We start from the raw sequence: 56,264 nt of genomic DNA on the forward strand, positions 1-56,264 counted from the left end.
CCAACGCCGCGGCCATCCTGATATCCATCGCTGCCACTCTCCCCGTCATGAACACACAGTCCACAACAATTCAGGTGTCAGCGATGTCCCGAGACATCAACTGTCAGCGATGTCCCGAAACAGGACAACGTTCGCGGTAGCAAGGCGTACATCTGATCGTCAGGGCGTCGACCTCGCCGTGTCTGTTCACCATCGATGGACAAGCATCACCGTCAGCTGTCAGCACCCGGGGCGCCGGTTATCACGGTGGTGGGCAGCCCGGCCCCGACTTGGTGGCTGCCTTCCGGACCCGACTCGATCGCGCACCCATCGCGTCCGCCGCACCCGTCGCTGACGTCGGTGTCGGCATACATTTGTGGCAACACCCACCCCCGCCTAGGCGCAACAAGCTTCCTCACGGCACAGCGCTGTGCGCAGTCAGTCACCTTACGGTCGCTCTGACGACAGTCAGCGTCCTCGTGCCCGGGGCGAATGCCACAGTAAGCCTCCTTAGGGTGGCCCGGACACTCACCACGCGTCCCCCCTGCGAGGACCGTGCCGCCCAGCCCCGCACTGCGCTACCGCCCGATGGCGTTCAAGCCCGAATCCGGCTCTTAACGCCATCTGGCGGTAGCGAAGTGCGCGATGAAACACCGGAGATCTGTCCTTACTCGGCTCAACACCGCCACAGCACGGCCTTCGCCGTCGTCGGCAACATGCCCGCGCAACGGACGAGCACGTGCACGGTGAACGGCCTACAAAGAGCCGGCGGACATCAACGGGCACCAACGATCAGATGCATCAACCAGCCGAGAGGTTGCGTTCATGCATCTGATCGCCGCGCGTCCACATCACGGGACGCGATCAGATGCACCCCGGTCGGCCATCGCCCGCGGTTGGCACACCTGATCGCCGCCTGGAAAAAGATCAGGCGCACAAACGGAGATCAGGTGACAAAGCGGGGGAGGTGGAGGGTGAACGAGCTGCCCAGACCGCTCGCGGATGGCGACGTGAGCGTGAGGTCGCCGCCGTGGGCGCGGGCGATGTGCCGGGCGATTGGCAGCCCCAAGCCGGTGCCTCCGCCATCATGTGACCCGTGCCAGAACCGCTCGAAAATCCGTTCCTGATCGTCAGCGGCGATCCCCGGACCGGCATCGCTGACCATGACGGCGACCTGAGCAGCGGTGACGTCCACCTCGATATCGACGACGGACTCCGCCGGGGCATGTTTGATGGCGTTGTCGATCAGGTTCGCGACGGCGCGTCGAACGGTGGTCTCATCGATCGAGCACTCAGCTGGTTCAGGCGCCCTCAGCGCCAACCGCACGTGGCCCGCGGCGGCCAACACATGCCACTCCTCGACGAGGTCTGCGACCAGCTGGGCCAGGTCGGTTGGTCGGCGATCGATCGTCTGGGCCCGACCCCGGGCGTCGATCAAGAGTTCGTCGATCGTGTCGCGCAGCCGCATCGCAGCCGATTTGGATCGTTGCAGGCCATCCCGGTAGACGTCCAGCGTCGGATCCGGATGGGCCAGTAGAACGTCGGCGTTGGTCGTGAGGACGGACAACGGCGTGCGCAGCTCGTGGCTGGTCTCCTCGATCAGCCGCCGTTGGGTGTCGGCGGCGAGGTCGAGCCGGTCGAGCATCGCGTCGAAGCTGGCCGCGAGCGCCATGATCTCGTCGGGCCCACGATCTAGTGCGATCCGCCGGCTCAGGTCGGATGCCTCGATGTCCTCCGCGACCCGGCGGATGTGGTCGATCGGCCGTACCGCCCGGCCGGCCAGCCACCATGCACTGACGGCCGCTACGGGTGCGAGGCCGATCACGGTGGCCAGCACCCAGGGTGAACTGGACGCCACCGGCTCGGCGACGATCTCGATCTCGACGGCGCCGTTGTCGCCGGACTCGGTGGTTTCGTTCTCAGTGACGATGACGACGCTGAACAGCAAGAGGACGGGAACGTAGCTAGCCAGAAAGCCGAGCACGGCGAGGCGTACTCGCAGCGATCGCCAGCCCAGGCGTAGCGACCGCCAGCTCGGACGCGGCGATCGGCGACTCAGACGCAACGGTCGCCGCCAGCTGCCGGTAGTGTGCTCCGTCACGACGGCTCCCCGAGCCGGTAGCCGGCACCGGTGATCGTCACGATCGGTGGTGGATCTCCGAGTTTCTTGCGCAGCCTGCTGAGGATGACCCGGACCGACGTGGTGAATGGGTCGGCGTTGGCATCCCAGACGTGTTCGAGCAGCTCTTCGGCCGAGAGTACTCGACCGGGATGGTGCATGAAGAAACGCAGGAGCGAGAACTCCCTGGCGGTGAGCCGGAGTTCGACGCCGCCGCGCCATGCACGGCGGGTAGCGAGATCGAGGGTGAGGTCGCCAGTGTTGAGCGTTGCCCCGGCTTCGTCGGCGCGGCGGGCCAGGGCCCGCAGTCTGGCTGTCAGTTCGGCGAACTCGAAGGGCTTGACGAGGTAGTCGTCCGCGCCGGAGTCCAGGCCGGCGACCCGATCCGCGACGGCGTCGCGGGCCGTGACCACCAACACCCGCCGGGGCCGGCGCAGGTCCGGATCGCTCCCCAGCCGGCGGACGAGGTCGAGTCCGTCGCCGTCGGGTAGGCCGAGGTCGAGGCACGCGACGTCGTAGATGGTCAGCCTCAGGGCTTCCTCGGCCGCCGCGTAGGTCGTGGCTACGTCCACCGCGTAGGACTCATTGCGCAGACCCATGGCCACGACCTCCGCGAGGTCGGCGTCGTCTTCTAGGAGCAGAACCCGCATGGCGAGATTGTCGCAGCGTCCGGCGCCGGTCAACCGGCTTTGAGGGCATTCGTCGAGCCGGCCGGCCCGGTCAGGGTCATCCGCTCGCCGTCGAACGTCACGGTCACGTCGGGGCCTCGGCCGGTCGGATCGTCCGGCCGGAAGCTGTCGTCGCCGACGGGAACGAAGGGCGCGGCCGGTGGTTCTTTCGCCTCGTCGACCGCCTCGATGCCGCCGTGCTCGTTCAGCGCGTACCACAGTGCGATCGGCCCAGACTCCGTGGTGACGGTGACATAGGTGCGTAGTTCGCCGGCGTAGATGGTCCCGGCCAATTCGATGCGGTCGACCGGGCCGAAGTCGGCTTCGATCTCCGCCCGTTCCTCGCGGCCCTCCTGGGTGTCGCCGGCGAGGAGGGCGAGGACGGCATCCTCATGTTCCGCGACGGCTTCGGTGGGAATGCCGGGAGGCATCGGGAACACCGCGGCGACGGCGTCGACGCCGGTGGCGGATATCACCAGCTTGCCGTCGCGGGTCGCCACGGCCAGCGAACCTCCGGTCTCCAGCCGGTACGTCCCCACGGCAGCTTCTAGTTCGGCCGGGTCGGTATCGCCCGCCGGGTGGTCTGGCACCGGCACCGACTCGCCGGTGGCGATCGCCGGACCTACCGCCTGAATGAGTTCCTCGGCTGATATGTCCGGTGTGTTCGACGCGATGGCCAGTACGGACTCGCTGTCTGGCAGCCAGGCTACGACGACGTCGTGGCCGATGTCGCCGCCACCGCCCGCCGACAGGAGGGCTGGCACACCGAGGAGCGACGCGTCGACTGCCACCCATCCTGGCGTCTCCGCCATGCCGTCGCCGTGGTCGAACCCGGGCTCATCGATCAGATGCACTGACCCCGGTGCCACGATCCCGCCCGTGAACAGCGCATATGTCCATGACGCGAGGTCGGGTACGGTCATGGCCAGGTCGCCGTTGCCGCTCAGCGCCCAGTGTGGCCCGTGGAAATCACCCATGTGTCCGGTTGAGCCTTCGTCGAGAAGGCCGACGGCGCGTGCTCCGGGTGCCGCCGGTTCGCCATCCCAGAAGCCGCCGGCTATCTGACCGCTGGGCAGACGGAGGATCTGGTTCGCCATGTAGTCGCGGTAGCCCGCGTCGGTCACTTCGTCGACGATCAAAGCCAGCAGCGTGTATCCGGCGTTCGAGTACAGATAGTCCGAACCTGGTTCGAAGGCCTGCTCCAGTTCGCTGATAGCGGCCACGGCCTCGTCGCGCCCGAGCGGCTGGTGGTCGCCGCTACTATGTCCTCCGGTCAGACCGCTGACGTGCAGAAGCAACTGGTGGATCGTGGCCGCGGCGACCGGTCCATCAAGATCGGGTAGTACGTCGCCGGCTCGATCCTCGAGCGACAACTCCCCGGCGTCGACGAGATCGATGATGGCCGCCGCGGTGAACGCCTTGCTGACCGAGCCGATGCCGAACACGGTGTCGGTGGTGTTGGGGACGTCGGGCTCGCGGTCGGCCAGTCCGAACGCGGCGGCACACTCGAGCTCGCCGCCGGTGGAGAACACGAACGACCCGCTGAATCCGGCGGCCGCCCACGCTGCGAGCTTCTGGTGAAGTTCTGGGTCGCAGCCGTGCTCCTCGGTTGTGGCCGATGCGACATCTGACGTGTCGGTGGGCGCGCCCGGACCGGCGTCTTCGGGATTATCGGTGTCGCTGGTGCACGCGGAGAGGATGGTCGCCGCAATAGCGACGGTTCCGAGCTGTCTCTTCATGCCACTGAACGTATGAAGAGACGCGTGAACGTGATGTGAACCGGTGTGACGGTCAAACGTCGAGATGGACGACGCCATGCGTCGAGGTGAGAGCCGCGACCGACGCGTCGTACGAGCGCTGGGCCACCCCGAGATAGATGCAGTCGACAACCGCGAGCTGGGCGATCCGGCTGGCCATCGCCCCGGACCGGAACCGCGACTCTTGCGCGGCGGTGGTGAGCACGAGGTCGGCGTGGGTGGTCAGCGGCGACCGAGCGTAGTTGGTGATGGCGATCGTGGTGGCGCCTCGTTGACGGGCGTGCCGCAGGTAGGCGACGATCTCGGCGGTGTCACCGCTGTGGGACAAGGCGATGGTCGCGTCTTCCCGGGTGAGCAGAGCTGTGGACGCAAGGGTGAGGTGGGGGTCGCTGATGAACAGCGCGACCCGGTCGATGCGGAGCAGCTTCTGTTGGAGATCTTGGGCGGCGAAGGTGCTGGCGCCGAGGCCGAAGAGGTTGATGCGCCGGGCATGGACGAGTGCGTCGATCACCCGGCCGAGTACGTCGAGGTCGAGTTCGTCGATGGTGTCTTCGATGGCCCTGGTGTCGGCATACGCCACTTTGCGCACCAGCGTTTCGAGGGAGTCGTCGCGTCCTATATCGGTGCCGGGGGCGTGGTCGTCCGGGCGCCGGGCGTGGTCGCGGCCGAGTTCGGTGGCGACGGCCAGACGAAGCTCCGGATAACCTCGGAACCCCGCCGTCCGGCAGAATCGGACCACGGTGGTCTCCGAGGTCTGACATGCCTGGGCTACCTCGGTGATGGTTTTCTCGACGACGAACGACGGATCGGCGAGGATGGCTTCCGCGACCCGTCGCTCAGCTGGTGGAAGGGTCGGTGCCAGAGCGCGGACATGTTGGCGTACGCCTCCGGACCACCCTCGTGTGTTCGCTCCGGTAGCCATAGTCGCCTCCCGCTCTGTACCGCGCCGTCGCACGTCAGGGATGTGTCGGTGACGAGCCAGGGTAGAGGAGTATTTCGGTCCCGGCCCATAGGGCGGGGGCCACTGGTTCGCGGGATCCGGCCAGGAGAAGGAGCTCTTCGGGGTTCATGCCATCACCTATGACGTGCCGCAGGGTGTCGCTTCCCCAGAGCAGGTCGACGAAATCGGGATGGGTCCCTTCGGGGTTGACGGCCCGCCAGCCGAACTGTTCAGGGTAGAGCTCGCGCAGCGTCTGAAGCATGGATACGCCGGTGCGCACAGGCGCGAAGGTGCTCCGGTCGGTGACGTGTAGCTGAACACCGCGTAGCGTCTCACCAGCGTACTTGTGGAACGTCGGGGAGAACCGGACGCTGCGGAAACGCACCCCGGGGAGGTTCCGCTCGTTGAGGGCAGCGGCCCAGCGTGCGTCCACATAGGGCGCCCCGACCAGCTCGAATGGGCGGGTGGTGCCGCGGCCTTCGGAAAGGTTGGTGCCCTCGAACAGCCCGGTTCCGGGATAGGCCAGCGCGGAGTCGAGCGTGGGAATGTTGACCGACGGCATCACCCACGGCAGCCCGGTGTTGTCGAAGTAGTGGCTGCGTGACCAGCCGTGCATCGTGATCACGGTGAGGTCGGCGGGCCGGCCCGCGGCGGCGGGGACGGTGGTGGCGTTGAGGTAGCGGGCGAGCTCACCGATGGTCAGGCCGTGCCGCAGCGGGATTGGTGCACGCCCGACGAAGCTGGCGAACGGTGGTTCCAGTAGTGGGCCTTCGGCCACCTGGCCGCTGATCGGGTTCGGTCGGTCAAGGATGGTGAAGGGGAGACCAAGCCGCGCAGCACTGGCCAACATGTCATACATCGTCCATATGTAGGTGTAGAAACGGGTGCCGATGTCCTGCAGATCGACGGCAAGGGCATCCACTTGGGAGGTTCTGAGCACCTCGTCGAGTTCTCGGCCACTACGTCGGTAGGTGTCGTACAAGGGTAGGCCGCTGTCAGGATCCTGGGTGGCTGACTCGCTCTCGCCGGCCTGGACGGTGCCGCCGACGCCGTGTTCCGGTCCGAACAGCGCGGTGATGGGGACGCCCGCGTCGCGCAGCGCGTCTACCGTGGGTGAGAGGTCCGGCATCACCGCGGTGTAGTTGGTGATTAGCCCGATGCGGTGGCCGCGGATCAGGTCTGGCTGGGCGCGGAGCCGTTCTGCGCCGGTGCTGGTGGGCTGATGTACGGCGAGATCCTCGGGGTCCGCATGGTCGACCATGTTGGTAAATTACCTATTGATATTCGTTCTCGTCAATCAATGACGGGGGTGTTTGGAGTCGTGAGTACGGCTCATCTGGGCAATTGGAGGTTGTGAGCTGCTCGGCTGGCCGCCGCCCTCCCCGGGTGATCGTTGCCGGTTTCGCGTCGCTCACCATAGGTGATCGAACCCCGGATTGGGTCGCTATAGCGACGCGAAACCGGCAACGATCACCTGTCCTTGGACACGTTGCGGCACGCGATCCGATCCCTCGGCACCCCAGCCCCCCTTGTCCCCATGATCATTGGCTTTTGACTACCGAATCCGGTAGTCAAAAGCCAATGATCATGGGGACGTGAGCACTGGATGGGCGACGTCCGGGCTGCTCGCGGGCCGCAGTACCCCTAGTAGCCGCAGGTAGCCGGTGCCGAGGTTCTCCACGAGGTGGTGGCAGCCGGCGGGCAGGTAGAACGTCGATCCCGGCCCGATCGTGTACTGAGCGCCGTCGATCTCGACCTGCCCATGGCCGTCGACGACGTACACCATCTCCGAATAGTCGTGATAGTGGAGCGGGGTACGGATCGGGGGGATGTACCCGATGAACTGGGTCATCGCGGCGCAGCCGGTGTCCGGGTCGAACAGCACCCGGAACTTCCGGTCGGAGACGGCGTCGCGTGCCTCCTGCTCGGCGAGGTCGATGGTGGTGTGCCGGGAGCCGGTGGAGATCTCGGCGGCATCCGGTGAGCTGACGGTGACGACGTCGAGTCCGTCCTCACCCGCCTCGATCTCGAAGGCTTCGTCGACCGCGATGTACGCCGCGATTCCCGGACGAAGAGGGTGGGTCTGGCCGCCGCGGCGTAAAGTTCCAGAGCCGGCGACGACGAACAACGTCGCTACCCGGCCAGCTATTGAACCCGACGTCGACGTCTTCGGCGGGATCCGCCAGTGCTCCTGGCGTAGCTCGGTGGCGTCCGCGGCCTCTTGAAGAACGTGGACGGCGCGGGAGCCGGCCGCGTCCCACCGGGGGGCGACGTCGTCGACGGTGCGGACAGCGCTCATGACTCGTTCCCTTCCGTGAGCCGGACAGTCAGGGTGATCTCGGCGTCCAGGAGCTGTGACACCGGGCAGGACCGCTCCGCCTCGGCGGCCAGCCGGGTGAGCTCGTCGTGGTCCACGCCGGCCACCACGACGTCGCAGGAGAGGTCGACCGTCGGTATCGAGAATCCGCCCTCACCCTGAACGAGGTGGACGGTGGACTCGGCGGTCACTTCGGTCGGTGGGGTGCCGTGGTTTTCCAGCACGTTGGTCAGCGACATCGCATAACAACCAGCGTGTGCGGCGGCGATCAGCTCTTCGGGGTTGGTGGCGGGTTGGTCTCCGACGCGGCTCTTGAGCGAGAAGGGGACGATGACGCGGTCGCGCCCGAGTCCCATCGTGCCGTCGCCGTCGCCGACGGTGCCGTGCCACGTCGCGCGCGAAGTTCGGCGCAGGTGCATGTGTCCTCCCAAGGGCCGGTGCAGGTGGGTGCGGGTCAGTTCGAGCAAGAAGAGTGTCGGTCGGGTCTCGGCAGAAATACGGGTCAGTTCTCCAGCAGGGAGACCGGTCCGTTTTCCAGCAGGGACACCGGTTAGTTCTCCAGCAGGAAGAACGGCCGGCCGATCCGGGCCTGGAAGCGTACGTATTCGTCGAGGCGGACGCCGTCGACGCTCTCTCGGACGGCCTGGATCATGGCGACGACGACGTCGAGGTCGTCGACCTCGAACAGCAGGTACCAAGTGAAATCGGGACCGCTCGGTGGCCCCACCATGAACAGGTCGTCGTCCAGCGTCGCCAGTGGCCGCGCGCCGAGCCGGCGCCATTCCTCGACGACCGCGGCGAATCGCGGTAGTGCGCGGTCACGGCGTTCCTCGTCGGACGCGTCGTACCATCCGGTCGCGGCGCCGAGTAGCAGCACGCGGTGTGGTGTGGGCATGGTGGGCGGGACGAACTCGACGGACATCGGGCAACCTCCGGTTAGTGGTCGGTGCGCGGGTTCAGGGCAGCGGCCGCTTGCTGCCCGGCTTCCTCGATGAACTCGCGGCCCAGCCGTTCCAGCTCTGGGGTCAGGCGGATGACCGGGGCGGCGAAGCCGATGCTTGCGACAAGCTCGTCGTCCAGGCCGAGTGCGGGTGTGGCCATCCCCCAGGCTCCGTCGCACAGTTCTTCGCGGTCGAAGGCCCAGCCACGCTCGCGGATGGTTTCCAGGTCGCGGTGGAGCGTTGCTGGATCGGTGATGGTCCCGGCTGCGTGCGGGGTCAGCGGCTCAGCGGTGACCTGGGTGAACGTCTCCTCGCCTAGATGGGCCAGCAAGGCTTTCGCCGAGGCGCCGGCATGCAGCGGGCTGACGGTGCCGACGTCGAGACTGAGCCGGAGCGGATAGTTGCCTTCGATCCGCCGCACACACAGGGCGCCGAGCGGGCGCCGGTGAAAGATCGTGATGGTGGTGGTCTCGTCGGTCTTCCCCCAGAGCCATTCCAGGACCGGCACTAGACGGGCGATCGCATCGAAGGACGCCGTGGCCCGTTGTCCGAGGCTGATGGCGCCTTCGCCGAGGCGGTAGCGACGGTCTCGGGTTCGGGCCAACAAGCCGAAGGACTCCAGGGTGCGCACGATGCGGTGGGCCGTGGCGAATGGCAGGTCGAGTTCTCGGGCGATGCCGGACACGGGCCACTCGGGGTCTCGCCGGGTGAAGAGGTCGAGCACCCGCAGGGCTTTCTCGAGCACCTTAGGGCCGTCCGTCGGCGCCTTGGCCGACCGGCCCTGGGTGGGTTTGCTGGAGCCGCTCACGTGTCCAGCACTCGCCTGGCGGATTCGGAGATCACCATATTGTGGATACCTTTCGGTGGTGCAGCGGTCACGCTGTTCGATCGTTGCTGGCAGTGAACGTTAACTCGCGCTGAGTATGCAGGTCAATAGCTCGCTCTTCAACGAAACTAAAAATCTTCACGCTAACTATTGATATCCGCATCGTGGAGTAATAGCGTGCAGCCTTACCCCGGATCAGTCGGGCCTCACGAACGGAGGATCCATGCGAACCGGAGGAACCACAGGGATCGGAACCGGCTCGGGATGAGCGGTTCCGGGCTACTCGAGATCCGCGGCCTGCAGGTTCAGTTCCGTGCCGAGCCGCCAGCGACGGCCGTACGCAACGTGTCGCTCGATCTACGGCGCGGAGAATGTGTGGCCGTTGTTGGTGAGTCCGGATCGGGCAAGAGCGTCACGGCGATGGCCGTGATGGGTCTGCTCCCGGCCGCTCCCCGCACCCAGGTGTCTGGCGCGATCCGCTTCGAGGGCACCGACCTGCTCGCTCTCGACCCTGCGCGGCGGCGCACGATGTGTGGCACTCGGATCTCCATGGTTTTCCAGGATGCTCTGGCCGCGCTCAACCCGGTGCTGACCGTGGGCTTCCAGATCGCCGAGATGTTCCGGGTACACCAGGGTGCCTCCCGTCGCAGCGCCCGCCGGTCGGCACTGGACCTGCTCGCCCGGGTGGGTATCCCCGGGCCGCGGGAGCGGTACGGCCATTACCCACACCAGTTCTCGGGCGGAATGCGGCAACGGCTCATGATCGCCATCGCGGTGGCGCTGGAACCCGACGTGCTCATCGCCGACGAACCAACCACGGCGCTCGACGTGACCGTCCAGGCGCAGATCCTTCAGTTGCTGGCCGACCTGCGCAGCGAGAGCGGGATGGCGCTGCTGTTGATCACCCACGACCTAGCGGTCGCCGCCGAGGTGGCGGATCGGGTCGCCGTGATGTACGCGGGCCGGGTCGTCGAGACCGGGCCGGTCGGCGACGTGCTCGCCCGCCCCGCCCACCCTTACACCGATGCACTACTACGCTCCCTACCCGGTGAGGCCACGGCGGGCGGCTGGTTGGACACCATCCCCGGGATGCCGCCACCCATCGAGCAGACCCCAGAAGGGTGTGCGTTCCATCCCCGATGCGGGTGGACGCTGGAGCGTTGTCACTCCGAACGCCCGGAGCTCGAACTCGTGAGCATAGGCCGGCATAGCGCGTGCCATGTGCGGGAGCAGGTTCACCATGGTGGATAGCAGCTCGCCTGCCCCGACGCAGCCAGCCGTGCTGGAGGCGGCCGGGGTGATTCGCCACTACAAGATGTCCGAGCGCGGTAACCGCAGCGCTGTGGTCCGGGCCGTCGACGGGGTCACGCTGTCGTTGCACGAGGGGGAGACGCTGGGTGTGGTCGGCGAGTCGGGGTGCGGCAAGTCGACGCTGGCCCGGCTGCTGGTCGCGCTCGACCGCCCAACCGCTGGCACCGTCCGTTTCGTCGGCCGGGACGTGTTCACCGCGTCCAAAGCTGAACGCCGGGTGCTACGCCGAGCTGTGCAACTCGTCTTTCAAGATCCGTACTCGTCGCTCAATCCGCGTATGACGGCGGCGGATCTCATCGCCGAAGGTTGGTACGTCCACGACGGGCTGGTGCCTGGACCGCGGCGGCGCGATGCCGCGGTGGAGCTGATGGAGCGGGTTGGCCTGGACCCTCGCCACGCCGACCGGTACCCGCATCAGTTCTCCGGCGGCCAGCGTCAGCGCATCGGCATCGCCCGGGCCGTGGCGTTGCGGCCGCGGGTGCTGGTCTGCGACGAACCCGTGTCCGCCCTCGACGTCTCCGTTCAGGCGCAGATCTTGAACCTGCTGGCCACGTTGCGGCGGGATCTCGGTCTGTCGTGTGTGTTCATCTCCCATGACCTGGGTGTCGTCCGACACCTGTGTGATCGCGTCGCCGTCATGTACCTGGGCCGCGTGGTCGAGTCCGGTCCGTGCGCGGAGGTCTACAGCCACCCGCGGCACCCCTACACCCGAGCCCTGATGTCCGCGGCGCCAGCGCTGGACCGCGCCGGTACCGCTCAGCGAATCGTTCTGGCGGGCGAAGTGCCCGACCCGGCCGATCCGCCGTCGGGGTGTCATTTCCGCACCCGCTGCTGGAAGGCCGCGGAGCGTTGCGTCACCGAGCATCCGGTGCTGACCGGACCCTCGGATCACCCAGCCGCCTGCCACTTCCCCGAAGACGAGGAAGTGCCACAACAGGAGGAACAGCGATGAAGGCTCAGAGGTCCGGGATCGTCAGATCCCGTGGGAAAGTCTTCGCGGTGGTATTGGCCACCGCACTGATCGCGGCATGTTCAGGGTCCGGCGCCGACGACGGTCCCGACACCGACGGTGTGGAGCCGAGCGCGGACGCGGACAGCGACGCGAGTCCTGGTACCGACGGGGCTACCGACCGCGAGGTCGGCGACCGCATGTTGACGTTCGCGTTGTACGACGAACCCCCGACGCTGGACCCGGCGGTTGCTACCGACGGCGAAGCCGGCAAAGTCATTCAGAACGTCTACGACCAACTGGTGTCGGTTGGGTCGGACGGCTACGAGATCAGCCCTGCGGTGGCGGAGTCCTGGGAAGTGTCGCCCGATGGGCTCACCTACACGTTTTTCCTCCGTGACGGCGTGACGTTTCACGATGGGAGCCCGTTGACCGCCGAGGCGGTGAAGTTCTCGCTGGAGCGGGTCGCGGGGGTGGGTCAGGGGGCGGCGACGCTGATCAAGGATTGGCTCGACCCGGAGAACGACGTCGAGGTTGTCGACGATCACACGGTGCGGATGCAGTTGCGCACGCCGTATGCGGGTTTCCTGCAGATCATGGGGTACTTCAGCGCGGGCTCGATCGTTAATCCGGCCGTCGTCGAAGAACATGGCACCGACGACGACCCCTGGGCCGAGGCATACCTGGACAGCCACGTCGCCGGCAGCGGCCCGTTCGAGATGGTGGCCTGGGAACGCAAGCAGTACGTCCAGTTGGAGCGTTACGACGAGTATTGGCGTGGTCCGGCGCGATTGGCCACGCTAGTGTTCCAGGCCGGGACCGAGGCGTCCTCCCAGCAATTGGCCGTTCAACGTGGTGACGTGGACATCGTCGCCCAACTCCCGGCCGACATGCTGGCGACCGTGGACGACAGCCCGGACGTCGACGTGCTGGTCTTTCCCGCCGCGGACCAGACCTATTGGGTGTTCAACAACGACGCCGAACCGTTCGACGACCCCAGAGTCCGGCAGGCGCTGTCCTACGCGGTGGACTACGACGGCATCCTGACCAGCATCGTCGGTGACAGCGGCACCCGGATGATGGGCCCCATGCCGGCCGGGTTCGTTCAGTTCAACCCGGATGTGACGATCTACGAACGTGACGTCGACCGGGCGCGTCAGCTGCTCACGGAGGCCGGGTACCCGGACGGGTTCACCGTGACCACCGACTACGTCGACGTGGCCAACCTCAAGCAGATCGCGCAGGTCTTGCAGGCCAACCTAGCCGACGTCGGGGTGACGCTCGAGTTGCGCCAGGTCCCGTTCTCCCAGTTCCTCGAGGACGTCGCCAGCGGTGAGTCGGTGATGTATCCGTGGGTCACCAACCCGGCTACCGCCGATCCTCGGGCGGTGTTGTGGACGAAGTTCTCCGACCAGTCCGGCAACGGCCCGGACGGCAACTTCACCCGTTACCACAACGCGGAGGTCGACCAACTGCTGGCGGAGGCGCAGAGCACCGCCGACGAGGACCTCGCCACCGCGAACTACCAGCGGGTCCAGGAACTCGTCGCGGCAGACGCGCCGTGGATCTTCCTCTACGACACCGTGCACCGGCCGGCGGTGCGCACATCGGTCAGCGGCTTCGAGCTGCCGGTGGTCGGGCAGCCGTCGTTCTGGGACGTCGACGTCTCCGAGTGACCACACCGGCACTCACGCTCCGCCCTCATCACCCGCACACCCAGATCACCCGCACCCCCAGACCCGGTGATCGTTGTCGGTTTCCCGTCGCCCTGGCGACGGGAAACCGACAACGATCACCAGCGGGCGGCACCCCGCCGCCCCCATCACCATCACGAACATCGAAGGAAAGGACATGGATGAGCGCCATTGTCGAGGTCGAGACGTGGACCGTGGCCGACGGATCCGAAGCCGATCATCACGAGATGATCCGCAAGTGGTTCGACTTCCTCCGCACCCATCACGCCGAGTTGTTCCCGGAGTGGAAGTCGGTGCGGTACTACCGGGAGCTCGGTACGGATCGCCGTACCCCCACGGGCCGTTACATCATGTTGTTCGAGTTCCGATCGGTGGCCGGCCGGGACGCGTACAAGGAGCGGCGCAAAGACTGGTCCGGGCCCTACGCGGCGTATCGCGAGGTCGATCCGTATCAGTTCTTCAACCATGACGCCGTGACCCTGGAGTTCTGGGAGCCGCGGGAGCCGGATCAGTGGCTCGAGTTCGACTGACCCGGTGGCCGCCGCCGTGGCTGCCGTGCCGGAGCGGGTGGTTGCGATGAGCCGGAGCAGGTGGTGGCGATGAGCCTGAGCCGCTACGCCGGGCGGCGACTCCTGTTGCTGGTGCCCGTCCTGCTCACCATCTCGCTGGTGACGTTCTTCCTGTCGCGAGTGCTGCCCGGCGACCCGGCCCGGCTGATCGCGGGTGTCAACGCCTCAGACGAGCAGGTCGCCCGGTTGCGGGCCGAGTTCGGGCTGGACCGCCCGCTGTTCGAGCAGTACGTCGAGTACCTGTCCAGGGTGGTCCGCGGGGATCTCGGCACGTCTATCGTCTCCCGGCGATCGGTAAGCGCGGATCTGGCCGACTTCTTTCCGGCGACGCTGGAGCTCGCCATCGCCGCCATGGTGCTGACGGCGGTCGTCGGGATCCCGCTGGGTGTGGCCGCAGCCCTGCGCCGCGGTGGTATCGCCGACAACATCAGCGGGGTGGTGTCGCTGGCCGGGGTCGCGTTGCCGGTCTTCTGGGTGGCGACGGTAGGGCTGTTGATCTTCTATTACAAGCTGGGCTGGTTGCCTGGATCCGGCCGGCTCGACCGGGCGATGCTGATGTCGAACGCCGTGCCGTCGAGGACGGGGCTCCTGGTGTTCGACTCGCTGCTGGCCGGCAACCTGCGGGTGTTCGGCAATGCGTTGTGGCACCTCGTGTTGCCGGCGAGTTGTTTGTCGTTGGTCACCCTGCCGCGGGTCGTGCGGATCACCCGATCGAGCATGCGAGAGGTGCTTGAACAGCCATACGTGGCGGCGGCGCGGGCCAAAGGTCTCCCCGAGCGCCGGGTGATTGGTCTGCACGCACTCAAGAACGCCCTGATTCCGGTGCTGTCCATTGGTGGGCTGTCGTTCGGTTTCCTGCTCGGCGGGTCGGTTCTGGTGGAGCAGGTCTTCGGCTGGCCCGGAATCGGAAAGTACGCGTTCGACTCGATCAACTACCTCGACTACAACGCCGTCCTCGGGGTCACGTTGCTGGCCACCGTCGTGTTCATCACCGTGAACCTGCTCGTCGACGTTGTATACGCGAGGCTCGACCCGAGGATCAGGTTGCGATGAGACGTGCCGTTCGCAGAGTTCTCTTCCCGGCGGCGGGGGGCGGTCAACTGCTGGCCCCGGCGCGGCGCCGCCGACCGTGGGCGGTGTACGTGGGCGGTGTCCTGCTCGGCCTGGTGGTGCTGCTCGCGCTGTTCCCGCATTGGATCGCGCCACACGACCCGGCCGCGCAAGATCTGACCGCGCAACTGTTGTCGCCCTCGTTGACCCATCCCTTCGGCACGGACGACTTCGGCCGCGACATCCTGAGCCGGGTGGTGCACGGCACCCGCATCTCGCTGGTTATCGCGGTGGTAACGGTTGCGGTAGCCGTTGTGCTCGGGGCGGCGGTGGGCACCATCGCCGGAATGCGCGGCGGGTGGACCGACGAGATCCTGATGCGGGCCACCGACGTGTTCATGGCCTTTCCCAGCATCTTGCTGCCCATGGTGGTGGTCGTAGCGCTGGGGCCGAGCCTGACCAACACCACTGTGGCGCTGATCGTCGTATGGTGGGCGCCGTACGCCCGGATGATCCGTGGACAGGTCCTCTCGGTCAAAGAGAACGCGTATGTGGACTCGGCCAGAATGATCGACGCGGGATGGTGGCGCATCGTGCGCCGCTACATCTGGCCGAACGCGCTACCGCCGTTCGTCGCCCTGGCCACCGTCGATGTCGGTTTTGTCATCCTGACCGCCGCTGGCCTGGGTTTTCTCGGTCTCGGCGCGCAGCCGCCCACCCCCGAGTGGGGTCTAATGATCGGCGATGGCCTGTCGAGTCTGCTCCGGGCTTGGTGGCCGACCGTCTTCCCGGGGCTGGCGATCTCGGTGGCGGTGCTCGCCTTCAATCTGCTGGGTGATGCCCTTCAGGATCGTTTGGGTGGTCGCCGGTGATGTCCACGCCGCAACCCCGCAGTGGCCCGTGGTGATCGTATTGGTAGTTTCCTCGTGATTGGCGCGCCGCCGGCCAGGCAGCGATCGGGAGGTAACTCAGGTGCGGTTCCGACTCCAGACGAATCCGGTGGTCTTCGGGACGTCGGTGATCGTGATCGTCGCGTTCTTGATCGCGGGGATCACGGCTACGGAGGCGCTCGGCCGAGTCTTCGACGCCATCCAGGACGGCATCGCGTCGTCACTTGGGTGGTATTACATCGTCGTCGTCGCCGGGTTCCTCGTGTTCGTGGTGTGGCTGGGGGCGACGAAGTTCGGCAAGATCCGTCTCGGCCCTCAGGACAGCCGGCCGGAGTACAGCTACCTCACCTGGTTCGCGATGCTGTTCACCGCCGGCATGGGCATCGGTCTGGTTTTCTGGGCGGTCGCCGAGCCGTTGTCACACCTCGCCCAGCCCCCGATGGCCGACCCGAGCACCGCCGCGGCCGAAGCCGAGGCGATGCGGTTCACGTTCTTCCACTGGGGGCTGCACGCCTGGGCCATCTACATCGTCGTCGGACTCGCGCTGGCCTACTTCGCCTACCGGCACGGCCTGCCGCTGTCCATCCGCAGCGCTCTCTACCCGATCCTCGGCCAGCGGATCCATGGCCGTTGGGGTGACGCGGTCGACATCTTCGCCGTATTCGGCACCATGTTCGGCGTCGCAACCTCCCTCGGCTTCGGGATTCTGCAAGTCAACGCCGGCTTGGACAGTCTGGGTATCCTCGAGCAGTCCACCACCGTGCAGGTGCTGCTGATCGCCGGAATCACCCTCGCCGCGGTCGCGTCGCTGATGGCCGGCTTGGACAAGGGCATCCTGCGGTTGTCGGTCACCAACCTGTGCATCGGGTTCGCCCTGTTGCTGTTCGTCTTGTTCGCCGGCCCCACCACCGACGTTCTGTCGAGCGTCGTCCAACAGGTGGGGCACTACGTACAGACGTTGCCCGAGACCACCATGTGGACCGACGCGCAGGAGCAGAGCGGCTGGCAGGCCGACTGGACCATCTTCTACTGGGGATGGTGGATCAGTTGGGCACCGTTCGTCGGCCTGTTCATCGCCCGGGTGTCGCGTGGCCGGACCATCCGCGAGTTCATCTTCGGTGTCTTGCTCGTCCCGGTGGGGTTCACGTTCACCTGGATGGGGGTTTTCGGCAACAACGCCTTCGCCGCTGACCGCGACACCGATGGCCTCTTGTCCGAGCAGGTGGCGGACGATCCCGCGGTGGCGCTGTTCGGGCTGCTGGAGGAGTTGCCGCTCACGTCGATCATGACGGTGTTGGCGATCTTGCTGGTGGCGACGTACTTCGTGACGTCGTCCGACTCGGCGTCGCTGGTCATCGACATGCTGACCTCGGGCGGCAACACCAATGCGCCGAAGATCCAGCGGGTCTTCTGGGCAGTCCTCGAAGGCGCGATCGCGGCGGTTCTCCTGGTGGCGGGGACGAGTGGTCTCGACGCACTACGCACCGCGGCGGTGACGACGGCGTTGCCGTTCAGTCTGGTGATGATCGTGATGTGTTACGGGCTCGTCCGGGCGGTCTACGCCGACGACCACCGGTGGCCGCTCGACCGAGTGGTTCTCACCGACCCCGCACACGAGAGGGTGCCCGAGTGTCCAGACGAGCAACGACGCAGCCCGTTCCGTGACGGGGTTCAGGGGTCACCGTGACGGTGCACCGCTGATCGGGCCGGGGATCCGGTTCATGAGATGTCGGCCCCCGGTGGTGTCATGGGCGACGTGCAGAGTTTGACCATGCCCTGGTCGTTGAGCCGGTAGTCGAACACCTCGCCCCCGGCGTCGAGCTCCACCCAATAACCGTCGACGATCGCCTGGGTATACATCTGACCTGGCTCCGGGCAGCCGAGTGAACCGTCCGGCCACTGCACCGCCTGTGCGCGGACTACCGTGACGCCACCGACATCGACACCCGACCGGCCCGCGGCGTCGGCGATCACCTCATCCAGGAACTCGGCCGGTACTTCACCGGTGACCGGCGGCGGCGCGGTGGGAGCCGGGGTCAGCCGATCCGGCGGTGTTGGATCGGGGTGACCGGTGCCCGGGTCGGGTGTGGTGTCGTTCTCCGGGGTGTCCGGCGTGGTTGGGTCAGGGGCCGGCGACCGTTCGTTCTCGTCGGGCGACACGGTGTCCTCGGTGGGTTGGGGGTGGGTGGGCTCGGTCGGGCCGCCGGTGCCGGGAACACCGGCCTCCGGACTGGAATCGTCAGCGCCGCAGCCGGTCAGCCCGATCACCAGCAGGGCAACGGTGACACACACGCCGCTTCTCATATCGGTGAGACGGCGGGGTAGCCCCTGCCGGTTCCCCCCTTCCATGATCATGAACACTTTGCCGGGCGATAGCCCGGCAAAGTGTTCATGATCATGGGGTAGGTGATCAGTCGACTAGCTCCAGCACGGATGCCTCCCCGCGGCCCGGAGCGCCGCCCCGGTACATCAACAGCAGGCCGGTCTCCGTGGTATTCGGCCCCGGTCCGTTGTCGACGTACTCCAGCGTCTCCCGGCCTCGGGCCGGTACCACACCCGAGCCCACGGAGCCGTCGCCGAAGACACCCAGGAACCTCTCACCCATCGGGGCGATCGTGATGCCGTCGATCTCGTCACCGGGCCCCCCGAAGTAGGTGTCGACCGCCAGCGCCCGCAGGTCGATGGGGGTGCCGGCGTCGGCGGCGTTCATCCCGATCTGTTCACCGCAGATCGTCAGCACCGTGTTGGCGCTGTTGGTGTCGTGGTCGGTGAGGAACCAGGCGGCCGCCTGGTTAGTGGACAGGTCGACCACGAAGGTGGCGTTGCGGCCGTCGTTGAACGCGGAGAACGACAGATCCCGGTTCACGACGACGTAGTCGGGGTCGCCATTCTGGTCGATGTCGAGCCACAGCTCGAACGATGCCGGCGCGCTGGCGTGAGTCTGACGTTCCCAGGTGTTGACCGCGAACGCGAGCAGGAAAGACTCGTCCTCCGAACAGAACCCGGCTGGCACCGGGTAGGTGGCCACCCCGAGGTGACGGAGGTCCGGCGTGGGCATGCCCTGGCCCGGGCCACCGGTCTCCTGCTGCGGGCTGCTGCCGATCAGGGAGTACGTCTCCACCGGTGCGTCCCCGAAGCCGAGGTTGTGTAGCCGGAGGGTGTCCCGGATCGACGTCTCGCGGACGTTGCCAGCCTGCCTCGGCAGCACGTGCCACGGAACGCGGAGGGTGTTGTGGTCGGCGCCGGACTCGGTGAACGTCAGGTAGCCGTCGGACTCCATGGACGTGAGCGCGGCGCCGTCGGCGCCCAGGGCGCCCGATCCGAGGTTCCACTCCGGCAGCTTGGTGGTGTCGATGTCCAACCGCACCCGGACGTCGCGGGAACGCCCGGCCGGCACGGTCACCTGACCCGGCGCACGGACCGTCACCGCTCCCGACGCCTCGTCGTCGGCGAACCGGAAACTGGGTGTGATGTCGAACCGCATCCTGCGGTCGGAGAGGTTGGTGACCTGGACCGTTTCGGTCAACGTGACCCGCCGCTCGTGGACTTCGCGGAAGCCGAACGAGAGCACCGCGCCGTGCTGCTCGGGAACCCAGGCGACCGCTTCGGCCCCCAGGGCTCGGTCGACCCGGACCTCACCGCCACCGATCCGGCTGATCGGCGCCAGCCCGCCCCCGAGCAGTTCGTGGGCGTTCTGGATCTCGGTCTCGCCGGTGTTGATGAGGTTGGCCTTGACCTGCATAGCGTCTCGCTCCGGATAGGCCTGCATGAGCAGCGCCGCCGAGCCGGACACCATCGGGGCCGCCCCGGACGTCCCGCCGAAGGGCCGGGTGCCGGTTCCGGTGCCGACGAGGGCCGACACCGATGCGCCGGGTGCGGCGATCTCCGGTTTGACGATGTTCGATCCCATGGTTGGTCCACGAGACGACGAGCCGACGACGTGGCCCACTAGCGGCGCGCCATCGTTGGGGTCGAACCTGACCTGCACCCCGTCGGCGAGGTGGCTCTTGATAGCGGCGTTCTCCTCCATGCCGATCATGAATCCAGGGATGTCGATCGGGCGGTCTCCGCCGTCGCCGCCGGTGAACGGGGCTTCTGGTGTCACCAAGCCGATGATGCCGGCCAGGCCGCCGGCCTGACTGATGTAGCTGATCTTGAGGCTGAAGTTGCAGTCGCCACGGTCGACGAGCACCACGTAGCCCTCCAGGCTGCCGGGCTCGAAGGGTTCGCAGCCCAAGAGGTTACCCCCGGCGCCGTCGCCGTACTGCACGGGTCCTTCGATGACGTCGTCGAGCGGCGCTGACCACGGCTGGAAGATGGCGCCGTACTCACCGGCGATCGCCTCGGGCGAGAGGACGTCGAGCACGGGCAGCCGGTCCGCTGGCACGTGTGTTTGTGCTACCGACAACGCCGACGGCGCGGCCGCGGGGGTACCGGTGATAAACGGCCGGTCCGAGCTGTTCCCGGACGATGCCACCACGAGAACACCGAGGCCGGCGACGTTCTCCACCGCTTGCGAGAGCTGGTTGTCGAAGTGCTGGCCGTACGAGGCGCCGAGGGACATGTTGACGATGTCGACGGGGTCGCTCGGGTCGCCGGTACCGTACGGGTCGAGCACCCAGTCCATGGACTGCATCAGGGCGATGCCGGAGCAAGCGCTGTCGAGGGTGGCGCAGACCTTGCCGGCGTAGAGGTCGACGGCGGGAGCAACACCATCGAGCCCACCCACGATGTCGGCGACGTTGGTGCCGTGGCCTTCCCCGTCGATCGGGTCGGGGTTCGGGTTGAGCTGCTCCGGCGGGTCGCCGCCAACCCAGAACTCGCCGACGAAATCGTAGCCTTCGACCACCTTGTCGGTGGGGAAGAGCCCGTTGCGTTCGGTGTTGGTGGGGTCGTCCGGGTCGGTGCCGTAGGCGGCCTCGTATGCCTCGACGGTGCCTTCGCCGCCGAGGTTGGCATGGGTGTAGTCGACGCCGGAGTCCAGCACCGCTACCCGGATCCCCTCGCCGTCGAAGCCGGCATCGTGTACGGCGTGTCCACCGATGTAGGGGACGGTGTCGGTCAGCGTCTTCTCGTAGTCGATGACCCGGGCGATCGACAGCACTCGGTCGTCTTCGGCCAACTCCGCGAGGATGTCGGCGTCGACTTCGACCATCACCGCGTTCAGCGCATCCGAAACGGACGCGACCTCGGTGGCGGCGCCGTCTCGGCTGGTGACCGTGCGCAGGATGGCGTCCTGCTGGCGTTCTACGGCAGCCTTCTGGGCCTGCCGCTCGGCGCGGGTGGCATCCGCGGCCGTGACCACCGCGACGGGCTCCTCGCTGAGCTGGATGCTGACTAGTTCGGTGCCGGTGGCGTCGAGCAGGGCGGGATCGAGTTTGCTCTCTACTTCGGACCGGGTCGCGGTGACCGGCTCGTCGAGCTTGAGGTCGCCGAAATGGTCGGAGAACGGGCGTTCAGGCTGCTCCAGATGTTCCTGGGCCACCACTGCCGAGGTGCCAGCGGCGATCAAGCCGAGGGAAATGACGGCGATCGCGAGTTTTCTTACCATCTCGGGGATCCTCCCGGGCCGGTTTATTCGGTTTTCCCCCGTGTGCACAGAACGTCTTACGTCCGGCGCGTGTCGATGTGACGTGACGTTAGCACCGTGTCACACCCCTGCATAGAGTGCGAACGGGTCATAACATCGACTATCAGGTCCGGTTCGGTACTCGGGTGAACGGACGGCTTTCTGGGCCGTCAGCCGTATTCCACCGCGTGTGCGTCCCGGGCGAGCAGCGCCACGTGCAGCGAGGTCAGCGACTCCGGGGCGGTGACGTCCATACCCAGGATCTGCTCGATTCGGGCCAGCCTTTCGTAGAACGCCGGCCGGGACAGGTGAACGGCGGCCGCGGCGTGCGACTTGTGACCGCCATGCTCCACGTGTGCGCGCAGGATGTCCATGAACGACGTGCCGTGTTCCTCGTCGTGGGCCACCAGCGGCGCCAGTTCTCGTTCGGCGAAGGCCGCGAGACGATCGTCGTCGCGAAGGAGTTGAATGAGCCCACGCAGCCGGACGTTCTCCAGGCGGTGGCAGCTGACTTGGCCGGCACCCGGGGTCCGGAGGGCCGCGGAAGCGACATGGCGAGCCTCGCTGAGGGTGCGCCGCACGGACGGGACGTGGCCGACGGCAGCGCCAGCGGCGACCAGAATGGGCAGGGGGCGCGGGGCGGCCTGCGCGGCGCGGTGGATCAGTCCGGCCAGGTGATCGACGGTGGAGATCGGATCGACGCTGGTTGGCAGGGAGAGTAGGGCCAAGACGGCGTCGTCGTCGATGACGGCGACGAGCGCGGCGGTCCCGGCGGCCCGGAGCGTGCTGGCCGTGATCTCGGTCAGGTCACGCAGCCGCTCCTCGGTGGCCAGGACGTGATGGGTCGAGGTGGCGACACCGGCGGGTACCGCCACGAGGCCGACGAGGAGCCGGCCGGTCAGCGGGAGTCCGGCCGCTGGGCACCTGGTCAGCAGTTCGCGGGTGGGGGTGCCCCCAGCGGCCAGCGCGGTGAGCAGGGTCCGGTGGGTCTGTCGCTCGAGGCTCTCGCGGTCGCGGGCGGCCAGCCGTTGCAACGCCAGCGTCGATGCGCCACGTTCGGCCAGGACTACAAGGTGATGTGGCGGGGGTTCGGGGCAGGGCAGGATCAGTCGGCCCCAGTCGTCCCCCCGGGCTCCAACAACCGTCACCAGCCAGCCGGCTGCCTCGTCATACGCGGTGCGTTCGGCCGGAGTCACCGCCCGGGAACGCTGCTCCCACCCGGCGAGCAATTCACCAGCGTCGTCGTCGCCGGCATCGAAGGCCAGGATGTGATGGCGAGTCGACTCCAGGACCACGGGTAAACCACAGATGCGGCGGACTTCGGCGAGGATTTCGGCCGGCTCCGCGCCGGCCACGCTGAGCGCGGTGAAAGTGCGATGGATCCGCTCGGCTGCCCGCAGCTCGCTGAGCTGGGCGTCGACGACGAGTTCCCCGACGGCTTCGGTGACCCGGGCGAACCGCACCTCACGTGCCCACGCGATCAGCGGTAGTCCGGCCTTCTCGCAGGCGTCCACCATGGCCGTGGGTAGTTGATCGCTCCAACGCCGGCCGAGTTCGACGATGAGGCCGGACGCTCCGGCGGCGACGAGGTCGGCCACGTACGCGGCCAGCCGGGTGTCGTCGGACGGCAGGGCGATGCCCGTGGTGAGGACGAGATCGCCACCTCGTAGCAGCCGGGCGATATCGGACACCTCGGCGGAGTGCACCCAACGCACTCGTCGGCTGAGACCGCCGGCGCCCGCCACCACCCGGGGCCCACCCCGGCGAACAGCTGGCATGGCGACCACGTCGGCCACCGTCGGCAACATCGCACTCCCGACATAGTGTCGTGAACTCAGGGCTTCCATTAACAGAATGTCGGTTCCGCTGGGGTGTGCGCAAGGCCTTTGATGGTCACCAGGGCGTTCGAGTCCTGATCCGCTGACCCTGCCGAGCCGACCGCAAGGACCCGCCGTGAAGATCGGTATCCCGCGTGAGCTGAAGAACCACGAGTATCGAGTCGCCGCCACCCCCGCCGGAGTGCGTGAACTGACCACCCACAACCACGACGTCTACGTCGAGCGAGGCGCTGGCGTCGGATCGTCGGTCAGTGATGACGACTACCTGGCGGCCGGTGCCAAGGTGGTCGACTCGGCTGACGAGGTATGGGCCGAAGGTGAGCTGATCCTCAAGGTCAAAGAGCCGGTGCCGGCCGAGTACCACCGCATGCGCGCCGGCCAGGTGCTGTTCACATACCTGCACCTGGCCGCGTCCCGGTCGTGCACCGACGCGTTGCTGGAACGTGAGGTGACGGGAATCGCCTACGAAACCGTGCAGCGGTCGGACGGTTCATTGCCGTTGCTGGCACCGATGAGCGAGGTCGCCGGCCGGCTGGCACCGCAGGTGGGGGCGTATCACCTGATGCAATCGGCGGGCGGTCGTGGTGTGCTGCCCGGCGGGGTTCCGGGCACTCGGGCCGCTGAGGTGGTGGTCATCGGCGCCGGCGTGGCCGGTATGAACGCAACCTCCGTGGCGGTAGGGATGGGAGCCGAGGTCACCCTCCTCGACCTCGACATCGACCGACTCCGCCGCGCCGACGCCCTCTACAACGGTCGGGTTCGCACCGTCGTGTCCAACACGTTCGAGATCGAGCGGGCGGTGCTGGATGCCGACCTGGTGATCGGTGCCGTGCTGATCCCCGGTGCACAGGCCCCGCGGCTGGTCACCAAGGACATGGTGGCTCGGATGAAGCCTGGGACGGTACTCGTGGACATCGCCGTCGACCAGGGCGGCTGCTTCGAGGGCACCCGGCCGACCACCCACGACGACCCGACGTTCGCCGTTCACGACGCTGTCTATTACTGCGTCGCGAACATGCCCGGCGCGGTGCCGGTGACATCGACGTCGGCCCTGACGAACGCGACGTTGCCCTACGCTGTCCGGCTGGCCGACCTCGGCTGGCACGAGGCGTTGCGGCGGGATCAGGCGCTGGCCGGCGGTCTCAACACACACGCCGGCACGTTGACCAATCAGCAGGTGGCGGCCGCGTTCGACCATCCATACACCGACGTCGCGGACGTGCTCACTCCGGCCCGGTGAGGGTGAACCGGGCCAGCCGCCAGCCCGCATACCACGTCGCAGCGGCGAACGCACCAACCAGAAGCACCACCGCGACTCCGAGTGCGACGTCCGCCGACAGCAGGCCCGGGGCGGCGATCGACTCGGCCACCGACAACGCCCATTGTTGAACGCTGAGCACCCGGGCGCCCGGCACGACGCTGCCCACCAGGCTCTCCCAGACCAGCGCGTACACGAGGCCGAGCATCACGGCTTGCCGGAGGATGGTGGCCAGCAGGAGGAACACCGCACTGTAGACGGCGCCGGCGGCGAACGCTCCGGCCCCGAGGGCGACGGCGAGGCTCCCGGAGCCCCCAACCATGATCAGAGCGGCGAGGACGGTCGGCACCACGGCGAAGGTGAACATCGCCGCTACCGCCACCACGAGTTTGCTGTGGATGATCGTCGCCCTGGACATTGGTTTGGCCAGCAAGTAGACGATCGAGCCGTCGTCGATCTCCGGTCCGATCGCACCAGTGCCGACGATCAGCCCGAACAGCGGAAGGAGGGTGCCGAGGGACACCGCCCGGAGAAGGGCGGCGGCCTCGCCTTGGTCGATGTCGGCGAACACCCGCAACAGGACGGCCAGGACGACGATAAGCAGGGCCAGCGCCGCCAGCAGAAGCACCCGCCGCCCGCCCAGCATCGACCGCGCGGTGAGCCGGACAACGGTTGTGTTCACTGCGGTGACCTCCTGGTTCGGCGTGAGATGTGCATGGTCGCCTACCGTCGAATCAAGTAGGAGAAGACACTTTCGAGCGACTCGTCCGCGGGACTGACCTCGTAGAGGCTGATCTCGGCATCGCGGGCCACCCGTGGTAGCAGGCCGGCGAACCGGAGGAACTCGGTCGTCTCGATATTGAGCCCGCCGTCGGTGCCGTCGAGCGCCACACCGGCGACACTGCCATCGGCGATGAGGGCCGCTGCCAGTCCGCGGTCGTCGCTGGAGCGGATCCGGTACTGATGCGGCCGGTCGGTCATCAGCCGGCGGATCTCGCGGTAGTCACCCGACGCCGCGTGCCGACCGGCGACGATCACCTCGATGTGCTGGGCCAGCTGCTCGACCTCTTCGAGGATGTGCGAGCTGAACAGCACGGTGCGGCCGTCGTCGCCCATGGTGCGCAGCAACCGCATCAGCTGCATGCGCTGGCGAGGGTCCATGCCGTTGAACGGTTCGTCCAGTAGGAGGACCGACGGGTCGTGGACCAGGGCTGAAGCCATCTTCACCCGCTGCCGCATGCCCTTCGAGTACTCACCGACCCGTCGCTGTGCCGGTGCCTCCATGTCGACCGCGGCCAGCGCACGTCGGGTGGCCCCACCGGGGTCGGCCAAGCCGTGCAACTGCGCGTTGGCGAGGACGAACTCCCACCCGGTGAGGTACTCGAACGTGGCCTCGCGTTCCGGCACCAGGCCGATGGAGCGGTAGATGTCGGAGTTTCCCCAGATGGGGGTCTCGTCGAGGGTGACGGCGCCGGTGGATGGCGGGAGGAACCCGCTCAGCATGGCGATCAGCGTGGACTTCCCGGCGCCGTTGGGGCCGAGTAAGCCGGTGATACCCGGCCGGATGGTCATCGTGACGTCGTTGACCGCTACGACGTTGCCGAACCATCGCGACACCCTGTCTATCGTCAACGTGGCCATCAGAGCCGAACCCTCCGGTATCGCGCCAGCAGCAGCCGGTAACTCCCGGCGATCACGGCCAGTGTGACGAGGCAGAACACGATGCCACCCGTGGTGCCCGGGGGGCCGGTGATGGTCGACGACTGCGCGTCGAAGGCCCAGACCTGAACGCCGTCCACCAGCGTCATCGGGGAGAGCAGACCGAGCCAGCCGGCCGCTGTCATGTTGTCTTGGCCATGGCCGAACAACCCCTGCATGGCGGAGGTGAGGGTATAGCTGAGGGCCAGGACGGTGATGATAGCCGCGACGCCGAAGCCACGCCGGGCGGTGACCGACGCGATCAGTAGGCCGAGGCCGGCGAGGACCAACGCGTATACCACCGCGCCGGCCAGCGCGGCGAGCGCGTCGCTGCTGTATTCGGCCACGGGCAGCTCGGCCAGGAGGGTCCCCGTGTACATGATGACGATCGGGACGGACAGGAGGATGAACAAGGCCGTACTCAGCGCCGCGTACTTGGCGGCGACGTAATCGGTCCGCTCGAGTGGCCGGGAGAAATACAGGGGAAGGGTGGCGTAGCGGACGTCCAGTGAGACCGCCTGGGGTGCTTGCGCGGCTAAGAAGATCGCGATGACCGCCTGGGTCACCATCGCGTAGCTGGTGTACGCCAGTGGTGGCCGAGTGATCACACCTTGATTCGACCCCACCACCGTAACCACGGCCAGCACGAGCGCCGGCAGGCACATGATGGCGAACATACCCATCGGCAACACCTTCGACCGGCCTGACCGGCCCAGCCCGAAGATCCCCCGCAGACTGTGGGTGAACAGCGCGCGGGTGACCGCCTGGCGACCCAGCCGTGGCCCGCTGTATCCGCGGTAACCGATGTTGTGGATGACACCTACCGGCGCCTGCTCAGGTGGCTGGGTCATGGTCGGCCTCCCCCTCGAAGACATCCGCGATCCGGTGCCGCCTGGGCTGCAGCCGTACCAATCCGGTCCCGGCACGGGCGACGGCGTCGCGGACGAGGTCGTACGTCTCGTCCCCGGCCAACTCGACGACCAGGACGGAGCCGTCGTGCCTCACCTGGAGGCTCGCGTCGGCCAGCGCCCGCGCGACCTCGTCGGTGCCGCTGGTGACTTCGAGTGTCAGCTGCTGGCTGGCCTGAGTGAACTCCGTCGTCGCCGACGAGCGCAGGAGCACGCCCGCGTCGATGATGACGACGTGGTCGCAGATCCGTTCGAGCTCTCCGAGCAGGTGTGACGTGACGAGGACGGAGATGCCGAAATCGGTGTGGATTCTGCGGATCAGCTCCAGCATCTCGTCCCGGCCGCTCGGGTCGAGGCCGTTGGTGGGTTCGTCGAGCAGCACCAGCCGGGGGTCGTGCACGAGTGCCTGGGCGAGCTTCACCCGCTGCTTCATGCCGGTCGAGTAGCCCCCGATCGACCGGTAGCGTTCCTCGTAGAGACCAACGTGGCGCAGGGTGTCGGCGGTGCGTTCCCGAGCGGCGTCGGCTGGCAGCCCGGACATTCTGGCCATGTGGACGACGAACTCCGTCGCGGACACGTCGGCCGGCAGGCAATCGTGTTCGGGCATGTAGCCGACCTGTTCCCGCACCCGCCACCCGTCGGTGGCGGTGTCGATCCCGAGTACGGCGCACCGGCCCGACGTCGCCTCGGTGAGGCCCAGCAGAATCTTGATCAGGGTGGACTTGCCGGCACCATTGGCGCCGACCAACCCGACCACCCCCGGCTGGACCTCGACGGTGAGGCGATCCAGGGCGGTGACGCCGGGATACCGTTTGGTGAGCTCGTTGGTCGCGATCACGGACACGGCGCCCAAGCCTATCCTCAGCGTCCCGGATCAGGCGTCGCGCCGCGCGAACAACCACCAGGCCAGCGCCAGCAACAGCCCGGTCTCGGCGGTGAACACCGCGAAGCCGACCCAAGGATCCAGGAGATTGGGGTCGAACGATTCCACCATCGCGATGCTGCCACCGGCGTTGCCCGGCATGAGCTTGTTCAGCCACTCCCCGAACGCTCCCGGCAGTAGATCCACCAGGGGGCTGGCGACGAAGATGATGGCGATGCCGACCGTCACCGCGCCCGCGGTGTGCCGGATCAGCAACCCCAGAGCTAAGCCGAAGATGGCCAGCACGGACAGATACAACCCAGCGCCGGTGATAGCGCGCAGCACCCCCGGATCGTCGAGGGCGAGCCCGACACCCTGGCGGTCGAGGATGCTGTTGCCGACGAGGTAGCTGATGGCCGCGGTGACGGTGCCGAGCACCAGGAGCATCGCTCCGAGGACCAGCGCTTTCGCCGCGACCACGGACCGGCGCCGCGGCACCGCGGCGAGGGTGGTGCGGATCATGCCGCTCGAGTATTCGGCGCTCGCGGCCAGGATGCCGAGCACCAGTGCGGCCAGTTGGCCGACGATGAGGCCCCAGAGGACGAACGCACCGACCGGCTCATCAAGGGTACTGTCGGCTAGCTCGGCGGCGGCGGCCAAGCACACCAGCGCGGTCAGCCCGACGCTCAGGACCACGAGTGCGGCCAGCGTCCAGGCCGTCGAACGAACCGTGCGGATCTTCGTCCATTCGGCATCGAGGACGTGGCGGAACCGCATCCGCGGCTGCTCCGGTGGCCGGGTTTGGGGTTGCTCAGCGATATCGGGTCGCTGTGCGAGTGCTGTGGTCATGATGGTCACACTCCGGCGGGGGTCAGATGGGTGGTGGCCTCGGCAGCGGCGGGCTCCGGCACGGTCGGGACGCCGGCGTGGAACTCGACGCTCTCGGCGGTCAGACGCATGAAGGCTTCCTCTAGGGAGGCCTGGATCTTGCGCAACTCGTACAGGTGCAGGCCGTGTGAACCGGCCATCGCACCCACCTGTTCGAGGTCGGCACCGTAGACCGCGAGTCCACCGTCGTCGGTGGCTTCCACACGCCATCCGGCGGCACGGAGCTCCTCGGTCAGCCGGGCGCCGTGCGGAGACCGCACGTACACGTGCTCGGTGGAGTTCTCGGCGATGAAGCCGGCCATGCTCGTGTCGGCCAGGATCCGCCCGCGTCCGACCACGAGCAAGTGGTCGGCGGTCAGGGCCATCTCCGACATCAGGTGGCTGGACACGAAGACGGTGCGTCCGTCCGCGGCCAGGTTGCGGATCAAGGTACGGATCCACCGGATACCCTCCGGGTCGAGCCCGTTGACCGGTTCGTCGAACAACAGAACGTCAGGGTCACCGAGCAGCGCCGCGGCGATCCCGAGCCGCTGGCCCATGCCCAGGGAAAACGTCCCGGCACGTTGACCGGCGACCTCGTCGAGACCGACCAGGCCGATGACCTCGTCGACGCGTCGACGAGGGATCCCGTTGCTCTTCGCCAGCCAGAGCAGGTGGTGGTACGCGCTGCGCCCGCCGTGAATGGCCTTCGCCTCTAGGAGGGCTCCCACCTCGCGCAGTGGTGCCGGGTGGTCCCGGTAGCTGCGGCCGTTCACCGTCACCGATCCCGCGCTGGGCCGATCCAGCCCGAGCACCATCCGCATGGTGGTCGATTTCCCCGCACCGTTGGGGCCCAGGAAGCCGGTGACGGTGCCGGGAGCCACCGTGAAGTCGATCGTGTCAACCGCGGTGGTGTCCCCGTAGCGTTTCGTGAGACCGCGTGCAGTGATCATGGTTGTGTCCTTGGAGTTCGGTGTGTGAAGTGACACTCGTGTGCTCCGAGATGTCGTTCTGGCCGTTCCTCACAGTAGGGCGCCGCAACTGCGGCGATAACCCCTTCAAGGGGCAGTCCAGGGCTGGGATCAGGGACATCTCCGGGTCTGCCCGGATGCCGGCGACGGTGATGGCCGGGGGGAGTGCTCTGGGCGCGGGTACTGTTGAGTAGGCAACGCCATATGGCGTTACTTGGGGCCACGTCCACCAGCCGTGCGGACGAGCCAGCACGACGGGACGGAAGCCCATGGACGAACCTGATGCTGACCTGTTCGCGGATATCGCGCTAGAACTCCACCAGCAGGCGAACGTTGAACGCACTCTTGAACGAATCGTGGAATACGCGCAGGACGCCACTGGGTGTGACGAAGCCGGGGTGATGTTGCTGCGTGCTCGGGGCCGCATCGAGACGGCCTTCGCCACGCACTCTCGGGTGGCGGAGGCGGATCGGCTGCAGATGGACATCGGCGAGGGCCCATGCTTGCAGGCCATGTGGGATCACGACATCTTTCGGGTCGACGACACCAGCAGCGATCCCCGATGGCCCACCTGGGGGCCCAAGGCGGCCGATCTCGGGCTCTGCAGCCTCCTGGCGGTCAGGTTGTTCACACCTCAGCAGACCATCGGCGCGCTGAACCTCTATGGCGAACAACTGAAGACGTTCACCGACGACGACGTCGACGTCGCCGATATCTTCGGTCGGCACGCATCGGTGGCCTTGGCGGCGTCGCGAGAAGAAGCCGGGCTGCGTGAGGCGATCGGCGCGCGGCATCTGATCGGTCTGGCCCAAGGGATCTTGATGGAGCGGCACGGCTTGGACGCCGACCGCGCGTTTCAGGTGCTGCGTCGTTACTCACAACAGCACAACGTCAAGCTCCGCGAGGTGGCTGAGCTGGTGGTGGAGACGCGGCAGCTGCCGCCGCCGCGCGAGCCTCGGTGAGCGCGGCGCTGGCCTCGTCGAGTTCATCCTCAGCCACGGCCACGTCGCGTTCGGCCCGTTCGGCAGCCGCCTGCGCGGCGTTCCTCATGTCCTGGGCTTTGGTGGCCCGGCCTTGTGCCGCGGCCAACTCCCGCTGAAGACGTTGAACCTGGCTCTCGGCGTCGTCTAGCTCACGTATCGCCTGGTCCAGGGCGTCTCGCTGGGAGGAGAGCGCGGCCCGGGCGGCCGCAACCTCGCGTACGGCGGCATCGTGGTCGCCGACGCGCTGCTCGATCAGTGCCTGCGCAGCCTCGCGGGCGGCCGCGAGGTCGGGCCCGTCAACCGTGGTGTCGCCTGGCGGACGTGCCGCCGACCTGTGCGCCAACTGGCGGGCCGGGGCCGGGTCGGTCCGGCCGAGCGCGTCGGCCGAGCCGAAGCCCGCATGTCCCAGAGGTTTGGTCAGCCGTCCGGCCAACACCACCTGAGCCGCCTCCGGATGAGCCATGGCCGTGTGCAGTGTGGTCTCGAGGGACTCGATGGCGCTCGTACTGGCCGCTTGCCCGGCCTCGTCGGCCAGCCGCCGGGCATGCCGGGTCAGCTCGCCTACCAGGGTGCGGCCTTCTGCGCTCAGTTCACGCAATCGGCGACCGTCACGGCTGGCCGTGGCCGCCCGCATCTCCGCACCTAGCTCGGGTAATGTGCCCAGCTGGTCCGGGTAGCGGCGGGCAAGCTGGTTGACCAGCCAGGCCGCGACGGTCGGTTTACGCAAGCCGCGGATCCGTGCGGCAGTGTCCCGGTCGGTGGCCTGGTGGGCGAGAGTGTCACGGGAGATGACGAACTCGTCGAGTGGTGCGCCATACACCTGTGCCGCCGCCGCGTCGACATCCATGGGCGCGCCTCGCTCTCCTCGTGCCGGTCCCTTGACGAGTCCAGCATGTCTTGTCCGCCGGATGTCTTGTCCGCCGGCGGGTATCGATCAGGGATGACCGTACCGACAACGAAGCCCACCCGGCAGTGGCAGAGCACCGACGAGCCGCCCCGGTCACCCTGGCTGGTCCGTGCCACCAGGCGGGTCGAGACAGCCCGGACGCTCGACTGGCTGGCGGGGCCAGTGCAGTCGTGTGCACGCCGCCTGGTGGCCGAACCGCGCCGCCGGAACGTGCTGACCGGACGCTGGTTCGGGTATGCCGTCCATGCGCCCGACCCCGCTCGCTATCCTGCGCCCCGATTCGCGCGGGTTCTTAGCGGTAGCCGCCGGGGGCGACCCGGCCCGACACCACGGCCTCAGCGGCGTCGCTCACCTCGATACGGTGCGTCCGGGCGTAGGCGAGAAGCATGGTGAACGCACGTTCGGCGTCGATACCGTGCCGGGCTTGGAGGACCCCTTGAGCCTGTCCGATCACCGTTCGATCGTCGACCGCACGTCGCAGGACCGAGATGCGTTGGGTGGACGCAACAGCGACGGACGCGAGCCGGGCGCAGAGGTTGGCCGAGGCCACGTGGTCCGGCCCGAACCAGCCCGACTCCGAGGAGTACAAGGTCAGGGCACCGAGGGTGGTGCGTTCGGTGCCGAGCCGGACCGAGAGCACGCCGCGCAGCCCCATGCGTGCCGCCTCGCTGGTCCAACGGCTCCACCGCGGGTCGGCCGGGATATCGCGGACGACGACGGGTTCGTGGCGGGACATCACCGCGACGGCGGGCCCTTCGCCGAGCTGTAGCTGGTACCGGTCGGCGCGCTCGGCTCGGGCATCCGTCGCCGAGGCCACCTGGCGGGGGCGCTCGTCGCCCAGCATGATGCTGGCCTGTGAGCAGCCCGTGATGGTGGGCGTATGCTGCAAGATCGTCTCGACGGTTTCCGTGACGTCCAGGTCAGAGTGCAGCTCGCGCGCCAGAGTGGCAAGCTCGACCGACAACGAGTGGTGCACCAGGCACACCTCGGATCGTGTAGACAGACAGTTCTGTCTGTCTAACGTAGACATGATCGTCTGTCAACCTCGTAGACTTGGTGGCCCATGGGTGAGAGGGCAGCCGAGGGCGCGGCGACCGACGCGAGAGAGCGAGTCTTGTCGGCCGCCTATCAGCTGTTCTCGCAGCGTGGTTTGAGAGACGTCGGGGTGGACGAGGTTATCTCCACGGCGAACGTCGCCAAGGCCACCTTCTATCGGCACTTTCCCAGCAAGGAACGGCTCGTGTTGGCATTTCTCGCGCGCAGAGAGCGGAAATGGACCGTCGAGCTGGTGAAGGAAGGCTCCGAACGACGCGGGTCTACCCCGGTGGAGCGGCTGCTGGCCATCTTCGACGTGTTCCAGGAGTGGTTCGAGCGCCCCGACTTCGAGGGTTGTGCGTTCATCAACATCCTCGTCGAGGTTGGCCCCGATCACCCGGCGGGTCGCTCATGTATCGACTATCTCGAGAACATCCGCGCCATCGTGCGAGAGCGGGCCGAGCAGGCCGGCCTGGCGCGGCCGGAGGAGTTCGCGCGGTCCTGGCACATTCTCATGAAGGGATCGATCATGTCCGCCATGGAAGGCGACACGGCAGCCGCTGGTCGAGCCCGGTCCATGGCGGAGGCGCTGATCGAACGGCACCGCTGACGAGGGGGGCCTGAGAGGTTCTCGGGCCGGTTCAGCTGAGCTCACCGAGCAGGTCGTCGAGGATGTCGTCGAGACGGTCGAGATGTGCGCGGATCCATGGCAGTTCGGTTGGCTCCGGTGCGGCGAGTGCGGCCAGCCGTTCGTCGTCGGTGTGGCCGTACAGCATGCTGGTGGCCAGGCGCAGCCGCAGTGCCTTGTCACCGCCCTCGAACTCGCTGGCCGCGACGGTGCCCATCCCGTAGTGCTGTAGGAGGTGGGCGCTCAGTTCTGGGCCGGTGGTCACGTCACGGTTGGCGAGGCGAGGAGCGAGCGGTTCGAAATCCGGGTAGACGTAGAAGGCGGCGCGCGGTGTCGGCACAGTTGCCCCGGCCGCCGTGAGCCGGCCGGCGACCGCCCTTGCGACACTGCCGTGGAGCCGGCGGCTGTGCTGGATCCGTTCGGTCAGCTCCGGTGGCTCGGTGAGGGCATACGTGGCGGCGTGTTGGATCGGTGCGGCCGGACTGGACCAGATCTCGCTCGCTACGCCCACCACGGCTGCTAATAGGGCACGCCCGGCCGGGCCGTCAGGGAAGCGGGCCAGGCCCATTCGCCAGCCGCCGAGGGCCAGGTTCTTGCTGAGGCCGGTGGTGACCACCGTGCGCTCTGGTGCGAACTCGGCCGGGCTGTGGACGACGGTATCGGGGTCGTGGACCAGATCGCGGTAGATCTCGTCGGAGATGATGACGAGATCTAGCTGGCGTGCGACCTCGGCGAGTCGCTGGACGGTGGCCAAGGACGGCACCGTGCCCGTGGGGTTGTCGGGGGTGGTGACAACGACTGCTCGCACAGTGCGGCCGAGCCGCCGGGCCTGCACCACCGTCGTCTCCAGGAGATCCGGCTGGGGAACGCCACCCTCGCCGGGTGCCACGGGCACGTGGAGGGGTGTATGGCCGGTGAGCTGGGCCTGGGTGGCGTAGCTCACCCAACTGGGCGCCGCGACGACGACGTCGCCCCCGACGCTGTGTAGGAGGCTGTAGAGCAGTGGTTTGCTGCCCGGCCCGGCAACGACGGCGTCCGGATCGGTGGGCAGCCCCCGCCGCGCCCAGTAGCCGGCGGCGGCATCGCGGAGCCCGGCCAGCCCGGCTACCGGGCCATAGCCGTTGCGGTGTCCCTCGGTGGCGAGCGCGTCGCGTAGACCTGGGTGTACTGGAAGGCCGGCTTCGCCGAAGCCGAGAGGGAGGACGGGAAGGCCGGCTCGCTGCCGCTCGGTCAGTGCTTCGTTGATGGCCAGTGTCGCCGAGACCGGGACGGACATGAAATGTGCTCCATTTGATGGCATGTGTTCTTGTTGTCTGGGCTGTTCAAGCCCTCTGCCATCCAGCATGAATGTATCTGAGCATCGAAACAAGCGAATGTTTTTTGGGTATAGAATAAGCTCAACTTATGCTCGATATGCACCGTCTCCTGGTCTTGCGCGAGTTCGCCCGGCACGGCACTATCGCGGCCACTGCCCACACGCTCGGCTATACCGCCTCCGCGGTGTCGCAGCAGCTGTCCACTCTCGAACGGGAAGTGGGCACCCCCTTGCTCGACCGAAGCGCCCGCAGCGCGGAGCTCACCGACGCCGGCCGGCTGCTGGTCGAGCATGCCGAGAAGATCCTGTCCGTCGTCGAGGCGGCAGAGGCCGCCTTGGCCGCAAGTGCGGGTGATGTGTCCGGGCAGGTGACCGTCACTGCCTTCCCGACCGCTGCGGTCGCCTTCGCACCGAAGCTGGCTGCCGGCGTGCGGCCGTATCGTCGGCTGCAACTGGTCCTGCGCCAGGCGGCCGGTGCGGAGGGGTTGCGTCGGGTCAGCGCCGGCGATGCCGATGTCGCCATCGTCGAACGCTGGTCAGGAGGGGTTCCGGACACCCAGGGTGGTCGCCTGCAGCATTACCACCTGCTGCGCGACCCGATGGTGTTGGCAGTGCCCAAACGGCATCCCATGGCCGATCCGGCGCAACCGGTTGAACTGGCTGACCTGCTGGCCGACGTGTGGATCGTCGCCCCGAACGGCGAGCCATCCCGCGAGGGTGTCGAACGTCTGCTCGCCCCGGCTGGTGGTGCACCGGCGGCGGCGTGGGAGTTCGAGGGCCAGGGCACCATCCTCAGCCTCGTGGCGCGGGGTATGGGCATCGCGGCGGTGCCGTCGTTGGTCCTCACACTTGGTACCGCCGGAGTGCGATTCCGGCGGGTTCCCGACGACGCGCCGGTCCGCGAGATCTACGCCGTGGCCCGCACCGCCAGCCTGCGCCGCCCGTCGGTCGCGTTCACGCTTCACGTGCTCACCGGTGCCGCCCAGAAGGTCCAGCAGGAACTCGGGTCGCTGCTGGGGGCGGTACGAGACGCGAGCTGACGTGGCCGGGGCACCGTCGGCTCGGACGAGTACATGCGAGCTCCTGGCGACGGGTAGTACAAAGGAAGGAGGGGTGAAGCGATGGCCATGGTGAATGGGCACGGTAACGGCGGCGCGGCACGGCGCAGCGAGCCTCGCGACCGCGACGAAGATTACGATCTCGTCGGTCAGTACCTCAAGCAGATCGCCGGTACGTCTCTACTCTCGGCCGAGCAGGAGGTCGAGCTGGCGAAGCGGATCGAGGCCGGCGTGTACGCCCTTCACCTGTTGGACGACACAGCCGGCGACACACCACCATCGCATCCGCGCGACCACCTATTAGCGATCGTGCGCGATGGTGAGGACGCCAAGGACCACATGATCCGAGCCAACCTCAGGTTGGTGGTGTCCGCCGCACGCAAGTTCTACCGGAACTCCGGGCTGTCCTTCCTCGACGTGGTTCAGGACGGCAACCTTGGCCTGATCCGCGCCGTCGAGAAGTTCGACTACGCCAAGGGATACAAGTTCTCCACCTACGCCATGTGGTGGATCCGGCAGGCCATCGAGCGCGGCCGCACCGAGAAGGCCCGCAGCATCCGACTGCCTGCGTATCAGGTCGAAGCCATTTCCAAGCTCGGCCGTGCCGAGCGCAAACTCACCCTCAGCCTCGGCCGGTCCCCGACCGTCGACGAGATCGCCGTGGAGGCCGACATGTCCCCCGAGCGGGTGGATCAGCTGCGTGAGCTGTCCAAAGACGTGATCAGTCTGGACATGCCCGTGGGCGACGACGGCCACGCCAACGTGGGTGACCTCATCGAAGACACCGAGGTGTTACAGGCCCCGGACGTCGCCGAGTTCCGGGCCCTCGGTGAGGAGTTGAGGGCGCTCGTCGACACCTTGGCCCCACGCGAAGCCATGATCATCACCCTGCGATACGGGCTGCACGACGGCCGGCAGCATTCCCTCCAAGAAGTGGGTGAACGGGTCGGCCTCACCAAGGAGCGGGTCCGGCAGCTGGAGAAGCAGGCTCTCGCGGTGCTGCGTGATCCGGCCCGGAACCAGCCACTACTGGAGTGGGCCGGTTGAGAATTCGCGTATGCCGGGAGACCGCCGACCCGGTGATAACGACGTGAATCCGGCAACGATCACGCCGCCAGGAAGGAGAGCCGGAGCTGCCGGTCCTGGTTGTCGACGTTGGAGTCGACGAACACCACACTCTGCCAGGTGCCGAGCGTAGGCTCACCTCAGAGCACCGGAACCGACAACGACGGGGCGATGAACGCCGGCAACACGTGGTCGCGGCCGTGACCCGGGCTACCGTGCTGGTGTTGGTAGATGTCCTCGCGCGGTAGTAGCCGGTCGATGGTGTCGGCGAGGTCTGGCTCGCTGCCCGCACCGGTCTCCATGATGGCGAGGCCGGCCGTCGCATGTGGCACGAACGCGTGACACAACCCGTCCCCGCGGCCGGCGCAGAACCGGCGCAGCATGCCAGTGACGTCGGTGACGAGTTCGGTCCCGGTGCGCAGTTCGATGAGTGTGCTGTCCATACGTCCATTTTGCGTCCGCCAGGGGCAGGTCCGGGACGAGATCAGGGCTATCCCCGAGGCGCATTGGCCCGTCGGGAACCGACGATGGAAACCAGAGGGCGAGTGGTCCTCCAGCGATGAGAGGGAGAACGATGTCTACAGGTACCAAGCTCCTCATCGGAGCCGGTGGTGTGCTGCTGGCCTGGTGGTTGCTGCCCACGTGGTTCATTCTCTTGGTGTTGGTCGGCGTGCCCGTTGCCGGGTACCTGATGCTCGACAGCTCCCAGCGTCGCCGGCTGACAGGCAGGTCGAACCGTCGACTCAGCAGCTGATGCCGGATGGTCTCGTTGTGCCGAATCCCGGTTCGGAGGGTGCGGCGAACCGCGGGGTAAGGTTCGTCGGTGCCCAATGACGTGAGAGCGCACGGTGCCGGACCGCGGCATCGGCGCGAACCCCGGCCCAACACCTGGCTGTCACGCGGCGTCGACGTAGCCCGCGGTGCGTTGATCGGCACGGTGGAGACCGTCCCCGGCGTGAGCGGGGGCACGGTGGCGCTCGTGGTGGGTGTCTACGAAACGATCATTACCTCCGCCGGTCACGTCCTCTCCGGGCTGCGGCTGGCTCTTGCCGACCTGCCCCGCGGACGGGGCGGTGGTAGAGCCCGCGAAGAGTTCGCCCGGGTCGAGTGGCACGTCATCGTTCCGCTTCTGATCGGGATGTTCGCGGCACTGGTGGTCATGGCCCGGCTGATCGAAGGATGGGTTGAGGACAACCCCGTACAGAGCCGCGGGCTGTTCTTCGGCCTGGTGCTGGCGTCGCTGGCGGTGCCGTTCTCATTGGCCAGCCGGGCGCCGCGGTCGCCAGACGGGACATCCGGGCCGTGGAGCTGGCGCGAGATCGCGGTGGCGGCCGGCGCCGGAATCGTGGCGTTCGTCGTGGTGAGTCTGCCACCGGGACAGGTCGAGCCAGATCCACCGTTCGTGCTGCTGGCAGCGGCGTTGGCGGTGTCCGCCCTGGTGTTGCCCGGCCTCTCCGGTTCGTTCATCCTGCTGACGTTCGGACTGTATGAGGACACCTTGTCCGCGGTGAACGAACGCGACTTCGGTTATTTGGGGGTCTTCATGCTCGGCGCCGCGCTCGGGCTGGCGTCGTTCGTCAAACTCCTACAGTGGCTGTTGGAGAATCACCGGCGGCTCACCCTCGTGGTGCTCACCGGGGTGATGGCCGGGTGTTTGCGGGCGTTGTGGCCATGGCAGGACGAGGACCGAACCCTCCTCGCCCCGGGAGACCACCTCGGCGCAGCCGTTGGCCTCGCCGCGCTGGGATTCGCGGTTGTCGCCGCGTTCGTCGTCGTCGAGCGCCGTTGGGCGCGTCGCGCCGGCTGAAGCTGGACTGCGGCCGGCGCGCTCAGGTCGCGGGGTCAGCGGGGGCCGCGTCCACCCTCGGTATAGGGCAGCAGCGCCATCTCACGAGCGTTCTTGATCGCCCGCGCCACCTCACGTTGTTGCTGCGGGGTGAGACCTGTGACTCGCCGGGAGCGGATCTTGCCGCGGTCGGAGATGAAGGTGCGCAGGAGGTTGACGTCCTTGTAGTCGACATACGTGATGCCGGCCGCGTCGAGCGGATTCTTCCGCTTACGAGCGGACCGCTTGTCGGGTTTGATCTGCTTGCGGTTGGCCATGTTGTGAGTTCCTCGTGGAGGTCGGGTACGGGTGCTTCGGCACAGACAGAGTCGAATTCTAGGCTGAATGAGAACAGCTCTCAACTGGCGGGTGTGGAGCTGCTCAATGGTGACGTATGCGGGTGCCTGCGGCTCGCCTCACGAGTATCCCACCGATGCCGGCCGGTTGCCAGGTGTAGCTGGAGTGCGGTGATGCAAGGTGAAGTGACCCCTCCCGTCCCCATGATCATGAACACTTTTCCGGGTTATCACCCGGAAAAGTGTTCATGATCATGGGGACGGGGGCATGGGGGTCGATGAAGGTGGACCTGGATCGTGTCGCTTCCATCTGGGCCTTCAGGTCGTCCGGTGCGCCGGCGGCGGCGACGGTACCCTCGGAGGGTGATCGTTGCTGGCTGCGCGCGCTCTAGCCAGCCGATATGGGGTGGATTACCGGTTTGTGGCGACGCAAAAGCGGCAACGATCACCGGGCACACGTCAGGTCGAGAGCTACGTCCGGCCGTTGGTCGTCAGCGACGCCAGGAGAGACACGTTCTTGCTCGTGATACCTGTGACGCCGAGCCGGAGAGCGTCGTCCAGATCTCCTTGGGTGTCGACTGGCCACGTGATGACGTGACGGACGCGGCGGCGCAGCTCGGCGACGATGGCCGGCGAAAGCAGAGTGCGGTGAACCGAGCATCCGAAGATGGACTGTTGGTTCGGCCAGGCGTCCGGCCCCTTGCGGATGAGTCCCCGTAACCGCTCCACCATTGGCCAGCTACCGGCGGACAGAATCGGTCGGATATCCGGGAGGTCGGCGAACGATTTGAACATCCACCAGTGCGGAGTGGAGATGGCCACCGGAACCCCTGCGGCGTGTTCCTGCAGCACGCGGGCTACCGCTGGGCCGAGGCCCAGGCGTACGCCCTTGAGATCCAGCATGAGGCGGTGCCGGTCGGGGCCCAGCTGGTCGAGGACCTCGGCCAGGGTGGGCACCGGGGTGTCATGCCGGTTCATCACCTCACCGGGCTCCCAGAGGAGCTGCCGCCCCAACGTCTTGGCGTGCCGCACCTCCGGTACCCCTTTGAAGTAGCGGACGTCGGCTTCGACGAGGTCCACGCCGGCTTCGAGCGCCGTACGCAGGGCGTCCGTAACGTTGCCGGCACGGTGGGCTACGGTGAGCAACGGACGATCACCGCGGCCACCGTGCGAATCACCGTTTGTGGTCATGGGGGCCTCAGGGTCGGTTCGATTGCTGTTCTCCACCCATTATGAACCTCGTCACCCGTTGCTCAACTTCTCTGTGCGAGGAATCGTCAAGAATCCGTGTCGAGGGTGGCCGTGGACCAGACCGTGCCATCGTCGGCTACCAACTCGACGGAGACGGCAGGGGCGGCAGGGGCCGGCATGACCCACATCGCGCCATCGTCGGGCACCGGCCATTCGCCCAGCGTCACCGCACTTCCGTCGGCAAGCCGCAGCCGGCACTCGTAAGACGTCCCTTCGATCCCGCCCCCCGCCGCCACCACCACGACACGTTGGTCGCCGACGTAGCTCACGGCGGCCATCCCGACAACCTCGTCGTCCGCGGTTGTCAGTGCCGCCCCGGGCATCGACGCCGTGGGCTGATCCGGACCATGGCCGTTCCAGGGTTGATTCCAGGCCGCGACGCTGCCGGCACCGATCAGGACGCCGAGGATTACCGCCGCAACCAGGATCCCGGTCCGTCGGACCCGCCCGTCCGCGCCGTCGTGAGCACCGCGGCGCCGCGCGGGCGCTGCCGACGCCTCGGGGTCCGGAGTGATTCCCAGCGCGGTGAGGACGGTCTGATCGAATCCTGGTCGCGGCTGAAGCACCGGCGCGGCGGGCAGGCTCTGATCTATGGTCCTGGCCGCGACGTCGTAGGTGTCCCGGCAGGAGGCGCAGCCGGTCAGGTGCTCGACGAGCGCATCATGATCCGGTTCCGCGGAGTCTCCGAGGGCGAGATCGATGAGCATGTCCTCGGTGGGATGCTGCTCAGTCATGGTGTTCCTCCGAGCTCATCAGGCCCCTCAGACGCTGTAAGCCGGCCCGAATGCGGGTTTTCGCGGTGCCCAGTGGGATGTTCTCGTACTCGCTGACCTGGGCAGCTGTGCAGCCCCCGAGGACCGCCAGAACGACGGCCCGGGCCTGGTCGGGGGAGAGTGCCCGGAGCCGCTCGATGGCCCGCTCGGCCTCGACGCGGTGCAAGGTGGACATCGCTGGGTCTGGGGCGCGTAGGGAGTCGTGGATGAGCCGCTCCAGGGCTTCGTCGTCGGTGGGTGTGTTCCGCCGCACGCGGACGGCGTCGATCGCGGCGTTCCGGGTGATAGTGAGCAGCCAGGTGAGGGCGGATGCCCGCCGGGGATCGTAGGTCCGCGCGGCCCGCCAGGCCCGGAGGAAGACCTCTTGGCTGACATCTTCGGCCAGGTTCGGATCTCTGGTGATGGAGACGGCCAAGCCGAACACCGCACCCTGGAATCGGCGTACGAACGCCGCCGCCGCGGGATGGTCGCCGAGAGCGAGGCCTTCCACCAGCGCGGCATCGGAGGCGCGATCGGCGTGGGTGAACATTCGCACATTCGAGGATACGTCCGGCGAGCGCCGAGAGATTGCCCACACCAGCGATGATCGAACCGCAATTCCCATCCATCGACGGTGTGTGCTGAGCCCGATCCTGATGCCGTTCGAGAGGCGCACTGGGGCCGCGAGTGGAATACCCGTGGAAGTGCGACCAGCGCCGTGGCTATTGATCATGTTCTTGTTGTTTACCGGCTTCTGCATTGGGCTGGTGTGGAAGCTTCATTTCGGGAGGGCGTTCTCCGGAAGCTTTTTACGCGCGCAGAAGGCAAGTGGGAAGACTTTGCCGATTTGCCCGATTGAACTCGTTCACATAACGGATCAATATCGTTTGTGAAACGAATGCTGGATGGGCGGAATGTGCCAAGGAATCGGGCCCAAATGATACCGCGACACGAGGTGAGCAGAACGCCCCCTGTCGCGAGATGCGAGAGGGGGCGTTCCTCGTGTGGACTTACAGTGGCGAACGGCGGGTTGGCAGTCTACCGACGGCGACGTGCACCCAGCGCGGCCACCGAGAACGTCGGATCAGATCGGGCGTACCTGATCTGCCTGCGGGCCCTTCGGGCCTTGCGTGATCTCGAATTCCACGCGCTGGTTCTCATCCAGAGTGCGGTAGCCCTCTGTCTGGATGGCCGAGTAATGCACGAAGACATCGGCTTCGCCGTTGTCCTGTGCGATGAAGCCGAAGCCCTTCTCGGCGTTGAACCACTTGACGGTTCCCTGTGCCATGTGCTGTGTCCTCCTAGGGGACGGTGTTCTTCTGGGTGCCGCGTGTTGCGACCCCCGGTTGCTGCTGCCGTCTCCCGCTACCGTGCTAGGCACAGAGAAGCGAAAAACGCCCGCTATAACAATCCACGGGCGGTCAAGGACGTGCGAGGAACTGTTACTGCAACCGCGGAAACAGTACCACCTTGAGCCCGCGACCCGCAGCATACGATGTTCGCTCTTTTTGTCAAAGGGCCCTTCCGCACAGTGAGCAATCCAGCGATATCTGTTAAGAAAGTTTCCAGTCTATCTCTTCCAATCCGAGGCCACTCAAGAGGTCGTTGGCGCGGCTAAAGGGACGCGATCCAAAGAATCCGTTATGAGCAGACATCGGGCTCGGATGAGCCGACTCGATGCACGGTGTATCTCCCAGCAAGGGCCGCAGGTTGCGGGCGTCGCGACCCCACAAGATCGCCACGAACGGGGTGTCTCGAGCCACCAGCGCTCGAATGGCCTGTTCAGTCACTGTCTCCCACCCTTTGCCCCGGTGTGCGGCGGGCTTACGGGGGATAACGGTCAACGCCCGGTTGAGGAGAAGGACCCCACGCTCGGCCCATGGCGAAAGATCACCGTTGCTGGGTGGGGGATATCCGAGATCGGCACAATACTCCCGAAATATATTGATCAAACTCGGTGGGAGTGGCCGAACGTGGGGCGCGACAGAGAAGCTGAGGCCCACCGCGTGTCCAGGTGTCGGATAGGGATCCTGGCCGACGATCAGCACTCGGACGTCGGCAAACGGCTGGGTGAAGGCGCGCAGGACGTTGGGCCCTTCGGGCAGGTAGGACCGTCCGGCCGCGATCTCCGCGCGGAGGAACTCACCCATGGCCGCGACCTGACTGGCGACGGGTTCGAGCGCCTGGGCCCAACCGGGCTCGACGAGTTCGGCTAGGGGGCGTGGCTCTGCCATGGGTGGCAACTCTAGTGGGACTCCAGCGCTCACGTGAGCCCGCAGTGCCGCGTGCTGGCATGCCGCCGTTTCACCGGTTACGCCACCGAGGGGTCAGCGCGTCCCTACCGTGTTGCGACATCGTTATCGAAACGATGGTTCGCGGTGTCCGGATTACCCAGTCCGCACAGGCCGCCATAACCTCAGTTCGACCGGTGATGTCCATCACGCCAGCCGGTGGACGCTCGGCCGGCCCGAAGCGCAGTACGCCGAGGCCACCACGTGTTTCGACGCGGGTAGGGCAGCGTTCACACCGGGTACCTTGCGCTAGTGTTCATCTCGAAGCCTTAGAGTCCGAACTCGGAGGTTCGTTGGCGGCAGAGACGGCGACAGCGGATCTTTGGTAGACGACAATGGCATTCCAACCCGTCCGGCCATGCGAGGCACCGCCTCCAAGAGACCATCGCTCGTGAGGAAGATACTCGTGCGCCTACGGATGCGACACTCCCCAGGTGACCCCATCTTCTATGACCTGTTCACGGCCTCGGCCCAGAACCTCCGGGCTGGGGTGCGGGTGCTGTCGGAGGCGCTTGCCCCGGACGCGGATCGGGCCGCCTTGGTCGCCACCCTCAAAGACATCGAACACACCGGCGACGAACACACCCACGACATAGTCAAACGGGTCAACTCGGGGACCAAACCACCGTTCCACCGCGACGACATCTACCGCCTCGCCGGTAGCCTCGACGACGTTCTGGACGACGTCGAGGCGGCCTTGGATTTTATGGTGTTGTACCGCGTCAAGGACCTCCCCACCGGGGTGGCGGCGATGGTGGACGTCCTCGACCGGGCCGCCGAGCTGACCGCTGAGGCGATGCCGCGGCTACGGACCGCGAGCCAGCTCACCAAGTACTGGATCGAGATCAACCGGCTGGAGAACGAAGCCGATCAAACCTATCGGCGGCTCCTCGCCCGGATATTCTCAGGTGAATACGATGCGTTGACCGTCCACAAGCTGAAGGACGTAATCGAGATTCTGGAGTCCGCGGTCGACGGTTTCGAGCGCGTCGCCAACATCGTCGAGCAGATCGCGCTCAAGGAATCCTGACCACACCCTGGACCCCACGGCCTGGGCGCGGCGCCGTTTCGCGCGTCAGCTGGCGAACCAGCGGCGCCAACGGGCCCGCCGGGCCACCGCCCATGCCTGTGCGAACTGTTCCCGGGCTGCCCGGGTGTAGCCGTCCTCCGTGGCAGCGAGTGTGCGCAACCCAGCGGCGACATCGCTGTCGGCGCACTGGTCGGCCAACCGCCGCACCAACTTCCCTGCCTGGACAGCGTCTTGATGTTCACCCAACAGGTCGGTGAGCCGTTCCATTTGCGCAGCGAACTCGGCGGCGGGCGCGCCCAAAGCGGGTGCGACCGCCTCCGCGGCGTACCGGGCGCGTTTGGCCCGCAGCCGGACGTCATGCCACTCGTCGTCGGGGGAATGCGGGGTCAGGGCGTCGGCGGCACCGGACAGCCGCACCCAGGCCCTCCGCACCAGGATGGGGAGCACCTCTCGTCCCGCGGTGTCGGCGCGGGCGGTGAGCGGAGGTTGGCTGCCCGTCCGGGCGAGTTCCTCATGGAGGGCGAGGTAGCGGTGGGAGTCGAGGAGATCGAGGGCGTCCGCCCGGGCCTGCCCGGCGATGGTGTCGAGTTCCCGGGTGATCTCCGCACGGACCGGCTCGACGAGTGTCGGGTCGGTCAGTCGACGGGCATGGGCTCGCAGCCGTGCCCGCAATACCTCGGCCTCGCGGAGGTCGTTCAGGCCGCGGGCGAACCAGGTCAGCTCGGAGCGCAGATGCCGGGTCCAGTCGGGATCGAGCAGCGGCCGGAAGGTGCGCAGGGCCGCTCGCAGCCGCCGGGCGCAGACCCGCATCCGGTGCACCGCCTCGTCGGTCGCCTCCGGGTGGCTACGGAACGCGATGTCCGCGCGCCGTAGGTTTCGGACGTGCAGCGCCGCATAAGCCGCCGCGGTGGCCCCCGCCGGTCCGTCCGGATCCGGCGCCGGGAGTGTTGGCACCTCCGGCTCCGCGGCTGCCGCTGGGCCGAGCGCCCGCACGACCTTGGCGACGAACTCACCCTGCACCGCCCCGGCCGTCGTCAACGCGTCGACGAGGCTGTGCACCAAGGGGCCGCCGGCGCGCTCCTCCAGCTCAAGTTCCCGGAACCGGGCGGTGACGGTGCCATCGGGTGCGACGACGCGCACGGTGTCGTCGACGAGCTCCGCGATCGGTGCGCCGGCCCCACCGTAGACACGCCGCATCGACCGGTCGGTGCGGAGGGTCGAGACGGGCCGCACCGGTGCGCCACGCACGATGACGCGGACCACTCGCAGCAACTCGTCGGGCGGGGAATCGGCAGACACCACTAGCGGCAGCCGGACTTCGTCGCGGACTCCGGGGATCGTCGGATCGGCGGGAATCTTCAACTGCCAGCCTTCGTCGTCGCCGGTGCGTCGGCGTAGGGTGACACCCTCGCGGGCCAGCCGAAGGTCGGTGGTGTCGAAGTACGTGGATTCGAGCCGCACCATGCCGGCATCCTCGACGGAGGCGACACCGGTGACGGCGTGCAGATCAGGAACCTGGAACAGGCCGTGGACACGGAACTTGTGCTCGACCTCGCGTTCTGTGCGAGGACGCAGCACCCGTTCCGGCTCCGTCACGTTGTGTCCTCCCACTGGGGGGCGTCGATTCCGCGCCGCATCATCGATGCCCCCTCCCGCGTAGCTTCTTGCGTTCGATGAGTTCCTGTTGAAGATCACTCAGGGGGGCTCCGGCCGCATCGCGGTGGATCCGATTCCACGTGCCGTCGGGCTCCAGGTGCCACGCCGCGGTGCTGGGATCGAAGGCCAGATCGAACAAGGCGGAGAGATCGTCGAGATGTTGCTGCCGAACCAGCCGGACCAGCACCTCGACCCGCCGGTCCAGGTTGCGGTGCATGAGGTCGGCCGACCCGATCCAGTACTCGGGTTCGCCGCCGTTCTCGAACGCCAGGATCCGCGAATGTTCGAGGAAACGACCGAGGGTGCTGATCACCCGGATGTTGTCCGATAGGCCAGATACGCCGGCGCGCAGGCTACAGATGCCGCGGACCCACACGTCAGCCGGCACACCCGCCTCCGATGCCTCGTAGAGCGCGTCGACGATGACTTCGTCCACCAACGAGTTCAGCTTCAACCGGATCCGCGCCGGCCGCCCCGCGCGATGGTGCTCGACCTCACGGTGGATACGTTCCAGGAGTCCGGGCCGCAGCGAGTGCGGGGCGACGAGCAGCCGTTTGTACTCAGGCTCGATCGAATAGCCGGACAGGCTGTTGAAGAGGTGGTTGACGTCTTCGGCGACGTCGGCGTCGGCCGTGAGCAGGCCGAGGTCCTCATAGAGCCGGGCAGTCTTCGGATGGTAGTTGCCGGTGCCGATATGGCTGTAGCGGCGGATACCACCGGCTTCGTCGCGTACCACCAGGCACAGCTTGCAGTGGGTCTTCAGACCGACCAGGCCGTAGACGACGTGGACGCCGGCTTGTTCGAGCTTGCGGGCCCACGTGATATTGGCTTGCTCATCGAACCTGGCCTTGATCTCGACCAGGGCTAGGACCTGCTTGCCGGACTCGGCGGCGTCCACCAACGCGTCGACGATAGGGGAGTCGCCGCTGGTCCGATAGAGCGTCTGCTTGATGCCGAGCACGTGGGGATCGGCGGCGGCCTGCTCGATGAACCGTTGCACGCTCGTCGAGAAGGAATCGTAAGGGTGATGGACCAGGACGTCGCCCTTGGAGATCGCCGCGAACATGTCGGCCGGGGCCGCGGACTCGACGTCCGGCAGGTCGCGGTGGGTTGCTGGCAGGAACGGCCGGTATTTCAGCTCGGCCCGGTCGAGGTCGGCGATTCCGCTCAGGCCGGTGAGGTCGAGCGGGCCGGGTAAAGAGAACGTCTCCTGGTGGGTGACGCCGAGCTCACGTTGGAGCAGATCGAGGACGTGCGGGTCGACGGTGTCTTCGACCTCCAGCCGGACCGCCGGGCCGAACCGGCGCCGCATCAGCTCCCGTTCCATAGCGGTCAGGAGGTTTTCGGCGTCGTCCTCCTCGACCTCGAGGTCTTCGTTGCGAGTGACCCGGAACGTGTGGTGCTCCTGAACCTCCATTCCGGGGAACAGCAGAGCGAGGTGCGCGGCGATGACGTCCTCGAGCGGCACGAACCGCTGTTCGGCGACTGGTAGAAAGCGGGGGAAGTTGGGCGGCACCTTAACTCTGGCGAAGTGTTCGGTGTCGTTGAGAGGGTTGCGGACCATGACGGCGAGATTGAGCGAGAGCCCGGAGATGTAAGGGAACGGATGCGCCGGGTCTACCGCCAGAGGTGTCAGAACGGGGAAGATCCGCTCTTGGAACAGGGTCCGCACCCGGTCGTGTTCGTCGTCGTCGAGCTCGCCCCATCGGGCCAGCTCGATGTCTTCCTTGACCAGCGCTGGCAGCACGTCTTCGCGGAAACACCCGGATTGGCGCAGCATCAGCTCTCGGGTGCGCTCCAGGGTGCGCTCGAGGAGCCCGCGGGGGAGCAGCCCGCTGACCGCCGGAACGGCGACGCCGGCGGCGATGCGGCGCTTCAGCCCGGCCACCCGGACCATGTAGAACTCGTCGAGGTTGCTGGAGAAGATGGACAGGAAGCGGGTCCGCTCGAGCAGAGGAACGTCCGGGTCCTCGGCGAGCTCCAGCACGCGTGTGTTGAAGGCCAGCCAGGACAGCTCCCGGTCGAGGTAGCGTTCCTCCGCAGCGGGTTGTTCCGGGGCCATACGCACCATGGTGTCACGTCTGCGTTAACCGCAGGTAGCGCTCGTCGGTCCGATCCGCGACGACCGGCCCGGAAGGTGACCGACAGGTGTTCAACCCGTACGCCGGTACGCCACGTCGATAGCGTGGCGGCTGAAACCGAGGCGCTCGTACACGTGTAATGCGGCTGTGTTGTCTCCCTCGACGTACAGCATGATCTCCTCGACGCCGGGTTGCCGGGCCAGGTGGGTCAGTCCCACAGCGGTCAGATGCGAACCCAGGCCCGAGCCCTGCGCCGCTGGGGTCACGCCCAGGACGTACACCTCACCCAGCGGGGCGCTGTCCCCTTCCGCGAGATGCACCTTGGTCCAGTGGAACCCGAGCACCTGACCTTCGGCGTCGACAGCGAGGAAAAACCCCGCCGGGTCGAAGCTGGGATCGGACTGTGCGGCGCGGATGTCGGCGATGGTGCGGTGCCCCTGCTCCGGATGCCAGGAGAAGGCGGCGGCGTTGGCCGCCACCCACGCGGCTTCGTCCTGGCCCGGCACGAACGAGCGGATGGTCACGCCGTCCGGCGGTGTGGTTTCAGGCACTGCCAGGAGGGCCGGACGGCGCAGTTGAAGCAGCTCCCGGGCGCGTTCCAGGCCGGCGCGGCGCGCCAGGTCGCGGGCGGCGGGATGATCTCCGTGTGACCAAATCCACAGCTCTCCACTCGCTGTACTTAGGAGCTGCGACAGCAACGCCCGGCCGTGCCCTTGTCCTCGATGGTGCGGGGCGACCAGCAACTCGGCGGCTAGGCGGGTGCCTTGTCTGCCGGCGAAGGCGGCCCCGGCGAGCGGAGCGTTCCCGCCCCGCGGTGTGGCCTGGTCGACCGGGCGCAGGGCCAGTGCGATCTCAGTGGTGCCCGCCGCGGCGTGGTCCCAGAGATCGTCGGAGAACGGTGCCCGCCCGTCGGCGCGGCTGGCCTCGTCGGCGAGCGCCTGAACCTGGACGAGGGTGTCGTGATCGAAAACTGTGGCGTGGTCGATGTGCACGCGTGCATCATCTCCGATGTGGACCGCACTCCGGCACCGGCACGGTTCAGGTGTCGACGCGGACCGAGTCCAGGGCGACCGGGTTGGTGCGCCGTCGCTCAGCGGTTGAGTGGTGGTCGTCCGGCACGTCTACCACCGTCGACGCGGCCGCTTGCTGGCGTGATCCGCGTTGCTGGGGTGGCACGAACCGGTAGCCGACGTTGCGCACCGTGCCGATGAGCGACTCGTGTTCGGCACCCAGTTTGGCGCGCAGGCGCCGGACGTGGACATCGACCGTGCGGGTGCCCCCGAAGTAGTCATAACCCCAGACCTCCTGGAGCAGTTGTGCCCGGGTGAACACGCGACCTTGGTGTTGGGCGAGGAACTTCAACAGCTCGAACTCTTTGTAGGTCAGTTCCAGGACGCGGCGACCCACGCGGGCGGTATAGGTGGCCTCGTCGATGACGAGATCGCCGGATCGGATCTCATCGGGCTGGCTACCGCTGGCAGCGGCGAACCTGCCCTGCGCCAGGCGCAACCGCGCCTCGACCTCGGCCGGTCCCGCGGTGTCGAGGATGACGTCGTCGACACCCCATTCCGCCGTGATCGCGGCGAGGCCACCTTCGGTCACGATGGCCAGCAGTGGTGCCTCGATGCCTGTGGTGCGTAGCAGGCGGGTCAGGCTGCGCGCTTGGTTCAGGTCACGCCGGGCGTCAACGGCGACGATGTCGCCGGCGGGAGCGTCGAGCAGGGCAGACGCCTCGGCGGGCATGACCCGGGTGTCGTGAAGGAGCAGTCCGAGGGCGGGCAGGACCTCCTCGGGAGGTTCTGATGCGTGGGTGAGCAGGACGATGGTGGCCATATCTCGGTCTCCCTACGAACGCAAAAGGACCCGGGGAGCGCCCTCGCCCAGGTCCTAACTTGCCGAAAAGCATAACGAACCGTGGGGGAATCCGCCGAATCGGGACTCATGATGGGCCGTCGGAGCTGGTTGTGAAGCTTCGATGTGATGTGATGGCCCCATGGCGAAGGTCACGCTGCGTTACTGGGCCGCTCTGCGGGCAGCCGCCGGGGTGAGCGAAGACACCGTGGCTGCGGACACACTGGCCGAGGCGCTCATCGCCGCCCGCGCCATCCGGGAGCAACAGCCCCGGTTCGGCATCGTGCTGGACATCTGCGCGGTGGTCGTCGACGAGGTTCCGGTCGGGCGGAGGGACCCCGCAACGGTGTCGTTGAGTGATGGGTCGGTCGTCGATTTGCTGCCGCCGTTCGCGGGTGGCTGACAGGTGCAGGGGGTCCGTCCGGACATCCCGCAGGACATGAGGAGTATCTAGTGGCGGCGACGTCCGGTCCGCGACCGGCAACGGTTGTGGCGCACGTCACGCGGGGTGCGGGCAGGGATCGAGCGGCTGTTTCGCATGGTGGACAGGGCGGGAAAACGGGCCCGGGCTGACCAGGCAAATGCCGGTGATTGATCGGACTGTTGTCGAGTTGTTGCCTAACCGGCGGAAGCGGACAGAATCGGTCTGTAAGGATTGACGGGTGCCTTCTGCCCGGTATTCCGTGATCGCTGCTGCGTTGGCAGGAGTGCTGGCTCTGGCGTCGGCGTCCAGCGTGCAGTTGATGGCCGGAGGGCTCGCCGTCGTCCAGGTTGTGTTTGCGATGGGCGTCATCCGCTCCTCGGGTATGCACTCGGCGCGGCCCGCGGCCTGGCTTGGGCTGGCTGGCGGCTGGACGGTCCTGATCTGGATCGAGCGAAGCGGTACTCCGGAGTTGGCTCCGATGGTGATCGTGCTGGGGCCTGCGGTCCTCGTGGCGTTCGTGGTCCAACTGCTGCGCAAGGACGGCCGTCCCGGCTTGAACAGCGCGCTGGCACTGGTGGTCACCTCCTGTGTGCTCACCGCCCTACCCGCGGCCTGGCTGGCGGTGCGGGCTACCAGTGAGGGAGCGCAGATCGTCGGGTTGGCGCTGCTGGGAGTGGGGCTGGCCGCGTTGGCCGAGGTCCTGCCGATCTCGCGGGCGGTGCGCCGCGTGCTGGGAGTGCTGCTCGCCGCCGTCGGCGCCGCCGTTATGGGTGTGCTGGTCGACTCCGTGGGTGATGCCGTGCTGCCCGTCAGCGGTGTGGTGATAGCCGCGTTCGCTGGGGTGATGGCGGCGGTGACGTTCGCGATCGCCGACCGGCTGGCCGGGGAGGCCGGCCCGGTCGACGAACCCGTCCTGGTCGCGGTGCCCGAAGACGTCACTGTCCCAGACCTCCCAGCGGTCGGCCACGGCGGCGAGACCACGGCCGAGCCCGAGGCGCAGGTTGGTGCGTATTCACCCGCCGCGGCTCCGGCGAGGGTCGTGGCCGCCTCCATCGTTCCGCTGCGTATCGCCGCCCCTTTCGTCGCGGCCGCCCCGACCGCGTACGTACTAGGCCGGCTCCTGGTCGGTTGATCTGGCGCCATGGCGGTTAGCCGCGCTTGGGGGCTGCCGCCGCGAGCTGGCTTCGCTAGTCGGAACAACCACCGGCGGCTCGGGGTTGTACGCGTCATGATCGAGGGTGTCGTTGTCGTGGCCGCCGTGTTGGTGGTTGCGACGATCTTCGGGCTGTGGCACCGCCGGCGTGATGGCGCGGTGCGCACCATGGGAGATGGTGGTGATGAGCGGCCCGCCTTGGTTGGTGCCGATCTGGGTGTCGAACTCGGCGCCAGGGCCACGCTCGTCCAGTTTTCGTCCGCGTTTTGCCAGCCGTGCCGGGCCGTCCGTGGCCGGCTGGCCCACGTGGCGGATCAGGTCGACGGCGTCCGTCATGTCGAGATCGACGCCGAACGCAACCTTGATCTGGTGCGGCGCTTGGGCATCGTCAAAACCCCCACCACGCTTGTGCTGGATGGCGCTGGGCGAATCGTCGCGCGGGCGTCTGGTGTCCCTAGCCTGGACGACGTCCACGCCGCGTTGCCGGCGACGTGAGGCGGGGCCCGCGTTGGGGAGTCGATCAGAGCCGTGTGCTGAACTCGTTCCCGCGACGTGAGACTTGTTGTCTTGAAATATGAGACCGGGTGTGACGAATGCACGTTTGGGGCTTAGTCTCGGTGACGTGTTTCACGCAGAGCTGACTCGACGTCGCGCCATTGATTACCGGCGCGTGTCCACCATGCTCTGTATGTCCTGACGGGAGCGGCCGGCCGGCGCGCAGCGTGGTCATTCTGCCCGCTCCCTTACGTGTGCGCCTATTCCCCGGCCCGTCCACGTCAGGAGATCTCTACCATGATCGATCCACGAGGCCCCCGTTTCGCCGCGGCGATCACGACCGTCGTGCTCGCTGTCGTGTTGATCACCGGTAACCCTTGGGTACTCGCTGTGCAGGCCGTGGTCTTCGCCATTGGCGCGGGCTGGGGTCCTGCGGCATCGCCCTACGGTTTGCTGTATGCCCGATTGGTCCGACCGCGCCTCGGTCCACCGGGAGAGCTCGAAGACGCCGCGCCGCCGCGATTTGCCCAGGCCGTCGGACTCTTGTTCGCCATCGTCGGTTTGGTCGGGTTCGTCGCGGGGGCGACGGTGCTGGCCTACATCGCCGTCGGGGCGGCGCTGGCGGCGGCATTCCTCAACGCAGCCTTCGGCCTCTGCCTGGGGTGCGAGGTCTATTTGGCGTATCGCCGCATCGTTTCCGCCCGAAGTTCCAACAACACACCACCGGAGGTCTCTCCATGAGCCGCGAGTCCGTCCTTGTCTCGGCCGACTGGGTCGAGCAAAAGCTGGACGACCCCAAGGTCGTCCTCGTCGAGGTAGACGAGGACACCACCGCCTACGACAAGAACCACATCCGGGGCGCCCTCAGGGTCAACTGGAACACCGACCTGAAAGACCAGGTGCGGCGGGACCTAGTCAACAAGGAGCAGTTCGAGGCGTTGCTGTCTCGGTTGGGCATCAGCCCGGACGACACCGTGATCCTCTACGGCGGCAACAACAACTGGTTCGCCGCGTACGCCTACTGGCAGTTCAAGCTGTTCGGCCACGCCGATGTGCGGCTCCTCGACGGCGGCCGGAAGAAGTGGGAACTAGACAACCGCGAGCTCGTCGAAGACGTTCCCGAGCGCGCCGCCACGCAGTACGTCGCACAAGAAGCGGACAACACGATCCGTGCCTTCCGCGACGAGGTTGTCGCATCGATCGGCGCCCAGAACCTCGTCGACGTCCGTTCGCCAGACGAGTACGCCGGCCGCCTACTGGCGCCGGCGCACCTTCCGCAAGAGGTCTCCCAGGTTCCGGGGCACATTCCCACCGCCGCCAACATCCCGTGGAGCAAGGCGGCCAACGACGACGGCACGTTCCGCTCCGACGACGAACTGCGGGAGCTCTACGCGGCTGAGGGTGTCGACCTGAACAAGGACACCATCGCCTACTGCCGGATCGGCGAGCGTTCGTCGCACACGTGGTTCGTGCTCCGCGAGCTGCTCGGCGTGCAGAACGTCAAGAACTACGACGGTTCGTGGACCGAGTACGGCTCGCTGGTCGGAGTACCGGTTGCGGTCGGCGACGAGCCCGGGGAGGTCTGAGCCCATGTGTGGTGCCACGACGGGCGGTGTGTCGCTCGATGGTGTGGATCTGAGCAAGGAGACGGTCATCCAGGGCGTCGTGTTCCGTGACGACGCGCCACTCGCCGGCGCCTACGTCCGGCTGCTGGACTCCACCGGTGAGTTCACCGCCGAGGTGCCGACGAGTACCACTGGCCAGTTCCGGTTCTTCGCCGGGCCCGGCCAGTGGACGGTGCGGACTCTGGCTCCCGGCGCTGAGCCGGTGGACCGGTCGATCCATGCATCCAGAGGCGCGATCAACTCCGTGGACGTCATCGTCGCCTGATCTCCGTTTGTTCACCTGATCTCCGTTTGTTCACCTGATCGCGTGCGTGCGAGCGATCAGGTGAACAACTCGGTCCATCGGGGGCCGGGACGGCATCTGATCGCGTCTCATCTTCCGGACGCCAATGGATCAGATGCACATTTGCCGGGACACGGGCCGTTGGTGCATCTGATCGCCTCCAACGGGTTCAGTAGACGAGTGCTTGGCGGCGCACTGCGCTACCGCCAGATGGTGTTATGAGCCGGATTAGGGCGTTAACGCCATCTGGCGGTAGCGGAGTCCGGGGTAAATAACAGGGTCCCCACCGCCTGGGAAGCATGCCGCCCTCCGGGGCGACAGTAAGGAGCCTTGCTGCGGCATCCGCCCTGGGCACAAGGAGGCTTGTTGTCGCCGGGGCAACAACAAGGAGGCTTACTGCGCACGGCGGCGTGCCGTGAGGAAGCTTGTTGCGGTCGGCCGGGGGCGGGTGTCGCCAGAATGTACGCGGAGACCGACAGGCACCACGAGCACGACGGACGCGATGAACGCGGTCAAGTCGGGTCACGTGTTTCTGATTGATATTCGACGGACCGCGTCGGTGTGAGCGATCAGGTGAACAACTCGGTCCATCGGGGGCCGGGGCGGCATCTGATCGCGTCTCACCTTCCGGACGCCAATGGATCAGATGCACATTTGCCGGGCTGCGGGCCGTTGGTGCATCTGATCGCCCTCAGGGTTCAGTAGACGAGGGCTTGAACGTCGTCGGAGAGTATCTCTTCGACGAATGTCGCGGCTCCGGCGATACGGATACCCGGCAGGACGTCGTCGGGGCCGATGTCCCGACGGGCGGCACACTGCGTACACAGTGTTACCCGGCCGCCGACCAGCAGGCTGGCCAGGAGGTCGGGCAGCGGGGCAGCGTGTGGAAGCTCGAACTCACCGGCCCGGTCCGGTAAGGCGAACCAGGCGGATTCACCGGTCAGCCAAAGTGAAACGTCGGCGCCATTGGCAAGGGCTGTGGCCGCCACCGTGAACGCCTGCGAGCAGCGTTCCGGTGCGTCGGCCCCCGCGGTCACCTTAACGACGAGGGTGTGAGGCATAACCCCACGATAGGCCGCTGCACCGAAAGCCTCGGTGCCCGGCCGGGCGCGGCGCCCGAGGCGCACCTCGACGGAACCAAAACTGGAGTTTCGTCAGACCGATGGCGGAGCCTACGGGCGGTACCGATAGAATCGGGCCCGTGCTGGAATTAGTCTTCACTGGCCTGATGGTGCTGGTGGCCATCGGCTCCGGGTTAATGGCGTTGCTGGTCGTGCTCAGACTGTTCAAGGGCCAGGCCTGATCCCGTCGATGCCCGCCATGACCCCCGGATGCCGCGAACGAGGTCGTCGCCCATGATCGAAGTCCCGGACGATCTCCATCCGGACTGTGTGCCGATCGCCTGGTTGCTCGGACGGTGGGAGGGGGCTGGGATTGGGGATTACCCCACGATCGAGGCATTCAGATTCGGCCAAGAGGTCGAGTTCACCTACGTGCCCGGCCGGCCGTTCCTTTCCTATACGAGCCGCAGCTGGATTCTCGACGACGACGGTAACCTCGTTCGGCCGGCCGCCCGCGAGACAGGTTATTGGCGCCCGCAGGCCGATCAGGAACTCGAGGTCCTGCTGACCCATCCCACCGGGTTCGTCGAGGTGTATCTCGGTCGGATCGAGCCGGCCCGGGTCGAGCTGGCCACCCGCGGGGTGTTGAAGACCGAGACGGCCAAGGATTACCGCAGCGGCCACCGGCTGTACGGGCTGGTCGACGGAAGCCTCATGTACGTCTACGAGATGTCCGCCATGGGGCAGGACCTTCAGCCACACCTGTCCGCGGAGCTCAAACGGGTCACCGGAGGGTCGCAGGCCGCGGACTGAACACTCGGAGCGGTATTTCCACGGTTCCGGGATGGTCGAAGCCTGGTCCGGTGTTGCATATGGTCGTGAGTGTGAATCCGATCTATCGCAGCCCGTTCCTGGACGTTCCCGGCGCGGTCGAAGGCGCTGCCCCCGATCAAGGCGTCGCCGCCCACTACGGTGACCCGTTGCGCGAGCAGCGTCGCCTGGCCGCTGGCACCGGGGCGGTGGACTTATCGCACCGTGCCGTGGTCCGCGTGTCCGGCCCGGACCGTTTGACGTGGCTGCATCAGCTCACGACTCAGCATCTGGAACTGTTGGAGCCGGGGCAGGCGACAACGGCGCTCGTGCTGGATGCTCATGGCCGGGTGGAGCACGCCATGTACGGAGTCGACGACGGCGCGGCGATCTGGTTCCACGTCGAAC

The 56,264-nt window shown here is 67.1% G+C and carries 55 protein-coding genes and 1 pseudogene (1 of these 56 running past the window's edge); 23 read left to right on the forward strand and 33 right to left on the reverse strand.

The features are described 5' to 3' along the window. Positions 1 to 925: 925 nt before the first annotated feature. From G8760_RS26180 to G8760_RS26220, 9 genes are all read right to left on the reverse strand, one after another. On the reverse strand, positions 926 to 2,080 hold the full coding sequence (locus G8760_RS26180; RefSeq protein ID WP_166355796.1) for a sensor histidine kinase: 1,155 nt from the start codon (positions 2,078 to 2,080) through the stop codon (positions 926 to 928). Next, positions 2,077 to 2,748, reverse strand: a complete 672-nt coding sequence (locus G8760_RS26185) for a response regulator transcription factor (RefSeq protein ID WP_166355797.1) — start codon at positions 2,746 to 2,748, stop codon at positions 2,077 to 2,079. The genes G8760_RS26180 and G8760_RS26185 overlap by 4 nt, the downstream gene beginning before the upstream one ends. 29 nt (positions 2,749 to 2,777) lie before the next feature. Continuing rightward, a complete protein-coding gene (locus G8760_RS26190) occupies positions 2,778 to 4,505 on the reverse strand; it encodes a serine hydrolase (protein WP_166355798.1) in 1,728 nt (575 codons plus the stop codon). 52 nt (positions 4,506 to 4,557) lie between these two features. Then, a complete protein-coding gene (locus G8760_RS26195) occupies positions 4,558 to 5,445 on the reverse strand; it encodes a MurR/RpiR family transcriptional regulator (RefSeq protein ID WP_166355799.1) in 888 nt (295 codons plus the stop codon). Between the two features lie 34 nt (positions 5,446 to 5,479). Beyond that, positions 5,480 to 6,724, reverse strand: a complete 1,245-nt coding sequence (locus G8760_RS26200) for an exo-beta-N-acetylmuramidase NamZ family protein (protein WP_166355800.1) — start codon at positions 6,722 to 6,724, stop codon at positions 5,480 to 5,482. 324 nt (positions 6,725 to 7,048) lie between these two features. Further along, on the reverse strand, positions 7,049 to 7,762 hold the full coding sequence (locus G8760_RS26205; protein ID WP_166355801.1) for a cupin domain-containing protein: 714 nt from the start codon (positions 7,760 to 7,762) through the stop codon (positions 7,049 to 7,051). Then, positions 7,759 to 8,199 (reverse strand): OsmC family peroxiredoxin, encoded by a 441-nt coding sequence (locus G8760_RS26210; RefSeq protein WP_166355802.1) that lies wholly within the window; start codon positions 8,197 to 8,199, stop codon positions 7,759 to 7,761. The genes G8760_RS26205 and G8760_RS26210 overlap by 4 nt, the downstream gene beginning before the upstream one ends. Before the next feature lie 131 nt (positions 8,200 to 8,330). Then, positions 8,331 to 8,702, reverse strand: a complete 372-nt coding sequence (locus tag G8760_RS26215) for a hypothetical protein (protein WP_166355803.1) — start codon at positions 8,700 to 8,702, stop codon at positions 8,331 to 8,333. 14 nt (positions 8,703 to 8,716) lie between these two features. Then, entirely contained in the window at positions 8,717 to 9,529 is an 813-nt protein-coding gene (locus G8760_RS26220) for an IclR family transcriptional regulator (protein WP_166355804.1), read from the reverse strand. Between the two features lie 282 nt (positions 9,530 to 9,811). On the opposite strand from G8760_RS26220, the gene G8760_RS26225 reads away from it, so the two are divergent. The 7 genes from G8760_RS26225 to G8760_RS26255 all read left to right on the forward strand — a co-directional run bounded on the left by G8760_RS26225 (position 9,812) and on the right by G8760_RS26255 (position 17,697). Continuing rightward, positions 9,812 to 10,798: an ABC transporter ATP-binding protein gene (locus G8760_RS26225; protein ID WP_166355805.1), complete on the forward strand. Its 987-nt coding sequence runs from the start codon at positions 9,812 to 9,814 to the stop codon at positions 10,796 to 10,798. Beyond that, positions 10,788 to 11,810, forward strand: a complete 1,023-nt coding sequence (locus tag G8760_RS26230) for an ABC transporter ATP-binding protein (protein WP_166355806.1) — start codon at positions 10,788 to 10,790, stop codon at positions 11,808 to 11,810. The genes G8760_RS26225 and G8760_RS26230 overlap by 11 nt, the downstream gene beginning before the upstream one ends. Then, complete coding sequence (locus tag G8760_RS26235) at positions 11,807 to 13,483, forward strand: ABC transporter substrate-binding protein (RefSeq protein WP_166355807.1); 1,677 nt, start codon at positions 11,807 to 11,809, stop codon at positions 13,481 to 13,483. Before G8760_RS26230 ends, G8760_RS26235 begins: the two co-directional genes overlap by 4 nt. Before the next feature lie 179 nt (positions 13,484 to 13,662). Then, the gene (locus G8760_RS26240) at positions 13,663 to 14,031 is read left to right on the forward strand and encodes a hypothetical protein (protein WP_166355808.1); all 369 of its coding nucleotides are present in this window, start codon (positions 13,663 to 13,665) and stop codon (positions 14,029 to 14,031) included. 69 nt (positions 14,032 to 14,100) lie between these two features. After that, positions 14,101 to 15,123: an ABC transporter permease gene (locus G8760_RS26245; protein ID WP_166355809.1), complete on the forward strand. Its 1,023-nt coding sequence runs from the start codon at positions 14,101 to 14,103 to the stop codon at positions 15,121 to 15,123. Next, entirely contained in the window at positions 15,120 to 15,992 is an 873-nt protein-coding gene (locus G8760_RS26250) for an ABC transporter permease (protein ID WP_166355810.1), read from the forward strand. The genes G8760_RS26245 and G8760_RS26250 overlap by 4 nt, the downstream gene beginning before the upstream one ends. 100 nt (positions 15,993 to 16,092) lie before the next feature. Beyond that, positions 16,093 to 17,697 carry a BCCT family transporter gene (locus G8760_RS26255; RefSeq protein WP_166355811.1) on the forward strand — a complete coding sequence of 535 codons (1,605 nt, stop codon included), beginning with the start codon at positions 16,093 to 16,095 and terminating at the stop codon, positions 17,695 to 17,697. Between the two features lie 32 nt (positions 17,698 to 17,729). Here G8760_RS26255 and G8760_RS26260 read toward each other — a convergent pair whose 3' ends face one another. The 3 genes from G8760_RS26260 to G8760_RS26270 all read right to left on the reverse strand — a co-directional run bounded on the left by G8760_RS26260 (position 17,730) and on the right by G8760_RS26270 (position 23,387). Continuing rightward, positions 17,730 to 18,302, reverse strand: a complete 573-nt coding sequence (locus G8760_RS26260) for a hypothetical protein (RefSeq protein WP_166355812.1) — start codon at positions 18,300 to 18,302, stop codon at positions 17,730 to 17,732. Between the two features lie 118 nt (positions 18,303 to 18,420). Continuing rightward, a complete protein-coding gene (locus G8760_RS26265) occupies positions 18,421 to 21,561 on the reverse strand; it encodes a S8 family peptidase (RefSeq protein ID WP_166355813.1) in 3,141 nt (1,046 codons plus the stop codon). Between the two features lie 188 nt (positions 21,562 to 21,749). Beyond that, positions 21,750 to 23,387, reverse strand: coding sequence for a PucR family transcriptional regulator (locus G8760_RS26270; protein ID WP_166355814.1), 1,638 nt, complete (start codon positions 23,385 to 23,387; stop codon positions 21,750 to 21,752). 145 nt (positions 23,388 to 23,532) lie between these two features. Between G8760_RS26270 and ald the strand changes: the two genes are divergently transcribed. Continuing rightward, on the forward strand, positions 23,533 to 24,657 hold the full coding sequence (gene ald / locus G8760_RS26275; protein WP_166355815.1) for an alanine dehydrogenase: 1,125 nt from the start codon (positions 23,533 to 23,535) through the stop codon (positions 24,655 to 24,657). On the opposite strand, the gene G8760_RS26280 is transcribed toward ald, so the two are convergent. From G8760_RS26280 to G8760_RS26305, 6 genes are all read right to left on the reverse strand, one after another. Beyond that, positions 24,641 to 25,321: an ABC transporter permease gene (locus G8760_RS26280; RefSeq protein ID WP_166355875.1), complete on the reverse strand. Its 681-nt coding sequence runs from the start codon at positions 25,319 to 25,321 to the stop codon at positions 24,641 to 24,643. The genes ald and G8760_RS26280 overlap by 17 nt on opposite strands. Before the next feature lie 77 nt (positions 25,322 to 25,398). Continuing rightward, positions 25,399 to 26,316, reverse strand: a complete 918-nt coding sequence (locus G8760_RS26285; RefSeq protein ID WP_166355816.1) for an ATP-binding cassette domain-containing protein — start codon at positions 26,314 to 26,316, stop codon at positions 25,399 to 25,401. Then, positions 26,316 to 27,224 carry an ABC transporter permease gene (locus G8760_RS26290; protein WP_166355817.1) on the reverse strand — a complete coding sequence of 303 codons (909 nt, stop codon included), beginning with the start codon at positions 27,222 to 27,224 and terminating at the stop codon, positions 26,316 to 26,318. Before G8760_RS26290 ends, G8760_RS26285 begins: the two co-directional genes overlap by 1 nt. Next, the gene (locus G8760_RS26295) at positions 27,208 to 28,125 is read right to left on the reverse strand and encodes an ABC transporter ATP-binding protein (protein ID WP_211199014.1); all 918 of its coding nucleotides are present in this window, start codon (positions 28,123 to 28,125) and stop codon (positions 27,208 to 27,210) included. Before G8760_RS26295 ends, G8760_RS26290 begins: the two co-directional genes overlap by 17 nt. Positions 28,126 to 28,155: 30 nt before the next feature. Next, complete coding sequence (locus G8760_RS26300; RefSeq protein ID WP_166355818.1) at positions 28,156 to 28,992, reverse strand: ABC transporter permease; 837 nt, start codon at positions 28,990 to 28,992, stop codon at positions 28,156 to 28,158. Positions 28,993 to 28,997: 5 nt separating this feature from the next. Then, a complete protein-coding gene (locus tag G8760_RS26305; protein WP_166355819.1) occupies positions 28,998 to 29,963 on the reverse strand; it encodes an ABC transporter ATP-binding protein in 966 nt (321 codons plus the stop codon). Positions 29,964 to 30,250: 287 nt separating this feature from the next. Between G8760_RS26305 and G8760_RS26310 the strand changes: the two genes are divergently transcribed. Next, positions 30,251 to 30,943: a GAF and ANTAR domain-containing protein gene (locus tag G8760_RS26310; protein WP_166355820.1), complete on the forward strand. Its 693-nt coding sequence runs from the start codon at positions 30,251 to 30,253 to the stop codon at positions 30,941 to 30,943. Here the strand turns inward: G8760_RS26310 and G8760_RS26315 are convergent. Continuing rightward, positions 30,873 to 31,811: a hypothetical protein gene (locus G8760_RS26315; RefSeq protein ID WP_166355821.1), complete on the reverse strand. Its 939-nt coding sequence runs from the start codon at positions 31,809 to 31,811 to the stop codon at positions 30,873 to 30,875. The genes G8760_RS26310 and G8760_RS26315 overlap by 71 nt on opposite strands. A gap of 352 nt (positions 31,812 to 32,163) precedes the next feature. Then, on the reverse strand, positions 32,164 to 32,847 hold the full coding sequence (locus G8760_RS26320; RefSeq protein ID WP_166355822.1) for a GAF and ANTAR domain-containing protein: 684 nt from the start codon (positions 32,845 to 32,847) through the stop codon (positions 32,164 to 32,166). Positions 32,848 to 32,934: 87 nt separating this feature from the next. Between G8760_RS26320 and G8760_RS26325 the strand changes: the two genes are divergently transcribed. Beyond that, the gene (locus tag G8760_RS26325) at positions 32,935 to 33,516 is read left to right on the forward strand and encodes a TetR/AcrR family transcriptional regulator (RefSeq protein WP_166355823.1); all 582 of its coding nucleotides are present in this window, start codon (positions 32,935 to 32,937) and stop codon (positions 33,514 to 33,516) included. Positions 33,517 to 33,547: 31 nt separating this feature from the next. Here G8760_RS26325 and G8760_RS26330 read toward each other — a convergent pair whose 3' ends face one another. Next, the gene (locus G8760_RS26330) at positions 33,548 to 34,810 is read right to left on the reverse strand and encodes a pyridoxal phosphate-dependent aminotransferase (protein WP_166355824.1); all 1,263 of its coding nucleotides are present in this window, start codon (positions 34,808 to 34,810) and stop codon (positions 33,548 to 33,550) included. 128 nt (positions 34,811 to 34,938) lie between these two features. Between G8760_RS26330 and G8760_RS26335 the strand changes: the two genes are divergently transcribed. Together G8760_RS26335 and G8760_RS26340 are read left to right on the forward strand one after the other, a co-directional pair. Continuing rightward, a complete protein-coding gene (locus tag G8760_RS26335) occupies positions 34,939 to 35,889 on the forward strand; it encodes a LysR family transcriptional regulator (protein ID WP_166355825.1) in 951 nt (316 codons plus the stop codon). Between the two features lie 81 nt (positions 35,890 to 35,970). Further along, positions 35,971 to 36,954 (forward strand): sigma-70 family RNA polymerase sigma factor, encoded by a 984-nt coding sequence (locus G8760_RS26340; RefSeq protein WP_246222692.1) that lies wholly within the window; start codon positions 35,971 to 35,973, stop codon positions 36,952 to 36,954. Positions 36,955 to 37,013: 59 nt separating this feature from the next. Here the strand turns inward: G8760_RS26340 and G8760_RS26345 are convergent. Then, positions 37,014 to 37,415 (reverse strand): annotated as a pseudogene (locus tag G8760_RS26345) (YjbQ family protein). Between the two features lie 131 nt (positions 37,416 to 37,546). Here G8760_RS26345 and G8760_RS26350 point away from each other — a divergent pair. Further along, positions 37,547 to 37,726 carry a hypothetical protein gene (locus tag G8760_RS26350; protein WP_166355826.1) on the forward strand — a complete coding sequence of 60 codons (180 nt, stop codon included), beginning with the start codon at positions 37,547 to 37,549 and terminating at the stop codon, positions 37,724 to 37,726. 69 nt (positions 37,727 to 37,795) lie between these two features. Next, positions 37,796 to 38,779 carry a DUF368 domain-containing protein gene (locus tag G8760_RS26355; RefSeq protein ID WP_207782751.1) on the forward strand — a complete coding sequence of 328 codons (984 nt, stop codon included), beginning with the start codon at positions 37,796 to 37,798 and terminating at the stop codon, positions 38,777 to 38,779. Between the two features lie 35 nt (positions 38,780 to 38,814). On the opposite strand, the gene rpsR is transcribed toward G8760_RS26355, so the two are convergent. From rpsR to G8760_RS26385, 6 genes are all read right to left on the reverse strand, one after another. After that, positions 38,815 to 39,075: a 30S ribosomal protein S18 gene (rpsR, locus tag G8760_RS26360; RefSeq protein ID WP_166355827.1), complete on the reverse strand. Its 261-nt coding sequence runs from the start codon at positions 39,073 to 39,075 to the stop codon at positions 38,815 to 38,817. A gap of 489 nt (positions 39,076 to 39,564) precedes the next feature. Continuing rightward, positions 39,565 to 40,284 (reverse strand): glycerophosphodiester phosphodiesterase, encoded by a 720-nt coding sequence (locus G8760_RS26365; RefSeq protein WP_166355828.1) that lies wholly within the window; start codon positions 40,282 to 40,284, stop codon positions 39,565 to 39,567. 86 nt (positions 40,285 to 40,370) lie between these two features. Beyond that, on the reverse strand, positions 40,371 to 41,078 hold the full coding sequence (locus G8760_RS26370) for an anti-sigma factor (RefSeq protein WP_166355829.1): 708 nt from the start codon (positions 41,076 to 41,078) through the stop codon (positions 40,371 to 40,373). Continuing rightward, complete coding sequence (locus G8760_RS26375; RefSeq protein ID WP_166355830.1) at positions 41,071 to 41,646, reverse strand: RNA polymerase sigma factor; 576 nt, start codon at positions 41,644 to 41,646, stop codon at positions 41,071 to 41,073. The genes G8760_RS26370 and G8760_RS26375 overlap by 8 nt, the downstream gene beginning before the upstream one ends. 534 nt (positions 41,647 to 42,180) lie before the next feature. Continuing rightward, complete coding sequence (locus G8760_RS26380) at positions 42,181 to 42,384, reverse strand: cold-shock protein (protein ID WP_163817288.1); 204 nt, start codon at positions 42,382 to 42,384, stop codon at positions 42,181 to 42,183. 265 nt (positions 42,385 to 42,649) lie between these two features. Then, entirely contained in the window at positions 42,650 to 43,330 is a 681-nt protein-coding gene (locus G8760_RS26385; protein WP_166355831.1) for a uracil-DNA glycosylase, read from the reverse strand. Positions 43,331 to 43,805: 475 nt separating this feature from the next. Here G8760_RS26385 and G8760_RS26390 point away from each other — a divergent pair, with 475 nt between their 5' ends. Beyond that, positions 43,806 to 44,417, forward strand: coding sequence for a DUF47 family protein (locus G8760_RS26390; protein ID WP_166355879.1), 612 nt, complete (start codon positions 43,806 to 43,808; stop codon positions 44,415 to 44,417). 45 nt (positions 44,418 to 44,462) lie between these two features. Here the strand turns inward: G8760_RS26390 and G8760_RS26395 are convergent, their stop codons facing one another. From G8760_RS26395 to G8760_RS26410, 4 genes are all read right to left on the reverse strand, one after another. Further along, complete coding sequence (locus G8760_RS26395) at positions 44,463 to 46,013, reverse strand: CYTH and CHAD domain-containing protein (RefSeq protein WP_166355832.1); 1,551 nt, start codon at positions 46,011 to 46,013, stop codon at positions 44,463 to 44,465. Positions 46,014 to 46,053: 40 nt separating this feature from the next. Then, on the reverse strand, positions 46,054 to 48,135 hold the full coding sequence (locus G8760_RS26400) for an RNA degradosome polyphosphate kinase (protein WP_246222694.1): 2,082 nt from the start codon (positions 48,133 to 48,135) through the stop codon (positions 46,054 to 46,056). A 90-nt stretch (positions 48,136 to 48,225) separates the two neighbouring features. Then, positions 48,226 to 49,146 (reverse strand): mycothiol synthase, encoded by a 921-nt coding sequence (gene mshD, locus G8760_RS26405; RefSeq protein WP_207782753.1) that lies wholly within the window; start codon positions 49,144 to 49,146, stop codon positions 48,226 to 48,228. A gap of 46 nt (positions 49,147 to 49,192) precedes the next feature. Beyond that, entirely contained in the window at positions 49,193 to 49,987 is a 795-nt protein-coding gene (locus G8760_RS26410) for a winged helix-turn-helix transcriptional regulator (protein ID WP_166355834.1), read from the reverse strand. Positions 49,988 to 50,147: 160 nt separating this feature from the next. On the opposite strand from G8760_RS26410, the gene G8760_RS26415 reads away from it, so the two are divergent. The 6 genes from G8760_RS26415 (at position 50,148) to G8760_RS26440 (ending at position 53,967) form a co-directional block, all read left to right on the forward strand. After that, positions 50,148 to 50,408 (forward strand): MoaD/ThiS family protein, encoded by a 261-nt coding sequence (locus G8760_RS26415; protein ID WP_207782754.1) that lies wholly within the window; start codon positions 50,148 to 50,150, stop codon positions 50,406 to 50,408. A gap of 259 nt (positions 50,409 to 50,667) precedes the next feature. Then, on the forward strand, positions 50,668 to 51,561 hold the full coding sequence (locus tag G8760_RS26420; RefSeq protein WP_166355835.1) for a hypothetical protein: 894 nt from the start codon (positions 50,668 to 50,670) through the stop codon (positions 51,559 to 51,561). A gap of 99 nt (positions 51,562 to 51,660) precedes the next feature. Beyond that, complete coding sequence (locus G8760_RS26425) at positions 51,661 to 52,077, forward strand: thioredoxin domain-containing protein (protein WP_166355882.1); 417 nt, start codon at positions 51,661 to 51,663, stop codon at positions 52,075 to 52,077. Between the two features lie 297 nt (positions 52,078 to 52,374). Continuing rightward, positions 52,375 to 52,818 carry a DUF4395 domain-containing protein gene (locus G8760_RS26430; protein WP_166355836.1) on the forward strand — a complete coding sequence of 148 codons (444 nt, stop codon included), beginning with the start codon at positions 52,375 to 52,377 and terminating at the stop codon, positions 52,816 to 52,818. Then, positions 52,815 to 53,663, forward strand: coding sequence for a sulfurtransferase (locus tag G8760_RS26435; protein ID WP_166355837.1), 849 nt, complete (start codon positions 52,815 to 52,817; stop codon positions 53,661 to 53,663). The genes G8760_RS26430 and G8760_RS26435 overlap by 4 nt, the downstream gene beginning before the upstream one ends. 4 nt (positions 53,664 to 53,667) lie before the next feature. Beyond that, positions 53,668 to 53,967 (forward strand): DUF1416 domain-containing protein, encoded by a 300-nt coding sequence (locus G8760_RS26440; protein WP_166355838.1) that lies wholly within the window; start codon positions 53,668 to 53,670, stop codon positions 53,965 to 53,967. A 716-nt stretch (positions 53,968 to 54,683) separates the two neighbouring features. Here G8760_RS26440 and G8760_RS26445 read toward each other — a convergent pair. Then, positions 54,684 to 55,046, reverse strand: a complete 363-nt coding sequence (locus tag G8760_RS26445; protein ID WP_166355839.1) for a DsrE family protein — start codon at positions 55,044 to 55,046, stop codon at positions 54,684 to 54,686. A 294-nt stretch (positions 55,047 to 55,340) separates the two neighbouring features. Between G8760_RS26445 and G8760_RS26450 the strand changes: the two genes are divergently transcribed. Both G8760_RS26450 and ygfZ read left to right on the forward strand, forming a co-directional pair. Further along, a complete protein-coding gene (locus tag G8760_RS26450) occupies positions 55,341 to 55,859 on the forward strand; it encodes a heme-binding beta-barrel domain-containing protein (protein ID WP_166355840.1) in 519 nt (172 codons plus the stop codon). Positions 55,860 to 55,930: 71 nt separating this feature from the next. After that, positions 55,931 to 56,264, forward strand: partial view of a CAF17-like 4Fe-4S cluster assembly/insertion protein YgfZ gene (gene ygfZ / locus G8760_RS26455; protein ID WP_211199017.1) — the 5' portion only. It continues 647 nt past the right edge of the window; 334 of the gene's 981 nt are visible here — the first part of the coding sequence; its start codon is at positions 55,931 to 55,933; its stop codon lies beyond the right edge, outside the window.

It is taken from the genome of Phytoactinopolyspora limicola, from assembly GCF_011320225.1.
Classification (GTDB): domain Bacteria; phylum Actinomycetota; class Actinomycetes; order Jiangellales; family Jiangellaceae; genus Phytoactinopolyspora; species Phytoactinopolyspora limicola.

Bases quoted from the DNA above. Each gene is read 5' to 3' on its own strand.
- G8760_RS26185 (WP_166355797.1), bottom strand. From the start codon at position 2,748: ATGCGGGTTCTGCTCCTAGAAGACGACGCCGACCTCGCGGAGGTCGTG.
- G8760_RS26190 (WP_166355798.1), bottom strand. From the start codon at position 4,505: ATGAAGAGACAGCTCGGAACCGTCGCTATTGCGGCGACCATCCTCTCC.
- G8760_RS26195 (WP_166355799.1), bottom strand. From the start codon at position 5,445: ATGGCTACCGGAGCGAACACACGAGGGTGGTCCGGAGGCGTACGCCAA.
- G8760_RS26200 (WP_166355800.1), bottom strand. From the start codon at position 6,724: ATGGTCGACCATGCGGACCCCGAGGATCTCGCCGTACATCAGCCCACC.
- G8760_RS26205 (WP_166355801.1), bottom strand. From the start codon at position 7,762: ATGAGCGCTGTCCGCACCGTCGACGACGTCGCCCCCCGGTGGGACGCG.
- G8760_RS26210 (WP_166355802.1), bottom strand. From the start codon at position 8,199: ATGCACCTGCGCCGAACTTCGCGCGCGACGTGGCACGGCACCGTCGGC.
- G8760_RS26215 (WP_166355803.1), bottom strand. From the start codon at position 8,702: ATGTCCGTCGAGTTCGTCCCGCCCACCATGCCCACACCACACCGCGTG.
- G8760_RS26225 (WP_166355805.1), top strand. From the start codon at position 9,812: ATGAGCGGTTCCGGGCTACTCGAGATCCGCGGCCTGCAGGTTCAGTTC.
- G8760_RS26230 (WP_166355806.1), top strand. From the start codon at position 10,788: ATGGTGGATAGCAGCTCGCCTGCCCCGACGCAGCCAGCCGTGCTGGAG.
- G8760_RS26235 (WP_166355807.1), top strand. From the start codon at position 11,807: ATGAAGGCTCAGAGGTCCGGGATCGTCAGATCCCGTGGGAAAGTCTTC.
- G8760_RS26240 (WP_166355808.1), top strand. From the start codon at position 13,663: ATGAGCGCCATTGTCGAGGTCGAGACGTGGACCGTGGCCGACGGATCC.
- G8760_RS26245 (WP_166355809.1), top strand. From the start codon at position 14,101: ATGAGCCTGAGCCGCTACGCCGGGCGGCGACTCCTGTTGCTGGTGCCC.
- G8760_RS26250 (WP_166355810.1), top strand. From the start codon at position 15,120: ATGAGACGTGCCGTTCGCAGAGTTCTCTTCCCGGCGGCGGGGGGCGGT.
- G8760_RS26265 (WP_166355813.1), bottom strand. From the start codon at position 21,561: ATGGTAAGAAAACTCGCGATCGCCGTCATTTCCCTCGGCTTGATCGCC.
- G8760_RS26270 (WP_166355814.1), bottom strand. From the start codon at position 23,387: ATGTTGCCGACGGTGGCCGACGTGGTCGCCATGCCAGCTGTTCGCCGG.
- G8760_RS26280 (WP_166355875.1), bottom strand. From the start codon at position 25,321: ATGCTGGGCGGGCGGCGGGTGCTTCTGCTGGCGGCGCTGGCCCTGCTT.
- G8760_RS26285 (WP_166355816.1), bottom strand. From the start codon at position 26,316: ATGGCCACGTTGACGATAGACAGGGTGTCGCGATGGTTCGGCAACGTC.
- G8760_RS26290 (WP_166355817.1), bottom strand. From the start codon at position 27,224: ATGACCCAGCCACCTGAGCAGGCGCCGGTAGGTGTCATCCACAACATC.
- G8760_RS26300 (WP_166355818.1), bottom strand. From the start codon at position 28,992: ATGACCACAGCACTCGCACAGCGACCCGATATCGCTGAGCAACCCCAA.
- G8760_RS26305 (WP_166355819.1), bottom strand. From the start codon at position 29,963: ATGATCACTGCACGCGGTCTCACGAAACGCTACGGGGACACCACCGCG.
- G8760_RS26310 (WP_166355820.1), top strand. From the start codon at position 30,251: ATGGACGAACCTGATGCTGACCTGTTCGCGGATATCGCGCTAGAACTC.
- G8760_RS26315 (WP_166355821.1), bottom strand. From the start codon at position 31,811: ATGGATGTCGACGCGGCGGCGGCACAGGTGTATGGCGCACCACTCGAC.
- G8760_RS26325 (WP_166355823.1), top strand. From the start codon at position 32,935: ATGGGTGAGAGGGCAGCCGAGGGCGCGGCGACCGACGCGAGAGAGCGA.
- G8760_RS26330 (WP_166355824.1), bottom strand. From the start codon at position 34,810: ATGTCCGTCCCGGTCTCGGCGACACTGGCCATCAACGAAGCACTGACC.
- G8760_RS26335 (WP_166355825.1), top strand. From the start codon at position 34,939: ATGCTCGATATGCACCGTCTCCTGGTCTTGCGCGAGTTCGCCCGGCAC.
- G8760_RS26340 (WP_246222692.1), top strand. From the start codon at position 35,971: ATGGCCATGGTGAATGGGCACGGTAACGGCGGCGCGGCACGGCGCAGC.
- G8760_RS26350 (WP_166355826.1), top strand. From the start codon at position 37,547: ATGTCTACAGGTACCAAGCTCCTCATCGGAGCCGGTGGTGTGCTGCTG.
- rpsR (WP_166355827.1), bottom strand. From the start codon at position 39,075: ATGGCCAACCGCAAGCAGATCAAACCCGACAAGCGGTCCGCTCGTAAG.
- G8760_RS26365 (WP_166355828.1), bottom strand. From the start codon at position 40,284: ATGACCACAAACGGTGATTCGCACGGTGGCCGCGGTGATCGTCCGTTG.
- G8760_RS26370 (WP_166355829.1), bottom strand. From the start codon at position 41,078: ATGACTGAGCAGCATCCCACCGAGGACATGCTCATCGATCTCGCCCTC.
- G8760_RS26375 (WP_166355830.1), bottom strand. From the start codon at position 41,646: ATGTTCACCCACGCCGATCGCGCCTCCGATGCCGCGCTGGTGGAAGGC.
- G8760_RS26380 (WP_163817288.1), bottom strand. From the start codon at position 42,384: ATGGCACAGGGAACCGTCAAGTGGTTCAACGCCGAGAAGGGCTTCGGC.
- G8760_RS26385 (WP_166355831.1), bottom strand. From the start codon at position 43,330: ATGGCAGAGCCACGCCCCCTAGCCGAACTCGTCGAGCCCGGTTGGGCC.
- G8760_RS26390 (WP_166355879.1), top strand. From the start codon at position 43,806: ATGCGACACTCCCCAGGTGACCCCATCTTCTATGACCTGTTCACGGCC.
- G8760_RS26400 (WP_246222694.1), bottom strand. From the start codon at position 48,135: ATGGCCCCGGAACAACCCGCTGCGGAGGAACGCTACCTCGACCGGGAG.
- G8760_RS26410 (WP_166355834.1), bottom strand. From the start codon at position 49,987: ATGGCCACCATCGTCCTGCTCACCCACGCATCAGAACCTCCCGAGGAG.
- G8760_RS26415 (WP_207782754.1), top strand. From the start codon at position 50,148: ATGGCGAAGGTCACGCTGCGTTACTGGGCCGCTCTGCGGGCAGCCGCC.
- G8760_RS26430 (WP_166355836.1), top strand. From the start codon at position 52,375: ATGATCGATCCACGAGGCCCCCGTTTCGCCGCGGCGATCACGACCGTC.
- G8760_RS26435 (WP_166355837.1), top strand. From the start codon at position 52,815: ATGAGCCGCGAGTCCGTCCTTGTCTCGGCCGACTGGGTCGAGCAAAAG.
- G8760_RS26440 (WP_166355838.1), top strand. From the start codon at position 53,668: ATGTGTGGTGCCACGACGGGCGGTGTGTCGCTCGATGGTGTGGATCTG.
- G8760_RS26445 (WP_166355839.1), bottom strand. From the start codon at position 55,046: ATGCCTCACACCCTCGTCGTTAAGGTGACCGCGGGGGCCGACGCACCG.
- G8760_RS26450 (WP_166355840.1), top strand. From the start codon at position 55,341: ATGATCGAAGTCCCGGACGATCTCCATCCGGACTGTGTGCCGATCGCC.